The organism is Streptomyces sp. NPDC058457 (assembly GCF_042720695.1).
In the GTDB taxonomy this organism is placed as follows: domain Bacteria; phylum Actinomycetota; class Actinomycetes; order Streptomycetales; family Streptomycetaceae; genus Streptomyces.
In genome coordinates, this window is sequence record NZ_JBHXLU010000024.1 from 76,025 (window position 1) to 121,436 (window position 45,412).

Annotated in this window: 44 protein-coding genes and 2 pseudogenes; 38 read left to right on the top strand and 8 right to left on the bottom strand. The window is 69.0% G+C overall.

The window, feature by feature from the left end:
- The first annotated feature begins 250 nt into the window (after positions 1-250).
- The 6 genes from ACFWPS_RS20695 to ACFWPS_RS20720 all read left to right on the top strand — a co-directional run bounded on the left by ACFWPS_RS20695 (position 251) and on the right by ACFWPS_RS20720 (position 8,526).
- A complete protein-coding gene (locus ACFWPS_RS20695) occupies positions 251-1,846 on the top strand; it encodes a serine/threonine-protein kinase (RefSeq protein ID WP_383707115.1) in 1,596 nt (531 codons plus the stop codon).
- 41 nt (positions 1,847-1,887) lie between these two features.
- Entirely contained in the window at positions 1,888-2,853 is a 966-nt protein-coding gene (locus ACFWPS_RS20700) for a pirin family protein (RefSeq protein ID WP_383707117.1), read from the top strand.
- A gap of 1,125 nt (positions 2,854-3,978) precedes the next feature.
- The gene (locus ACFWPS_RS20705) at positions 3,979-5,340 is read left to right on the top strand and encodes a dsDNA nuclease domain-containing protein (protein WP_383707119.1); all 1,362 of its coding nucleotides are present in this window, start codon (positions 3,979-3,981) and stop codon (positions 5,338-5,340) included.
- The gene (locus ACFWPS_RS20710) at positions 5,337-5,909 is read left to right on the top strand and encodes a hypothetical protein (RefSeq protein ID WP_365567364.1); all 573 of its coding nucleotides are present in this window, start codon (positions 5,337-5,339) and stop codon (positions 5,907-5,909) included. The genes ACFWPS_RS20705 and ACFWPS_RS20710 overlap by 4 nt, the downstream gene beginning before the upstream one ends.
- Before the next feature lies 1 nt (position 5,910).
- Positions 5,911-7,851 carry a hypothetical protein gene (locus tag ACFWPS_RS20715; RefSeq protein WP_383707121.1) on the top strand — a complete coding sequence of 647 codons (1,941 nt, stop codon included), beginning with the start codon at positions 5,911-5,913 and terminating at the stop codon, positions 7,849-7,851.
- Between the two features lie 360 nt (positions 7,852-8,211).
- Positions 8,212-8,526, top strand: coding sequence for a hypothetical protein (locus ACFWPS_RS20720; RefSeq protein WP_383707123.1), 315 nt, complete (start codon positions 8,212-8,214; stop codon positions 8,524-8,526).
- A gap of 99 nt (positions 8,527-8,625) precedes the next feature.
- Here the strand turns inward: ACFWPS_RS20720 and ACFWPS_RS20725 are convergent, their stop codons facing one another.
- Positions 8,626-9,219, bottom strand: coding sequence for a hypothetical protein (locus tag ACFWPS_RS20725; RefSeq protein ID WP_383707125.1), 594 nt, complete (start codon positions 9,217-9,219; stop codon positions 8,626-8,628).
- On the opposite strand from ACFWPS_RS20725, the gene ACFWPS_RS20730 reads away from it, so the two are divergent.
- Together ACFWPS_RS20730 and ACFWPS_RS20735 are read left to right on the top strand one after the other, a co-directional pair.
- Positions 9,209-9,445 carry a hypothetical protein gene (locus tag ACFWPS_RS20730; RefSeq protein WP_383707127.1) on the top strand — a complete coding sequence of 79 codons (237 nt, stop codon included), beginning with the start codon at positions 9,209-9,211 and terminating at the stop codon, positions 9,443-9,445. The genes ACFWPS_RS20725 and ACFWPS_RS20730 overlap by 11 nt on opposite strands.
- A gap of 39 nt (positions 9,446-9,484) precedes the next feature.
- Positions 9,485-9,658 (top strand): recombinase family protein, encoded by a 174-nt coding sequence (locus ACFWPS_RS20735; protein ID WP_383707129.1) that lies wholly within the window; start codon positions 9,485-9,487, stop codon positions 9,656-9,658.
- A gap of 22 nt (positions 9,659-9,680) precedes the next feature.
- Here the strand turns inward: ACFWPS_RS20735 and ACFWPS_RS20740 are convergent, their stop codons facing one another.
- Positions 9,681-10,157 carry a hypothetical protein gene (locus tag ACFWPS_RS20740; RefSeq protein WP_383707131.1) on the bottom strand — a complete coding sequence of 159 codons (477 nt, stop codon included), beginning with the start codon at positions 10,155-10,157 and terminating at the stop codon, positions 9,681-9,683.
- A gap of 1,050 nt (positions 10,158-11,207) precedes the next feature.
- On the opposite strand from ACFWPS_RS20740, the gene ACFWPS_RS20745 reads away from it, so the two are divergent.
- Positions 11,208-11,909 (top strand): hypothetical protein, encoded by a 702-nt coding sequence (locus ACFWPS_RS20745; RefSeq protein WP_383707133.1) that lies wholly within the window; start codon positions 11,208-11,210, stop codon positions 11,907-11,909.
- A gap of 11 nt (positions 11,910-11,920) precedes the next feature.
- On the opposite strand, the gene ACFWPS_RS20750 is transcribed toward ACFWPS_RS20745, so the two are convergent.
- Together ACFWPS_RS20750 and ACFWPS_RS20755 are read right to left on the bottom strand one after the other, a co-directional pair.
- A complete protein-coding gene (locus ACFWPS_RS20750) occupies positions 11,921-13,084 on the bottom strand; it encodes a helix-turn-helix domain-containing protein (protein WP_383707135.1) in 1,164 nt (387 codons plus the stop codon).
- Entirely contained in the window at positions 13,074-13,904 is an 831-nt protein-coding gene (locus tag ACFWPS_RS20755; RefSeq protein WP_383707137.1) for a hypothetical protein, read from the bottom strand. The genes ACFWPS_RS20750 and ACFWPS_RS20755 overlap by 11 nt, the downstream gene beginning before the upstream one ends.
- 108 nt (positions 13,905-14,012) lie before the next feature.
- Between ACFWPS_RS20755 and ACFWPS_RS20760 the strand changes: the two genes are divergently transcribed.
- Entirely contained in the window at positions 14,013-14,324 is a 312-nt protein-coding gene (locus ACFWPS_RS20760; protein WP_383707139.1) for a hypothetical protein, read from the top strand.
- Positions 14,325-15,608: 1,284 nt separating this feature from the next.
- Here the strand turns inward: ACFWPS_RS20760 and ACFWPS_RS20765 are convergent.
- Positions 15,609-15,740, bottom strand: a complete 132-nt coding sequence (locus ACFWPS_RS20765; protein WP_383707141.1) for a hypothetical protein — start codon at positions 15,738-15,740, stop codon at positions 15,609-15,611.
- A 510-nt stretch (positions 15,741-16,250) separates the two neighbouring features.
- The gene (locus ACFWPS_RS20770) at positions 16,251-16,700 is read right to left on the bottom strand and encodes a hypothetical protein (RefSeq protein ID WP_383707143.1); all 450 of its coding nucleotides are present in this window, start codon (positions 16,698-16,700) and stop codon (positions 16,251-16,253) included.
- 85 nt (positions 16,701-16,785) lie between these two features.
- Between ACFWPS_RS20770 and ACFWPS_RS20775 the strand changes: the two genes are divergently transcribed.
- Positions 16,786-17,721: a DUF5655 domain-containing protein gene (locus ACFWPS_RS20775; RefSeq protein ID WP_383707145.1), complete on the top strand. Its 936-nt coding sequence runs from the start codon at positions 16,786-16,788 to the stop codon at positions 17,719-17,721.
- Between the two features lie 96 nt (positions 17,722-17,817).
- On the opposite strand, the gene ACFWPS_RS20780 is transcribed toward ACFWPS_RS20775, so the two are convergent.
- Positions 17,818-18,564: a DNA-methyltransferase gene (locus ACFWPS_RS20780; protein WP_383707147.1), complete on the bottom strand. Its 747-nt coding sequence runs from the start codon at positions 18,562-18,564 to the stop codon at positions 17,818-17,820.
- Between the two features lie 576 nt (positions 18,565-19,140).
- On the opposite strand from ACFWPS_RS20780, the gene ACFWPS_RS20785 reads away from it, so the two are divergent.
- From ACFWPS_RS20785 to ACFWPS_RS20820, 8 genes are all read left to right on the top strand, one after another.
- Positions 19,141-20,286: a C40 family peptidase gene (locus tag ACFWPS_RS20785; protein WP_383707149.1), complete on the top strand. Its 1,146-nt coding sequence runs from the start codon at positions 19,141-19,143 to the stop codon at positions 20,284-20,286.
- A gap of 91 nt (positions 20,287-20,377) precedes the next feature.
- Complete coding sequence (locus ACFWPS_RS20790; RefSeq protein WP_383707151.1) at positions 20,378-20,686, top strand: DUF6112 family protein; 309 nt, start codon at positions 20,378-20,380, stop codon at positions 20,684-20,686.
- A complete protein-coding gene (locus ACFWPS_RS20795) occupies positions 20,686-21,366 on the top strand; it encodes a hypothetical protein (RefSeq protein WP_383707153.1) in 681 nt (226 codons plus the stop codon). Before ACFWPS_RS20790 ends, ACFWPS_RS20795 begins: the two co-directional genes overlap by 1 nt.
- Positions 21,367-21,393: 27 nt before the next feature.
- On the top strand, positions 21,394-22,803 hold the full coding sequence (locus ACFWPS_RS20800; protein ID WP_383707155.1) for an ATP-binding protein: 1,410 nt from the start codon (positions 21,394-21,396) through the stop codon (positions 22,801-22,803).
- 136 nt (positions 22,804-22,939) lie between these two features.
- Complete coding sequence (locus ACFWPS_RS20805) at positions 22,940-24,406, top strand: SCO6880 family protein (protein WP_383707157.1); 1,467 nt, start codon at positions 22,940-22,942, stop codon at positions 24,404-24,406.
- A 33-nt stretch (positions 24,407-24,439) separates the two neighbouring features.
- Positions 24,440-24,892, top strand: a complete 453-nt coding sequence (locus tag ACFWPS_RS20810; protein WP_383707159.1) for a DUF6238 family protein — start codon at positions 24,440-24,442, stop codon at positions 24,890-24,892.
- Between the two features lie 27 nt (positions 24,893-24,919).
- Positions 24,920-26,425: an ATP-binding protein gene (locus ACFWPS_RS20815; RefSeq protein ID WP_383707161.1), complete on the top strand. Its 1,506-nt coding sequence runs from the start codon at positions 24,920-24,922 to the stop codon at positions 26,423-26,425.
- A gap of 37 nt (positions 26,426-26,462) precedes the next feature.
- Positions 26,463-27,161, top strand: a complete 699-nt coding sequence (locus ACFWPS_RS20820) for a hypothetical protein (protein ID WP_383707163.1) — start codon at positions 26,463-26,465, stop codon at positions 27,159-27,161.
- Between the two features lie 101 nt (positions 27,162-27,262).
- Here the strand turns inward: ACFWPS_RS20820 and ACFWPS_RS20825 are convergent, their stop codons facing one another.
- Positions 27,263-28,240: a hypothetical protein gene (locus tag ACFWPS_RS20825; RefSeq protein WP_383707165.1), complete on the bottom strand. Its 978-nt coding sequence runs from the start codon at positions 28,238-28,240 to the stop codon at positions 27,263-27,265.
- Between the two features lie 286 nt (positions 28,241-28,526).
- On the opposite strand from ACFWPS_RS20825, the gene ACFWPS_RS20830 reads away from it, so the two are divergent.
- From ACFWPS_RS20830 to ACFWPS_RS20920, 19 genes and pseudogenes are all read left to right on the top strand, one after another.
- Positions 28,527-29,291 (top strand): hypothetical protein, encoded by a 765-nt coding sequence (locus ACFWPS_RS20830; RefSeq protein WP_383707166.1) that lies wholly within the window; start codon positions 28,527-28,529, stop codon positions 29,289-29,291.
- A 532-nt stretch (positions 29,292-29,823) separates the two neighbouring features.
- Entirely contained in the window at positions 29,824-31,914 is a 2,091-nt protein-coding gene (locus ACFWPS_RS20835) for a HEAT repeat domain-containing protein (protein ID WP_383707168.1), read from the top strand.
- Positions 31,915-31,946: 32 nt separating this feature from the next.
- A pseudogene (locus ACFWPS_RS20840) lies at positions 31,947-32,412 on the top strand (hypothetical protein).
- Positions 32,413-32,595: 183 nt separating this feature from the next.
- The gene (locus ACFWPS_RS20845) at positions 32,596-33,870 is read left to right on the top strand and encodes a hypothetical protein (RefSeq protein WP_383707170.1); all 1,275 of its coding nucleotides are present in this window, start codon (positions 32,596-32,598) and stop codon (positions 33,868-33,870) included.
- Positions 33,871-33,958: 88 nt separating this feature from the next.
- Positions 33,959-34,669: a hypothetical protein gene (locus ACFWPS_RS20850; protein WP_383707172.1), complete on the top strand. Its 711-nt coding sequence runs from the start codon at positions 33,959-33,961 to the stop codon at positions 34,667-34,669.
- Between the two features lie 94 nt (positions 34,670-34,763).
- Positions 34,764-36,551, top strand: a complete 1,788-nt coding sequence (locus ACFWPS_RS20855; RefSeq protein WP_383707174.1) for a type IV secretory system conjugative DNA transfer family protein — start codon at positions 34,764-34,766, stop codon at positions 36,549-36,551.
- Entirely contained in the window at positions 36,548-36,778 is a 231-nt protein-coding gene (locus tag ACFWPS_RS20860) for a hypothetical protein (protein ID WP_383707176.1), read from the top strand. Before ACFWPS_RS20855 ends, ACFWPS_RS20860 begins: the two co-directional genes overlap by 4 nt.
- Positions 36,775-37,947, top strand: a complete 1,173-nt coding sequence (locus tag ACFWPS_RS20865; protein WP_383707178.1) for a DnaB-like helicase N-terminal domain-containing protein — start codon at positions 36,775-36,777, stop codon at positions 37,945-37,947. Before ACFWPS_RS20860 ends, ACFWPS_RS20865 begins: the two co-directional genes overlap by 4 nt.
- Positions 37,948-38,041: 94 nt before the next feature.
- A pseudogene (locus ACFWPS_RS20870) lies at positions 38,042-38,230 on the top strand (hypothetical protein); the annotation flags it as partial.
- A gap of 121 nt (positions 38,231-38,351) precedes the next feature.
- Positions 38,352-39,248 carry a DNA cytosine methyltransferase gene (locus tag ACFWPS_RS20875; protein ID WP_383707201.1) on the top strand — a complete coding sequence of 299 codons (897 nt, stop codon included), beginning with the start codon at positions 38,352-38,354 and terminating at the stop codon, positions 39,246-39,248.
- 93 nt (positions 39,249-39,341) lie between these two features.
- A complete protein-coding gene (locus ACFWPS_RS20880; protein ID WP_383707180.1) occupies positions 39,342-39,950 on the top strand; it encodes a DUF4913 domain-containing protein in 609 nt (202 codons plus the stop codon).
- The gene (locus ACFWPS_RS20885) at positions 39,947-40,711 is read left to right on the top strand and encodes a glycosyl hydrolase (RefSeq protein ID WP_383707182.1); all 765 of its coding nucleotides are present in this window, start codon (positions 39,947-39,949) and stop codon (positions 40,709-40,711) included. The genes ACFWPS_RS20880 and ACFWPS_RS20885 overlap by 4 nt, the downstream gene beginning before the upstream one ends.
- Positions 40,708-41,184 carry a hypothetical protein gene (locus ACFWPS_RS20890; protein ID WP_383707184.1) on the top strand — a complete coding sequence of 159 codons (477 nt, stop codon included), beginning with the start codon at positions 40,708-40,710 and terminating at the stop codon, positions 41,182-41,184. The genes ACFWPS_RS20885 and ACFWPS_RS20890 overlap by 4 nt, the downstream gene beginning before the upstream one ends.
- On the top strand, positions 41,181-42,584 hold the full coding sequence (locus tag ACFWPS_RS20895; protein ID WP_383707186.1) for a winged helix-turn-helix transcriptional regulator: 1,404 nt from the start codon (positions 41,181-41,183) through the stop codon (positions 42,582-42,584). Before ACFWPS_RS20890 ends, ACFWPS_RS20895 begins: the two co-directional genes overlap by 4 nt.
- 118 nt (positions 42,585-42,702) lie before the next feature.
- Positions 42,703-43,662, top strand: coding sequence for a DUF317 domain-containing protein (locus tag ACFWPS_RS20900; RefSeq protein WP_383707188.1), 960 nt, complete (start codon positions 42,703-42,705; stop codon positions 43,660-43,662).
- A gap of 404 nt (positions 43,663-44,066) precedes the next feature.
- A complete protein-coding gene (locus ACFWPS_RS20905; protein WP_383707189.1) occupies positions 44,067-44,414 on the top strand; it encodes a DUF317 domain-containing protein in 348 nt (115 codons plus the stop codon).
- 93 nt (positions 44,415-44,507) lie between these two features.
- Positions 44,508-44,714, top strand: a complete 207-nt coding sequence (locus tag ACFWPS_RS20910; RefSeq protein ID WP_383707191.1) for a hypothetical protein — start codon at positions 44,508-44,510, stop codon at positions 44,712-44,714.
- 95 nt (positions 44,715-44,809) lie between these two features.
- The gene (locus ACFWPS_RS20915) at positions 44,810-45,139 is read left to right on the top strand and encodes an esterase (protein WP_383707193.1); all 330 of its coding nucleotides are present in this window, start codon (positions 44,810-44,812) and stop codon (positions 45,137-45,139) included.
- A gap of 65 nt (positions 45,140-45,204) precedes the next feature.
- Positions 45,205-45,412 (top strand): hypothetical protein (locus tag ACFWPS_RS20920; RefSeq protein ID WP_383707195.1); only part of this gene is annotated, 208 nt, incomplete at its 3' end.

Genomic DNA, 45,412 nt, shown 5'->3' on the forward strand with positions numbered 1-45,412 from the left:
CCACGTTTGAAACCGGCCGGCCCGTTTAGTTATCCCGACTTGACCCCGACCACCGCGGGGGGGGGGTTCTAGTTTTATTCGCCCCCCCGCGCGGCACTTTCCGATTGATTCACAGCCGGAAAGCCCCGGCCTCCCTCATCTTCCCAGGACCACAGGTCCGGCAGCCGACAGATCAGAACAGGTGACCAGCAACGGGCGGTTATCGTGACCGGACTCATCGAACGCGGACAGAGCTGGCGGAGGACGGGCGGTGTCGGACGAGGGGCGGCTGGTCGCCGGGCGGTACCGGCTGACCGAACGGATCGGACGCGGCGGCATGGGCACCGTATGGCGGGCCGAGGACGAGGTGCTGGGGCGGCAGGTCGCGCTCAAGCAGCTGCATCCCCGCCCGCACCTGTCCGACGACGAACTGGCCACCCTCTACGAACGCACCCGCCGCGAGGCCCGCAGCGCGGCCCGGGTCGTCCACCCCAACGTGGTCGTCGTGCACGACGTGGTGGACGACGACGGCCGCCCCTGCGTCGTGATGGAGTACGTCGCCGCGCCCACCCTCGCCGACCTCCTCGACGGCGGCCGGACGCTCCCGCCCGAGGAGGCCGCCCGGATCGGCCTCGGCATGATCGGCGCGCTGCGTGCCGCGCACGCCGCGGGCGTCCTGCACCGGGACGTCAAGCCCGGCAACGTCCTGCTCGGCCCCGGCGACCGGATCGTGCTCACCGACTTCGGCATCGCGCTGACCGCCGGCTCGTCGACACTCACCCAGACCGGCCAGATGGTCGGCTCGATCCCCTACATGGCCCCGGAGCGGCTGCGCGGCCTGACTCCGGGTCCGGCCTCGGACCTGTGGTCGCTGGGGGCCACGCTGTACCAGACGGTGGAGGGCCGGCCGCCGTTCCGGCGCGGGACCGCGATGGAGACGGCGTACGCCATCGTCACCGACCCCGTCGAGCCGATGAAGCAGGCGGGCCCGCTGGAGCCGCTCGTCCAGCTGCTGCTCGCCAAGGACCCGGCGGACCGCCCCTCGGCCGAGCAGACGGAACGCGCGTTGCTGGCGACCCGGTCCGGAGCGGTGACGGAGGCGACGACACGGCGGCAGCCGACGCGGACGGAGCAGGTGCCGGCCGGGGCCCAGCCGACCGGGCCGACGGCCACCGAGCCGCAGCCGACCGGGCCTGTGCACGCCGAGCCGGTGCACGCCGAGCCGGTGCGCGGGGCCGCCGGTGCGGGTCGCCGCCGGCGGCGCGCCCGGCGTGGCCGGGTCGTCCTGGCGGCCGGGGCGCTCACCCTCGCGGCGGCCGCCGCGGTCACGGCGGCCCTCGTGCTCCCGCGCACACCCGACGACAAACACCCGACGACGACGCCAAGGACGACGACGGCGAGCTCGGCCCCCTCTCCGTCTCCCCTCCCCCAGGGCTACCACCTCGTCACCGACAAGAGCCTGGGCGTCTCCTTCCCCGTCCCCGACGACTGGACCGCCGGCACCCGCGCCACCGACGAGGTCACCTACAAGGACCCGACCGGCCTGGCCGGCGTCACCATCGGCGTGGTGGAACCGGCCGGCGCGAACCCCGTCACCCATTTCGCCGACATCGAGGCCAACACCAGGGTCAACTACCCGACCTACCGCAGGCTGCGGATGCAGCGGACCGCCTTCCGCGGGCAGCCGGCCGCGATCTGGGAGTTCACCTTCCGGGGCCGGGCCCGCGTCTTCCGCGCCATCGACCTGGGTTACGGCACGGAGGGCGGCCGGGAGTACGACATCTACCTCTCCGCGCCGGACGCGCAGTGGGACACCTACCGGCCGGTCTTCGACAACGTGAGGGACGGATTCCGTACGACCGGCTGACCGCTCGGCAACGGGGACCTTCGGCCGCTAAGTTGTCCGGCATGAGCAACCTTGACCGCGCGCCCGTTCCGAGCGTGTGCGGCGGCCGCGGATTCGTCGTCGCCGAACCCGTCCGCGAGCTGCTGAGCCCCCGCCACGTGCAACTCGGCGAGTCGACCGAGGTGCGCCGGCTGCTGCCGAACCTCGGCCGTCGCATGATCGGCGCATGGGCGTTCGTCGACCACTACGGACCCGACGACATCGCCGACGAGCCCGGGATGCAGGTCCCGCCGCATCCGCACATGGGGCTGCAGACGGTCAGCTGGCTGCACCAGGGCGAGGTGCTGCACCGCGACTCCACCGGCAGCCTCCAGACGATCCGCCCGCGCGAGCTGGGGCTGATGACCTCGGGCCGGGCGATCAGCCACTCCGAGGAGAGCCCCAAGTCGCACGCCCGGTACCTGCACGGCGCGCAGCTGTGGGTGGCCCTCCCGGACTCCCACCGCCACACGGACCCGAGGTTCGAACACCACCCCGATCTGCCGACGGTCACGGCCCCCGGCCTGACCGCCACGGTCATCCTCGGCTCCGTCGACGGCGCGACGTCCCCCGGTACGACGTTCACCCCCATCGTCGGCGCGGACCTGGCCCTCGCCGAGGGCGCCGACCTGCGCCTGCCCCTGGAGCCCGACTTCGAGTACGGCGTCCTGGCGATGTCCGGCGAGGTGCACGTCGACGGCGTTCCGGTGCTCCCGGGCTCGATGCTCTACCTGGGCTGCGGCCGCACCGAACTCCCGCTGCGCGCGGAGTCGGACGCGTCGATCATGCTCCTGGGCGGCGAGCCGTTCGAGGAGGAGCTGATCATGTGGTGGAACTTCGTCGGGCGTACCCAGGACGATATCAAACAGGCTCGCGAGGACTGGATGAGCGGGTCGCGATTTGGGGAAGTGAAGGGTTATGACGGAGCACCTCTGCCTGCCCCCGAACTGCCGCCGGTGCCGCTGAAACCGCGGGGTCGAGTGCGCTGAGCAGGAACTTCACAACCTGACACACACAGCACCGGGCGAGGTGAAACACACCCCGCCCGGTTCGCACAGACAGCAAGAGCAAACCCCTGTCACACCACTCGTTCCACCGCACCTCAAGGTGCAGGTTTCGCCAGCCGTAGTCAGCTTTGATCGGACTGATGCTGACCCAATGCTGACTTTACTGACAGGTAGTCACACCGCTGGGGAGGGCTCCGTCCTCGCTTCGCGCGCCACACTCACCTCGACGTTCTCGGACTCGCACTGCGAGTCGCCTGCGGGCGGCCCTTCCCGCGGGCAGCGAAAATCGCCTTGCCCTGCAGGAACCATGCTGACCGCAGTCCCAGTTATGGGGTCTCCACAAACCCAGCGCTTGGCACTCCCGGGCGCCGTATCACTGGGCAGTGCCTCAGAAGCGGTTCGCCCGGCAGCGCTCCGAAGCTCGCCTCCACCGCACAGCTCACGCGCTGGGGACCATCCTTGCGGGTACAGGAAGCAGGGTGCATACCCGTCCAGGGTGATCGCGAAGCAGGAACCATCGCCGCGGGCGCGGGGAACAGCCAGTCACCAGCTCGTTCTGGCGCGCCGGAGAGGAACCATCCCTGCGCGCGAGGAGCAGCACTGAACGGGGATGCCTAGTCGAGCACCTTGAGCACAGTCGCCGCCGGTTGCGCGCTACTGCTCGGTGCAACCAACAGCATCGTCGCGTTCTCCTCGGCGATGGGAACGCAAGTTCACTGATGTCGAAGACGCGTTCCCGATCCGCGCAGGAACGCACTTACGAGTCCCTCTCCTCGGTACTGCGACGTACTCTGCTGGGTGGCCTCGTGCTCGCCGCGCTACTGGCCGTCGCCGGTTTCCTCGCGTATCCGACCCGCGCGAGGAGCCCCGCCTCGACGCAGCCTGTCCAGACCCCGAAGGTGGCATCGCCCAAGGCGACCGATGGCAAGCGTGCGACCGTCAGAGCGCCGCCCAAGACGAGCCGCTTCCAACCGACACCATCAATCCCGCGACGGACAGTTACGTGACGACCCTGGAGTGTGATACGGGTAGAGATCTTCACGTCCGCTGGCGGAGCGGAGGCGGAAGAGTACGCGCTCTCATACGGGGCCGGGGCGGGGGACGTTAATGGTCGATGCGTCGGGCAGAGCCACCAGTGCCGGGGCTCCTGAGACTGCCACGGGCCCGGACGGTTCGCCGCACGCGATCTTCGGGCTCGCCCCGCGCGAAGACAGCGGCTCGGAGACGTTGGGCCGTTACCGCTACCAAGCGGAAGTAGCCGCGCGGGACTGCCTAGCTATGCTCACAGAAGACGGGATCGACTTCGTCGTCTGTGAATGGCACGAAGACTTCGTAGTGGCATTCACAGACGGGGCCGTGGAACTCGTCTCGGTCAAGCATCGCGAAGAGAACCAAGGCACCTGGACGCTCGTCAAGTTGTGCAAGACCGGCGGCCTTACCCACCTCTTCGACCGCTGGTGCGCCTGCGGGTGCGCCGCAAACGTGCGGCTCAGGCTGGCCACCAACGCGGCTATGAATCCAGCCAATGCCGGTCCCCTGGCTCGGATGTGCGGTCCGGATCCCGAGATCACAGACGGCCTGTCAGCCATGGTCGACACGGTCGCCCGCCAAATGTTGAAGGTCCGCTGGGACGAGCCCTACGACAACGTCCCCGAGACTCCCAAAGTGCCGCTCGCGGACATCCAGATACCGTCAGGTTTTGCGGAGAGGGTTAGACAGTTCCTCGCGGTCCTGGAGATCTCCTGCGATCCTCCCCAGCGTGCACACATCACGGACGTCAACATCCAGAGTCTGCTGGTGCCCGCGGTCGAGCGTCTGCAGCTGACGCATGTCGACATGGCGGCCAGTTACCGAAACATCGTGGATCGGATCGAGCGCGCCAATCGTGACGAGAGTGATCGCGGCCAGCTCGCCGCGTACCTCGCCGATCCGAGCCGCGTCCGCTACAGCACGCAGATGCGGCAGCGCATCGCGCGACGGACCATCACCCGCGACGTCCTCCGTGCAGAGATGGCGTACACGTCAGTCCAACTAGCCACGTTCCCACGGGGCCAGGTCCCCCTGGTAGCGCCGGGGGGTGCCAGGCTCAAGCGCAAGTTGTCGCGCGGCCTGGTCCCCTCGGACGAGGCCGCGTTCGCGGAACGGCTCCGCTCGGCGTGGTACGCCACGTGGTCCGAGCGACGCTCCGGCCTCACCGGGGACGACACCGATCTTCTGAACCTGTCCACGGATGTCCTGGAAGTCGTCTTCGAGTGCAAGCGCCACGCCCGCTCGCAGATCCAGGACGGCAGCGCGTACGGCAGCATGATGAATGACCTGATCGCCCAGCGACTCAAGGTCGACGGGCTGTCCACGCCGCCTCCGTTCCTGGTGAAAGACCAGCATCTGCTGGGGCTGGCATATCAGCTCTGCGACGAGTGCCTCTTCTACTTCTCCGAGAACTTCGACGCCGACGGTGAAGCGTCATGACGCCGGGCGCCGATTTCGAGGCGGCGGCCGGCCGTATGCGGACCCTGCGGCGGCAGGCCGAGCAGCGCGAGAGCCAGTATCACGAAGCGCGGGTTCTCTTGCTCATTGCGCAGTTCACCACCGCCAAGAGCAGTCTCACCGGTTTGACCAAGCTCGCCAAACTCGACTTCCTGCTGCGCTACCCGGCGATGCTGGAGCGTCTCCTGCCGGCCGGTCAAGCCTCCTGGCCGGAAGGAACCGCCCCGTCCCCGGAGGAGCGGCTGGCGGTGGAGAGCCGGATGACCCGCTACAAGTACGGGCCCTGGGATCAGCGCTACTACAGCATTCTGGGCTCCCTCGCCGCCCGCGGCCTGATCACCTACGGCGATACGGCCCGAGCTGAGTTCCGCGTCACCGAGCAGGGCGCCGCTGCTGCGTCCGCCCTGGCCTCCACCCCGGAATGGTCCGTCGTCGCCAGCCGGATCAAGCTCCTCAAGAAGCATTTCAACAAAACAGGATCGGCCTTGAAGAACCTCATCTACGACCGTCTGCCCGATGCGGTGGACCGGCCCTGGCGGACGGAGATCTGACATGGCCGTCAACCTGCGCGTCCTCGCCTTGACCGTCACCACCGCAGAGACGGAGAAGACCTACCGCTTCGATCGCCCGGCCACCGTGATCACCGGCCCCATCGGCACCGGCAAGTCCAGTCTGCTGATGCTCTTCAAGCACGCCCTCGGCGGGGCCGCCATGCTCACCCCGGCCGTCCGCGACCACGTCCTGTCCGTCCAGGCCGAGGTCGTGGCCGGTACCGAACGCCTCGTCCTGCGGCGCACCATCGGGGGCGAGACCGCCAATACCGTCGACCTTCTGGACCCGCACTCCCTCGCCCTTGAGCGCACCCTGCCCCTGCGCAGCACGGACAACGGCGGCACGACGCTCTCCGACCACCTGCTGGACGCTCTGGGCTTTCCCCGCGTACAGATCGCCGCGCGCCGCGAGGGAGCAGCACGGCCGCAGAACCTCACCTTCAACGACCTGTACGCCTACGTCTATCTCCAGGCCCGCGAGATCGACCGGCAAGTCGTCGGACACCTGGACTCCTGGTTCGAGCCCAAGCGCAAAGAGCTCTTCCGGTTGATGTTCGCGCTAACCGACAGCGTGCTGCTGGAGCTCAAGGCCACCGCGAGTCGGCTCACGGACAGGCTGAAGGCCCGATCCGCCGAGCACGACAACGTCGGCCAGTTCCTCGCGGCCTCCGATCCCCGCAGCGACGACGAGCTACGGGCCGAACTCGTGCAGCTGCGCGACACTCTGGGACGGGCCGAGTCCGCGCTGGCAAGCCTCCGCACCGAGCTGGAGGAACAGACGGCGGCCGACACCGCGCTGCGGGAGGAACTGCAGGCCGCAATCCACGCCGCCCGGCAAGCCGAGGAGGAAGTTTCCGCTTCCGCCGACCTTGTGGAGGCACGACGGGCGGTGGTCGCCCAGGTCCAGCTCGACCTTTCCCGTCTCGCGCGGTCGGCCACCGCGATCGATCAGTTGTCCCCTTTCGAATTCGTCGTCTGCCCGCGCTGTATGCAGTCGCTGACCACACGGGCCGTTCAGGACGGGCACTGCGTCGTCTGCCTCCAGCCCGATCCCGTCGAGGCCGATGTCAACCCGGCGGCCATCGAAGAGACACGCACAGTCCTGCAGCAACAGCTTGAGGACGCGCAGCACGTCGAGCAGTCCGACGAGGCGCACCTGCAGGCCTCACGGCAGCAGTCGCAACAACTCAACTTCACCGTCACCAGCCTGCGTCGGCAGCTCGACGCCCAGACCCGCGATGCGGTCGCACCGCGCTTCGACGCCATCGCCGATGCGAGCACCCGCGTCGCCGGGCTCAAAGCCAGCATCGATGCCATCACCCAACTGCGGGAATCCTGGGCGCGTGTCCGCGCCATCGACAAGGACATCCGCGACATCAAGGCCGAGCGCCGGCAAGTCAACAAGGACATCAAGGAAAAAGCCGAGCAGCTCAAAGCCAGCCAGACACTGCTCGGCGACCTCAGCACCGAATTCGGCCGCCTGCTCACCAGCTGGCACCTGCCGTGGATCCAAACGGCCGTCATCGACCGCGACAGCTACCTGCCCGTGGTCGACGGACAACCCTTCGAAAGCCTGCAGGCCTCCGGCGGCGGCATCGCCACCTCCGTCAACCTTGCCTACAGCCTTACCCTCCTCGCCTTCGGCCTCGACCACGCCGACGTCTTGGTCCCGTCTCTTCTCGTGATCGACTCACCGCGCAAGGCCTTCGGAAACAACGACTCCGACCGGCAACGTGCGGCTGAGATCTACAGCCGTTTCAGGACGCTGGCTGACGCCTACGGAGACCGCCTCCAACTGATCATCGCCGACAACGACCCCCCGCCCATTACCAGCGACTCCTTCGGCAAGGTGGAATTCGACTACGAAAACCCCATGGTTCCCGGCGTCGACCACCCCGGCCCCGAACACGTCACGCGTATCGAAAGCCAGGCGGAGAGCTGACGAGAAGTTCCGAGCGCCCTGGCTCGCGAAACGAACCAGCCGTTGTCCACGCCGAGTTCGGCACGACTCCGTCGTCGTGAGCGTGACGTCGCGACTACCCCCTCGTTGGTCGTGCGAGACCCTGCGAGAAAGGCGACCCTCCTCGCCGCCCCCAGGGACTGATGGGCAGTGCTCGGTCCAACCCACCTCGGGCATGGCACGGCCCGGAGCACCGAGACCCTTGCCTTCCCCCGTAGGTGTGGGTCTCGCGCATGAGCCGGCGCCCGCACCACCGGAGGCCCAGCATGTTCTGCACCCGTCTCACCCGCGCCCGGTGGCCGTGCCGCCACGAGATCACGGACTGGCCGGGCGTACGACGGCATGCCGGTCCCGGTGGCAGCCTGCTGGCAGCATCTCACCGGCGACGAGCGCGAGAAGTGCAAGGCCGCCCGCGCCCGCCGGAACGCAGAGATCCGCGAACGGTTCGAGAAGATGCGCGCCGAGCTGCTGGCCCGGGGCGAGTCCGTGCCCGAGCAGGAACTCCGGGAGGCGAGGCCCTGCACCGGGGAGTGCATCACCCTGGCCGACCAGTGGGACCGGGAGAACCCCGGACGGTCCTACGACCACAGCGACAGTTGCCATCGTCTCCTGCGCCCGCTGCGACGAGCACGTCTGCATCCTCTGCACGGCGCGTGACCACTGCGTCGGTACCCCGTGCACCAGCCCGAGCGCCCTCCCGGGCGACGACTTCGGCCCGGTCGAGGATGAAGTCGACCTCGGACCGAACCCCCGCGGTTACCTCAACACGCTGGTCGGCCAGCTCGCCCGCGTCACCGGCCAGCCGCACGCCACGGTCAACGTACGGATCAACCAGGAGCTGCTGCCCAAGAAGAACTGGGCGTCAGCGAAGGTGACCCTGCTGCCGCAGAACTGCGCGCCGTCGAAGGTGACCCTGCTGTCGCGGAACTTCGCGCCGGAGAAGTCTCCGCCGTCGAACGTGACCTCGGTCAGGCCGAAGTCCTGGCCCTGCCAGGAGTGCGGGTGTTCGGAGGGAAGGCGGAGGTGGTCGCGGATGAGGCGGATGACGGTGTGCCGGACCTCCCGCAGGGCTCGGTAGGCGTGCCGGGCCTCCGCATCGTCCGCCGGAAGGTCGGGCTCGGCGGTGTAAGGCAAGCGGAGGTAGGCGCACAGCACGTCGATGCACGTCTGGCGCAGGGCCCGGGTGGGGGCGTCGTCGGCGAGGCCGGCCAGGGCGTGCACCCCGCCGAAGAGCTGATACGCCGCCTCCACGTTCATCGAGAAGGCGCAGTCCGGCACAATCGCCGGGGACGAGCGGCCGGAGCTGGCCGGCGCCCTGTTGTGGGTCGAGGAGAAGAGGGTGCACGGCATCGTCGCCCCGAACCTGGCTCAGTGCTGGAAGCACGGCGGTCGCGCGTTCATGGCCGACCAGGGCGAGATTCTGCCCGACGACCCCGAGGACACGATGCGTACCGCCATGCGCCAGATGATGGGCGTCTTCGCCCAGCTCGACCGCAGCATGACCGTGGCCAAGCTCCGCCGCGGCCGCCGTATCAAGGGCGAGAAGGGCCAGTACGCCTACGGCCCCCCGCCGTAGGGATGGCAGGCTCACAAGAAGGAGCTGACCGAGGAGGAGATGGAGCAGGCCGGCCGCACCCGCGCCCGCCAACTCCGAGACGAGGACGAACTGTCCTACCGCGAGATCGCCGGAATCCTGGAGGCCGAGGGGATCCGCCCGAAGCGGGGGGAGCGCTGGGACCCGGAGACCGTCCGCCGAATGCTCGCCAACACCACCAACCGCCGCCCCTGAGGGCGCGCACCTCGTAGCGGCATCAAGGGTGGCGCGTCCGGTACGCCTTCTGGCGGCAGGCATTGGAGCAGTACCGGCGCGGGCGCCCCGTTCGTGACGGCCCGCGAGCGGACCACGGGACGTCCATGGGGCGCCAGCACTGCTGACAAAGCGGCTCAAACATCTCCTCTACTCGCCATTCCCGGATGAGCGAGCGCAACTCACTATCAATCAGGATTGTGGGATCAAACGCATCAATCTCGTATGCGTAGTCCGCTAGCTCCAGGGCCCGCGAAGGATGACGCAACGCCGAGACAGTCTTGCTGAAGGACAGGCGCACTCGCTTCGGATCGATCTGGAGCTTCTCGGCCACCAACTCGTCCGAGGCGTTGTAGAGCACGACGGCCAGGAAGATGATCGCGCGCTCCTTGCCGAGGCCGCGGAGCACCTCCGCCAGCACGGTAGTGCGTTCGACGCGAGGCCGGTCGACATATCTGCTGCCTGACACACGCTCTTTCATCGTTCCTCCCTCCGTACGACAGCGGGCTCCGAGGGCTCGGCACGCATGAGGACTACGGTCGACCCGGCCACGGGTTCCGTCTCCCCGGCTGACTGCTGCGGTAGTGCCGGCGGTGGCGTGGGCCGCCCCCACGGCAGGAGCCCGCACAGCGCGGAAATTACATGGGCCAGCCCCAACAGAACGACCGGGAGGTCGGCCCGGTCGACCCGGCGCAGGGCGACCCATGCCACGACCCCGACCAGCAGCAGGATGGACACCAGCACAGCGGCGGCGGCGAGCGCCAGCGAGACCGGCACGCCGAAGACAGTGCCGGGAGAGAGAGCGGACAGCAAGGCGGGAGCCTCCAGGAACGAGAAAGGCCCCCGGGGCGTGGCGCCGAGGGCCTGGTCGGAAACGAGAAAGGCTCCCGCTTCTCGACGAGAAGGAGAGCCTCAAACAGAAGCGGGACGCACGAATAGCGTCCCGGGAGGGAGCGTCTCACATCCCTGATCGCCCGTCAATCCCCTTGTTTGAGCAGGTCACTTGGGTTGTGGAGTAGGGAGAAGAGTTTCGTAACGGTCTCATTCATCTGCCCTGCGCACGCTAGACACCCTTGTTGGACACCGGGTCGAGGCTGTTGCAGCCGCTGCCCCCGCGTGCCCACAAACCGATCGGTTGTTGCACACCGAGCTTCTCCGTGGCCGCCACCGCTCACATATCCGGAATCCAGATGCGACGAAGCACGGTACGGAAAAACGGGTATGACGGGCGGTCAGGGGAGATCATGACCACTGCGGATCTGTCGGCCACTGCGAGCGCCATGACCCGTCAGACCGACCCCGACGTCCGTCCCCTGCAGTTCGACCCGGACACCGAGGCCCGCCTCACCCAGCTCGACCACGAGGCCACCGCCCACGTCGAGAACAACCGCCCGGCAAGCTCACCGCGCCCGCCACCATCGACCGCCGCCTGTCCGGGGTCGTCGTCACCGCCCGCCGGCAGCTCAAGCTGCAGCTGCAGAAGGACATCGCCGAGGAGGCCCGCGCCCTGCTCAAGGCGAAGGTCAAGCAGGTGGAGAAGGACGGGGAGACCCGCGGCCGCGGCCCGGCGCCCGCCCTGCCGGTGCGCCACATGGAGAAGGTCGCCGCCGCCCTCCCGAACAACCGGTTCGGCGTGCGCGATCTCCCCCTGATGACGCTGCACTTCGCCATCGCCGGCCGCGAGCACGAACTCGCCCACCTCCGGGTGCGCGACATCGCCGAGGACCCCGAGGGCCGCGGGCTCATCGTGGACATCCGGGTGTCCACGGTGAAGCCGCGCAAGGTCGAGATCCCCTACGGCTCCCGCGCTCACCTCTGTCCCGTGCGCGCCTGGCGGCGCTGGAAGCAGGACCTGGGCGAGGACGTCGATCCCGACTCGTTCGCGTTCCGCGCCGTGCACAATCGATGGAATACCGTACTGCCAGGCGGCATCGATCCCGTGACCGTCGGCGACATCCTGACCCGCATCGGCGCCCGCGCCGAGCTGGACATCCGGCCCACCGGGCACAGCCCCCGCCGCGGACTGGTCACCGAGTCCTCCCGCGCAGGCAACCCCGACGCCGTGGCGGAGAAGCAGGGCGGATGGGCCCCCGGCTCCAAGGTGATGCGCCGCTACCGCGGGGAAGAGGACGGCTTCACCGAGAACGCCCCGCATGGCGTGCTGTGTAGGCCTGGCACCCCGGACGGCGAGCCGTCCGGGGCCTGGTATGCCCGCCGCGGGTCACGGCGGTGAGAGCTCCTTCGCTACACCAGCCGCAGTACCGGCCGGCTGTCCGGCATCCCCAGCAGTTCCCTGACCCGCGACAGCGGCCAGGCCAGTTCCTGGGCCAGTTCTCGTACGCCCAGCCCCGTCTCTTGGGTCGCCAGGTCGAACGCTTGGGACAACAGGACCGGCTGCTCCCCTGGGTAGCCGGTGACCGGCTCCGGGGCGAAGCCGGGCTGGTTGTCCAAGGCCCGTAGCCGCTGGTAGGTACGGCTCGCCGTGGCGTCGGAGATCACGCCCAGCTCGCGACAGCGGTACACGAGGGAGTGCACGGACACCCCCCAGGTCCGAGGCAGGCCGACTAGATGTCCCAGATCCATCCGGCGCGGCAGCAAGGGCAGGATGCTGGCCTGTGGCGTGAGGAACTCCGCGGCGAAGGCGTCCGCTTCCCGTTCCTGCCGGCTGTCGCCGGTGGCCTCGCCGTGCAGCAGCAAGTGGCCGAGTTCGTGGGCCGCGGTGAAGCGGTGACGGTAGACGTCGTTCGCACGGTTGCGGGTGAGCACCACCAGCGGGCGTGCCGAGCGCGAGGAGAAGGCGTCGACCGTCGCGGCAGCGGCATCGGCCTCCGTCGGCAAGACCACCACGATGCCGTGCGCCTCCATGCGCCGCACGAGATGGGTAACCGGACCGTCCCCGAGGTCCCACTGACGCCGCAACTCCTGTGCGGCGGCGGTCGGTTCCGACGGGAGAGCCATACCAGGGTGCACCTCGCCGCCGGCGAAGCCGGGCAGGTCCACGGGCGGTAGCTGCACCCGGCGCTCCAGCGCGTAGGTCAGCTCCCAGACCTGCTCGGCGAACGCCAGGGCCCGCTCGCGCTGGGCCTTCGGTGTGCTGCGCAGGCTGCGGAAGTGGGCCATCGAGGAGTCGAGGCGCTGGCTCGGCCTGCCGGCGATGAAGAACTCCACCGGCACGTCAAGAACCTTCGCCAGGTGCGGCACTAGGTCGGGGCGTGGGCGGGAAGCGCCCGTCTCGTACTGGCCGACCGCCGCCGGGGTCACGTCGAGGTGGTCGGCCACGTCCTTCTTGGTCATCCCGGCGAGACGCCGAGCCTGGGTGAGCCGGGCGGGGTCGAAGGCGTCGGCCACGGCCCGAGGGGTGGCTGCGCGGTCCTCCAGTCCCGGAAGGACGGGGTGGTCAGATTTCATCGTTCTCGCTGTTCAGAGGCAAAATAGGGGCCACTTCGCTCACCGGGGCGACATCGAGCTTCCGCTCCGCGTCAGGGCGAGGAGCCAGGGCGACGAGGGGCTGCTCGCCCTCGTCGAAGCCCGGGTGGTCGGCCATCTGCTGCGGGATCGTGAGCTTCGGAGTCGGCGCGACCGGCAAGGGCAGCGACTCCGGGTCGATGACCCACTCCAGGGTGCCACTCTCGTCCGCCAGAGCCGCAACACCCCAGTAGGGCTTGAGAAGTCCGGACGCGTTGCAGGCGAAGGGCACGAGGACCAGGCGCGTACCCTCCGGCAGGGCTGCTAGTTTCGGCCGCAGGACGACCGCACTCGGGTCGAAGGCGTACTCCCCGAAGAGGTCCGCCTGCTCCGAGGGCGGAGCGAAGGCGAACAGCTCGCGGATCACCGACCAGACGTTCTGGATCCGCGCCGCGCGGACGTTGGTGTCCTTCTTGGCGAAACAGAAGGGGTACAGCAGTCCGTTGCCGATCCGGACCAGGTCGAACTGGAAACCGTTGGGCTTCACCAGCTGAGCGCCCGGGAGGTCCGCCAGCTGCTCACTGACCCGCTCGAACGCTCCGCGGTAACGGGCAATGCCGTGCACCTGGGTGGAGGTCACATCCGCTTCCAGATGCGAGGCGCGCGCGTTGGCCTGCATGTCGACCAGTGCCTGACCGATTCGGTCACGGACGGTCCGAGCCGTCCCCTCGTCGGTGAACAACTCGCTGGCCCAGGCGGAAACAGGGATGTCCATGCAACCGACCCTTTCGGTTGAGGGCTTCACATCGAAGCGCGACGGCATTGCTATCACTTTAGTTGATCACAGTCAAATTGCACATCTGCTTTCGAGTATGCGGCCGACAGGGAACAGACGGGGCTACCCCGACCCGGCGTCGAGCAGCGGACACGGGTGCTCGACCTGGCCGCACTGCAGGAGTCGGCGCAGAAGACGAAGACCTCCCGCGGCGAGTCGACCAACGAGGCCGCGGTGCACGAGTTGCCCAAGCCGAAGACGAAGACGACCGCGAAGGCGGAGGCGGAGGCGGCCAAGAAGATGGCGGGCCGCCGTCCGTGCACCGCCCAGATGTCCAGCCCATCGGGCTTGGCCCCGCCGCGGACTGGTCACCGAGTCCTCCCGCGCCGACAACCCAGACGCCGTGGCCGGCGCTACCACGAGGACGACGACGGCTTCAAGGAGAACGCCCTGCACAGTGTGCTGTAGTCGCGTGGGCGGTCGTGGGCCCCTTTCGCGCGGTCCATCCGGCCGTGACAAACGTCAGATCATGCGAGGGGTACACGTAGGCCGCCAGTTCCCAACGGGTAGTTGAACCGTTGAACGCCACCATGGGGCGGGGACCAGTAACGATCCCCGCCGAGCGCGAGAGGATCAGGCAGTGCCTCCCGGTACAGTTAGCCCCGCGTACTCCCCCAGGTTATTGAGAACCGCGCTCCGACCAGCAGAGAAAAGCCGGTCGAGCGAAATCACGGAGGGTGCATCACCATCTGTAGGTGCCCCCACGTCTTGACATGCCCACGCTCAGTGGATAACGGGCCTGGCTGCCGACGAGGTAGCCCTCCCACACCCGTGTCGCCGAGCAGGGTGGCCGCACGGGTGATGGCGGAACCCGAGAGTCAACTCCCGTGGCCACATGGCCAACCCGTCAAGGTTGACCGACGCAACCCCGTCCAGATGGCGGTCAATTGCCTCTGGGCGCGCCAGCAAACACCCTGGTGGACAACCCGTCTACCCCGCTCCACGGTCCGTCTACCGATGTCCACCAGTGCTCCACGCGCGACGGCCCACCCGCTTCCACGACCACGTTTGCCGTGGTCCGCGACCTGTCCACCGGCGTCCACCACCCATATACATCGGTGGACGCCCGTCCACCGCACTCCACACGGCCGTGCGCATCTGTAGACGGGCCTGCTCCGTGTCCGCACTCGGGACGTCCACGATTGCGCGCGACATCCCCACCGAGGACCCTCCCCTTGACCTCCGGGCAACCAGCCAGGTTGACCGCACATTGACCGAGGCACCCCCCTGACGCGAGTCCCCGTTCCTGCCTTCACCCGATCGGGCCGGTCCCGGCACCGCCGGCCAGGCCCGTTATCCGGGGGAGCCCAGCTTGCGGCCGACCACGCTTCCGGGACCACAGCACGCTGAAGAGTCGTCTGGAATGAAAGCCAGTCGACCAACAGCTGAATCACGTTTGGTGAACGTGATTTGGCGCCAACCACAAAATCAAAAACAGAAATATCAGCAAGTTGATTTCACGCATCTGAAATCGTGCCGGAAACGGGAGTTTGGAAGACTTAAGAATAGTTCCAAAGTCGTGGTAGTGTAGACACACGACCAAGAGTCGTTGTAACAACGTCCTACACGCGCGAAGCCCCACGCTCGCCTGGAAGCAGTGCGCGGGGCCTCACGGTCTAGCAACCGGTGTTGGACGACGATGGGCCCGCCCCTGGCCGGGGGTTAGGGCCCATCAGCTTCTCTAACCGCAGGTCACCAGTCCTTCCGGCCGAAGTACGCGGCCTGGAGGACGGCTCCCACGAACCGGGCCACATCCGTGGCCCGGCGAAGAAGCTTCACCCACACCGGATCATCACCCCCTTCGGGGCTCGTTCCGGTGAGCACACCTACACCTCCTCTCGCTGGGTAGACCAGCTGGAGCCACCCGGGCGTACCGAGGAGGTATTGAACGCAACGTTACACTATCGGCGGTACTCCACCGCCTTCTCGCCAGGGGCAACGGGCCCTTTCCGACCGGCGTCAGTGATAAGTCTGCGGAATCCGCGATATCTACCCTAGAAAGCCGCCGACCTGGCTTGCGGAAAACCCGCAGGCCAGGGCCTCAGCGTGTAGATACACCCACTCATTTATGTGCCGGTGTGCGTCCCCCGCCACCCTTGCGCGCGGAGCCAGCCGGGGGCCGGCCGACACGCATTCGGCGTCCGGAACCCCAAGTCCCCTCACCCCCGGTCGCGTACCGAGGGCACCTGACCAACGTCCGCCTCAGCTCGGAGCGGGGCAGAGAACCGTCCGGCGCCCAGCCTGCCATCGGGCTACAACGGCGCCGGCGCTGTACCGCGTTCGCAGTCGACGAGAACCCGGGCCGTGTCCTTCTCTAGCTCGACGATCCACCTGTCATTGAGCCGAGCGGTGGCGAAGTGGTCCGCCACGAAATCGGCGGCGACCGGTTCGCGAGCGTCCACCGAGGTGACGAACACCCCCGGTTCCTACAGCCCCCAGTCCAAGCGCACCCGGGCGTAGCGCCCGTCCTGCTGTAGCAAGATCACCGTGCGCACCGGTCCGCGGTCGGGTGGTCCCGGCGACGTCGCCGGTGAACTCGATCCGGCCGGGCAGCACGGCCAGCACGTCGACCGCCTCGCCCAGCTCCCGCAGCGAGGAGCGGCGGATCAGTTTGAGCCCGCCGTAGCCGTAGACGAGGGCGCTGACTGGGTTACGGGCCCGCCACACTCGCATCGACACACCCTCCGCGAGCGGTTCGACGGCGGGCAGGGCGAACTCCGCGGCGAAGACGAAGTCGCCGTCGGCCAGGAGGAACTGCTCGTGGTCGACCACCTCTGCCGCCACACGGCTCTTCGGACTGCCTGCAAGTGGAATAACCAGCGCGTTCGCTCGATTGGTCTCCTTGCAAAGATCACGGGAGGGGGCGCTGGTGGCCGAACTGATGTTGTTCCGGCAGGACTCGGACGGGCGGGACGTCGAGCTGTCCGGCTCGACGGTGGCGCTGGAGGTGGAGCTGCAGCGGCGGGTCGAGGCTGGCCTGGAGCAGATGCTGGGCATCCGGTTCGTGGCGTCGGAGTACGCGACCGGTCCTTGGCACCGAGGGCGGATCGACACTCTGGGGCTGGACGAGAACGGCAGCCCGGTGGTGATCGAGTTCAAGAAGGGCTCCGACAGCGGGGTGCTGTCGCAGGCCGTCTCGTATCTGTCCTGGCTGCGCTCGGCGCAACACGAGTTCGAGGCGTTGGTCCGGAAGGTGCTTGGCGGCGAGGCCTCCGAGTCGATCGACTGGCGTCGACCGCGGATGGTCTGCATCGCGGCTGGCTTCTCCCACCACGATCGCGTGGCCGTGCAGTGGCTGCCCGAGCGGATCGACCTAGTGCGCTATCGGGTCTTCGAGGGCGGCCTGTTGAGCCTGCTGCTCGTCGACTCCTCACCCGGCTCGCCGAGCACCGCTCCCACCAGGCGGAATCGGGGCCGGGACGCGGTGGTCGACGGCGCTTCGGCGGTACCAGTGGTTCCTTCGCCCACAGGTGCCAGCCGCGTTCCCGAGTGTCTGCGAGGCCTGTACGGGGAGTTGGATGAGGCGCTCACAGCGTGGGGCGAGGTCGAGGTCGCGGCGCTGCGGCACTACATCGCCTACCGGCGGCTGGTGAACGTGGCTTCGGTGATCTTCCGTCCGAAGCACGAGGCGATCCTCGTGTATCTCAGACTCGACCCGGACTCTGTCGAGCTGGAGGAGGGCTTCACCCGGGATATGCGCGGCATCGGGCACCTGGGGACCGGAGACCTGGAGGTACGGGTCGTCTCGGCGGCCGACCTGGAGAAGGTGGCGCCGCTCATCCGGCGGGCGTTCGAAGCGGCCTGACGCAACGGGAAGGGCGGCTGGTGCATCGGCTTCTCGATGCGCCGGCCGCCCTTCGGCGTCTGCGGGCCGCCGGCCCCGGGCTCTCCGCTCTCATGCTCATGCCTCCGGTCCGGCCAGCTCGAAGTCGTTCTTCGTCAGCTCGGCGCGCAGCCGCTGTTCGGCGACGTCGGCGTAGTGCGCGGAGAGCTCGATGCCCACGAAGCGGCGTCCCTCGCGCAAGGCCGCGACCCCCGTGGAGCCGCTGCCGGTGAACGGGTCGAGGACGACGCCGCCTTCGGGGCAGACCTGGACGAGCTGTCGCATGACCTCGACCGGCTTCTGGGTGATGTGGACCCGGCCCTTGCGGGGCTGGGAAGCGATGTAGTGGCCGGGCAGGTAGAGGTCACGGGTGTTGTCCAGGGAGCCCTTGACGCCCCAGAGGATGAACTCGGAGTCCTGCTTGGGCCCGCCCTTGCGGGGCCGGCTGGCGGGCTTGATCCACGGGATCGTGCCGCTCCAGGTCCACCCCGCCATCTGCAGCGCGTCGGTCGTCGTCGGTTCCTGGCGCCAATCGGAGAAGACCATGACCACGGCGTGCTCAGCCGAGGCCCGATACGCCTCTGTCAGCAGCTCGGTCAGCCAGGAGCGGTAGGAGCGCTGATCGCGGTTCTCGCCAGGGAAGTTGGCGAGGTCGTGGGCGCTGTTGCCGGTGACGTACTTGGCCCGCGCGGTGCGGCCGGTGCGGTCCGAGCTCGTGCGTCCGCCGGAGTTGTACGGGGGATCGGTGATCACCGCGTGGACGCTTTCGTCGGGGAGGGACTTCAGGACAGTTAGGGCGTCGCCTCGGTGCAGCGTGTAGCTCATAGGGAGGGCCTCTCTTCGGGCACGGCGCGGATCTGGACCTGCTCCGGACAGCGCTCAACGGCGTTCATCTCGGGCGAGGTCGTACCGGACCGTAACGGCGAATTCCGGCCGCACCCAACGAGGTGTCCCCCGCTACGAACTCCCGGACGGGAGTCGTTTGGCGCGGCCGGAATCCCGGTCTACTGTCTCACCGTGTCACCGGGCAGGAGGCTTGCTCTACCCCCGTTGACCTGCGTGTATCCATGTTGTCTCGTCCAACCGAGCGGCATCGACGGCACGTTGCCCATGTATCCGCGAGCGCCGTTCGGAGGTCTCGGTGACCTGTCTGAGATTACGAGTGCGGCTGGCTGCCGCACGGATCTGAAAACGGCGTCCGGGAGCTACCAACTCCTCTCACCCGGGCCCGCCCGAGAGGCGGATACACATCGGCGCGGTGCCGACGGCTTTGCACGAGAAGTCGGCGCCGCGCCTCCTGCCAACACAAGGAGCCGCTGCGATGCAGCATGCCCTGATAGACCCGCGCCCCGACCCGCCGCCACCTGGCCGGCACCGCCGTCTCGGTGAACGGCGGCGGAGGTGAAGAAGACGACCGGAGGCCTCCTCGGTCTCTGCGCGACGGGCCCGCTGCTGCTGGCCCTTCCGATCCTCGCCATCAGCGCCGGGACTGCCTCGGCCTCTTGCCCGACCAGCGATGCACGGGGTGTGGATGCCTCCTCTGTCGCCAAGCAGGTGAAGGCCATCCTGGCCGGAGGCGGCAAGGGCTCGGTCTCCGTACCGGGCCTGGACGAGGCGGCCGATCAGGTGCCCAACGCCAAGACGATCCAGGCCACGGGCGTCGCGATGAACATCCCCGCTCGGGGGCAGATCGTGGCCCTGGCGACCGCTCTGCAAGAAAGCGGCCTGCGGAACCTGACTTACGGCGACCGCGACAGCCTGGGCCTGTTCCAGCAACGGCCGTCGCAGGGCTGGGGCACGGCGAACGAGATCCTCGACCCGGTGCACGCCAGCACCAAGTTCTACGAGGGGCTCGAGAAGGTCTCCGGCTGGCAGTCCCTGTCCATTGCCCAGGCCGCGCAGGCAGTACAGAAGTCGGGCTTCCCCGAGGCGTACGCCAAGTGGGAACCGCTGGCCACCGCCCTGCAAGAGGCGATTGCGCCCCTGCTGCAGAAGGCCGGCGGCCCGTCGCCGAGTCCTTCGCCGTCCGGCTCGACCGACGCCAGCGCTCAGTCGCTCAGTACCGCGGGCGACTGTTCAGCGGACGGGGACGGGACGGGCTTCGGCACCATCCCGGCAGGCGCGCTGCCGGCCGACTACAAGATTCCCGACACTGCTCCAACGAAGGTAAAGACGGCGATCCGGTGGGCGTTGGGTCAGCTGGGCACGTCGTACCAGTGGGGCGGGAGCTGCACCGACTCCCACGGCAAGGACGCGATGGGCGGCTGCGACTGCTCGTCCCTGATGCAGCAGGCGTACAAGGCCGCCGGGGTAACCGTGTCGCGTACCACCTACACGCAGGTCAAGGAGGGCAAGGCCGTATCGGTCGACGCCCTCCGGCCGGGAGATCTCCTCTTCACCGAAGGGACGGCCGCCGTGCCCGAGCACGTCGGGATGGCGATCGGGCATGGCCTGGTCGTCCACGCCCCACACACCGGTGACGTGGTGCGGATCACGACCCTCGCGTCCTGGAAATCGCGGATTCTCGCGGCCCGCCGAGTCGTCTGACCGGCGCTCCCCCTCCCTCCCTTCCCTCTTCTCGCACCGCCGCTTCGCTCTCCCGAGCTTTGACGTGCACTAAATCAAACTGGAGTTCCCCATGTATCTCGCTGACCAGGTCATACAGCTCGCCTACGATCCCGGGATCAGGCCGAACGAGGGTGGTCTGCCGGGTCTGTCTGTCCTCAAGGAGGTGATGGGCTCGATCAACCTCTTCGGGCTCATCGCCGTGGTCGGTGCCCTCGCCGTCAGCGCGGGTGTGTGGGCCTGGGGCCACCACTCCGGCGGCCACCAGGCCGAGGCGAACGGGAAGAAGGGCGTGCTGGTGAGCGCCGGCGCGGCCCTTCTACTCGGTGCGGCCAACGGCGTGGTGACCTTCTTCTCGACGCTCGGGACGCAGGTCCACTGATGGCTCAGCACTCCCCCCACCCCGGCGGCGCATCTCGCGTGCGCCGCCGGGCGCTCCTCGGAACCGTCGTCCTGGCGGTGCTCGTCGCCCTTGCCGGCCTGGCCGCGTACCTCACCCGCGACGGCCGGAGCCCCTCCGGCGCTGCCGCTGCACCATCGAGTTCGCCCACGGCGTCCTCCTCGCCCGCGGCGCCGTCCCGCCCGCACACCGGGTCCCGTGCCCTTCCCGTCCCGCCGGAGACCCGGGACCCGATCAAGTACGGGAAGGCAGCGGCCGCAGTGCTGTGGTCGTATGACACCCGCGCGTACTCGCAACCCGAGTTGCGGAAGGCGCTGCGGGGCTGGCTGACCAAGGAGTCGAAGTACGCCGACCCGGCCTCCGTCGACAAGGTGGTCCCCTCGCCCGTGCTGTGGAGGGAGATGGCCGCCAACGGCCAGTTCGCCACCGCCAAGGTGAACGAGGCGCACTTCCCGCAAGCCTTCACCCAGGCCCTCCAGGCCGACCCTGGGGCGATCACCCAGGCGTACATCTACGCCGTCACGGTCTCCGGCAAGCAGTCGATCGCCTGGAAGGGCTCACCCGCCGGCGGTGCGGAGAGCCGTTCCGCCACCCTCGCGGTCCAGTGCCGACCCGACCGCCCCTGCGCCCTGGTCGGCGTCCTGCCGTCCGTCGCGCCCTGACCCCCGTCTCGGAAGGAGGTACGACCCATGGGAGTCTGCGACTTCCCGCTGATGGACAAGGTCTGCGACACCGTCGACTTCGCCACCAACCCCGCCGGCGCCGTCACCGACGGTCTCGGGGCGTGGATCGCGAAGTCGGCGGGTGAACTGGCGTCCAGCGCGGCGGACCTTGCCGCGCAGGCCGTCAACAAGACGACGGCCATCGACCTCAACGCCGGATGGTTCCGGGACAACTACGAGCTGCTGCTGCCCATCGGCCTCGCCCTGACTGTCGGCATCTTCTGCATCCAGCTCATGACCGCGGCCTGGCGTCGTGACGAACGCGCACTCGCCCAGGCGGCGTTCGGCACCATGACCGGCGTCTTGTTCAGCTTCTCCGCCATCGCCTTCACCACCGTCGCCATCACCGTGGTCGACGCGTTGTCCGATGGACTGTTCCAAGCGGCCAACACCTCGATCGACGACGCGATCCGCCGCGTGGTCAAGGTCAACGAGTTCGGCGCGATGTTCAACCTCGGCTGGGGCGTCTCCGCCCTGGTCGCCTTCGGGTGCGCGATCGGCGCCTTCCTCTACTGGGGCGTGATGGTCGCCCGCAAGGTCGGCGTCCTGATCATGGTCGCGCTCGCCGTGTTCGCCGGGGCCGGCGGCGGCTGGGAGGTCGCCAAGCGGTGGCGGCGCGGCTGGATCGAAGCGACCGGCACCCTGATCGTCTCCAAGCTCCTGATGACCGTCGTCTTCCTCATCGGCGTCTCCGCCATGGGCAAGAGCGACGCCAGCGACGGGATGGCGGCCCTGTCCGACGCGATGGCCGGCATCGTCGTGATGGTCCTGGTGCTGCTCTGCCCGTACGCGACGTACAAGTTCGTCCACTGGGCCAGCGACGGCGGCGGACACGACGACATGCACCGCACCGGCGTCGCCGGCATGGCGGTCGCCGCCGGAGCGGCGAAGACCGCGGGCAGCCTCGCCCTGCGAGCCGGCACCGGCGCCCCCGCCCCGGCGGGTCCGAATCAGGTCCCCGGTGCGGGGATCGACGGCGTCGCCTCCGGCATCAACCCCTCCGGCGGCAACCTCAGCAAGGAGGGCATCGACGCCGGCCCGCCCAAGCCGCAGACCCGCTTCCGGTACGGCGAGGACCCGAACGCCAGCGGCGACAAGGGCCGGGCCCTGATCCAGCGTCCGGGGATCCCGCCGCTGGTCACGCGTCCCGGCGGGGACGAACCGGAAGGGTCCGGGGTGACCGTCCAAGGCGGTGCGGGCGGCACCGGTCATCTCGCCGGCGCATCGGCCCCGGGCGGTGCCATGACGTCCATGCCGCCTGTCGGTCCCGTGCCTTCGGCCTCCGGTAGCCCGGCGTCTGCGTCCGGACCGTCGGCCGCCGGCTCTCCGACGCCGACCAACTGGGTGTACCCCACCCAACCACCGTCGGATTCCTGACCCACCACATCTCCGGGGGCGAGCCGCACTCCATGGCCCGCCCCCGCCTCCCCCGACCAGCAGGAAGGTTGCACCGTGACGTCCAGAAGAGCGCCGTGCCCCCGTCTTCCGCCCGCTCCCACCGTTTGGAACCACCATGTCCGGCAGGCACCAGCCCTCCACCCCCACCGTGAAGTTCCCCCACCGCAGCAGGCGCGGCGTCCTGCTCGGCCTGACCGTCCCGCAGTTGATCGTCACCGGTCTGACCGGCCTTCTCCTTCTCGCCGTGATCCTCACCCGAGGTGTGGTCGGCGCTCTCCAGCTCATCCCACTGTGGGCGGCCATCGCCCTCATCGTCTTCGTCCGCCACCGAGGCCGGGCCCTGGCGGACTGGGCTCCGATCGTCGCCCGCTACGCCCTGCGCCGGATGCGCGGCCAGCTCGTCTGGCTGACCCGGCCGTCCCGCCGGCCCACCCGCGAAGGACTTCTCCACCTGCCCGGCAGCGCTGCCAACCTGCGCGTGGCCACCGCTCCCGACGGCAGCTACGGTGCGGTCCACAATCCCCACACCGGCACGCTGAACGCAGTGGTCAAGGTCTCCTCCCGTGCCTACGCCCTGCTCGACCCGGGCACCCAGCAGGCCAATGTAGGCGGCTGGGGACGCACGCTGGCCGCACTTGCCCGCACCGGGCACATCGCCCGCATCCAGGTGATCGAGCGCACCATCCCCGACTCCGGTGACGCGCTTCGCCGTTACTGGGAAGAGCACGGCCAGCCCGGCGCCCCCATGGCCGGCACGATCTACAACGAGCTGATCCAGAGCGCTGGCCCGGCGGCCGCCCCGCACGAGGCGTACGTCGCGGTGTCCCTGGACACCAAGGCTGCGCGGCGCCTGATCAACCAGGCCGGGGGCGGCCTCACCGGTGCTTTCAGTGTCCTGGCGCAGCTCACCTCCACCTTCGACCAGGCCGCACGAACCGCCGGACTCACCCCGACCGGCTGGCTCACCGCTCGTGAGATCGCCGCCGTGGTGCGCACCGCCTACGACCCGAAGGCGCTGGCGACGCTGGACCGGTGGTCCATCGTTGGCCGTCCCGAGGCCGAGCCCGCCGCAGCCGGACCCGTCGTCGTCGTGGAGAAGGCGGATCACATCGCGACCGACTCGGCCGTCCACGCCACCTACTGGGTGGAGAACTGGCCCCGCACCGAGACGTCGGCCGGCTTCCTGCACCAGCTCCTGTTCACCGGCGGGGTCCGGCGCACGCTGTCACTCTCCTACGAGCCCAAGGGACTGGACGCCGCCCTGCGGGACGTCCAGCGCAAGAAGGCCAGCGTGATCGCTGACGCCGCCGAGCGGGCCCGACGCGGCCAGGTCGATTCCGAGGCGGACTCGATCGAGTACCAGGACATCAAGGCGCGCGAGCGCCAGCTCATCGCCGGGCACGCCGATGTCGCCCTGACCGGGCTGCTGACCGTCTCGGCGGACTCCGAGGACGAACTGCGCACCGCCTGCGCGGTGGTGGAGACCGCGGCCGTCGGTGCCCAGCTCGATCTCCGACCGCTGACCTGGCAGCAGGCCGAGGCGTTCACCGCCGCCGCCCTGCCCCTCGCGCTCGCCGCCTGACGCCGGCACCCTTCCCTTCGAAAGAGCCCCCTCATGTCCCGCACTGCCAGCCCGACCGCACAGGACTTCGTGCCGTTCGCCACCGCGGCACTCGATTTCCACCGTGCACTCAACGTCCCGGGCGGCCCGCTGGTCACCACCCGCGCTGAGCTGGACGCCCTTCACGCTCACCTGGTCTCGCTCTACGGATTGCTTGACGCCCACGCCGGTCGTACCGGGCAGCTCGTCGCGGCCGAGGGCGACCAGCTCCGCACCGCCCGTACCCGCGTCTGGCAGGCCGCCGAGCATCTCCACGCCGCCTACCACGCGGCGCCCCGGCAGGACACCGGCGAGGTACCCGAACCCGAGGCGTGCCGGGCCGGCCTGCCCGAAGGCGCGCCGGAGCTGACCATCTGCCAGCGCCACCAGCGCACGGCGCACCTGGTGCGGCGCCGCACCACCCCGGCCGACCTGCACACACCCTTCACCGGTCTCGTCCGCCGCTGAACCACCACCCTGTCTGGAGAAGCGTTTATGTCCCGCACCCGTGCCAGCGCCACCCCCCTGTTCGTGCCCCGCAAGGCGTCACGCACCGAACAGAGGGCCGCCCGAGTCGCGTTCGCCGAGGCCCGCCGCCAGGCCCGCCTCGCCGGAACCCCGCCAAAGCACCGGGCCGAGCAGACCCTCGACCCGGAGCTGCGGCCCACCTACCCGCTGGCCGGTCGCCCTGGTCCGGCCTCTGCCCGGGGCGGCAAGCTCGGTCTGCCCGCCCACCGGATGACCACCGCCACGGCCTCGGGGGCCTACCCCTTCGTGGCCGAGGGGGGCCTGGGAGCGGAGGGAGTGTTCATCGGCCGCGATGTCCACGCCGAAGCCGCCTTCTGCTTCGACCCGTTCTCGCTCTACAGCAGCGGCCGGATCGAGGGCTTCACCAACCCCAACGCAGTCCTCGCCGGGATCATCGGCATGGGCAAGTCGGCCCTGGCGAAGTCCATCGCCACCCGGTCCATTGCCCACGGGTACCGCATCTACATCCCGTGCGATCCCAAGGGCGAGTGGACCGACGTCGCACAGGCTCTCGGCGGCTACAGCATCGCGCTGGGCCCGGGGCTCCCGGGCAGGTTGAACCCGTTGGACGCCCCGGTCCGACCGGCCTCCGTCAGCGAGGAGGACTGGACGACGGAGGTGCGAAAGCGCCGCCTGCTGCTCCTGGCCGGCCTGGCGCGCACGGTGCTCAAGCGCGATCTGCTTCCCATGGAGCACACCGCACTGGACCTCGCATTGGACCTGGTCGTCGCCGCGGCGGCCGCCCGTGGCACGGTGCCACTGCTCGGCGAGATCGCGCACACCCTCGGCTCCCCCGAGCACCTCGACCGGGCCCTCGGCCACCAGGCAGGACACCTGGGGTCGGCCGCCCAGGACCTCGCGCACGCCCTACGCCGCCTCGTGCACGGCGACCTCAACGGTATGTTCGACGCCCCTTCGACGGTGTCCTTCGACCCGACCGCACCGATGCTGTCCATCGATCTCTCCCGTCTCGGCGGCTCCGGCGACGACACGGCGTTGGTCCTCGCGATGACGTGCGCGAGCGCGTGGATGGAGTCCGCCCTCGCCGACCCCGACGGCGGCCGACGCTGGGTGATCTACGACGAGGCCTGGAGGTTGATGCGGCACGTCGGCCTCTTGGAGCGGATGCAGTCGCAGTGGAAGCTCTCCAGGGGCCTGGGCATCGCGAACTTGATGGTCATCCACCGGCTGTCGGACCTGCTCTCGGCGGGCGACGCCGGCTCGCGCGGTCGAGTTCTGGCCGAGGGACTCCTGGCCGACTGCTCCACCCGCATCATCTACCGCCAGGAGCCCGACCAGCTCGCCGCCGCCGCGTCCCTGCTCGGCCTGACTGGCATCGAAACCCAAGCGGTGTCCGCCCTGACCAAGGGCCGGGGCCTGTGGAAGGTCGCCGGCCGCTCCTTCATCACCCAGCACATCCTGCACCCGGCCGAGCGCCAGTTGTTCGACACCGACGCCCGCATGGCGGCCTAGCCCAACCCAACGAACAGCACGGGAAAAAGGATCGATCATGTCTGCTTCCTCCACTTCTCCCGCCTCCGGCGACATCCAGCCGTCGGAGGGCACCGACCCGTTGGCGTGGCGGCGGCACCTCCCGGCACTGGCCTCGGCCGCCGCCGGCATCCATGAGGCGTCCAACGCGTGGGACGCGGTCTCGGACTCCCTCTGCGACGCGGACAGCTGGCCCCTCGACGAGGACGTCTACGCGGACGGCAAGGTCAAGCGCGACGCCGAGGCGTGGAAGCACGCCGAGGTGTTCCTCGACCATGCGCCGGAGGTACTGGCCGGGGTCCGCGCCGCCGCCACCGGCCCCGACTACGTCCAGGGGCCGATCAGCGACGACCTGCGCCGACTGCGCGGGATCGACACCACCCTGGTCCGAGCCGAGGCTCTCCGACATGAGTGGGACCAGATCATGGCGCTGATGGACGGCTCGCAGCCGGGCTCGCTCCAGCTCTATCAGGAGCGCGCGGAGGAGCACCGCAATACCGAGGGCTGGCACTACGCGGACGAGCTGTCCTACCAAGGCCCAGCGCTGGTCCGGGCCGGCGAGTACCTGGCCGACCGAGCGGACGCCGAACGGCCCTCGCAGACCGAACGTGCACGCGTGGCCCTCACCAGGTCCGCTCATGGCACCCGCAGCGTCCCGCCCGCTTCGTCTGCCGTCCCTTCGGCATCGAATCCGCCAACTCCCGGCCGTTCCCGCTGATGCCATTAGCACCGAGTCGCGGCAGCGCCAAACCGACCGATCGACGGATCCCCACAGATCACCGCACCCCTCCCAGCCCCACACGCCTGCGGCCCAAGCTGTCAGGCCAGGGCGTCCGGCAACGGAAAGACGCCATGCACCCCGACAACGCCCTCATCACCTTCGAGCAGGAAGGCTCGCGCGTCCTCGCCTGGATCAGCACGTCGTCCTTCCCGCTTGCGGCCTCCGAACAGGCCCACCGGTACGCCACCCTCACCACTGCCCTCCGTCAGCGCGGCCTGAAGTGCACCGTCGAGTACGGCCTCAGCGACTACATCGTCCACGCCGACCTTCCAGACGGGAGTTCGCTGATCATCTCGCCACCGCAGGAACCGCCCTCCGAGCACCCCGAGTCCCCCGAGAGCTGGATGGTGACCCGTCACCGGTCCGCCGAGCCCGCGGTGTACGAGGTGGTCTACGACTCGGAGCCCGACGGCCCAGATGCCCGGTACGGCGGCAGCGTCCCGAATCTGCTCACCGCCGTCGACGCCCACTTGGACCGGCTTAGCGTGCCGCCGCGCCAGGAGCACGAACGATCCGCCGAGGAGCGCGCCGCCGACGCTGTGCTCTACCGCGCAGGATTCGTCCCTGCAGTAGGGGTCGACGGTGCCCGCTACTACCGACTGCCCTCGGCTATGACCGACCGGGCAGAACAGCGTCAGGCTGTGACCCGGGCCTTCGACATACTGCAGGCCGAAGGCTTCCACCTCGCCGGCGACCCTGCCCTCCTCGATCCCGGCATCCCTGTTACACGGAGTCACGAGATAGGCCTCGGCGACCGTCTCGGGCACCTGGCCAGGTCTGTCCAGGCGGCCACGCACACGAGCGAGGCGATCGCCCCGCTGAGCGAGCTGACCGCTCCCGGTGACGGCGTTCTTCAGCGGGTCGCCGAGATCCTCGACGCGACGGCCGACTGGTGGGAGGGGTTCGGCGAAACAGCCGACCACCACTACGCGAACCACCTGCGTCTCATCGCCGAGGACCTGGACTCCTGCGCGATCAGGCTCCAGGTAATACGCAACGACTTGGCCGATCGCCACACCGTCCACCCCGGTAAGGCACAGGCGAGCAGGGCTTTCCCCTCGCCCTCTGCATCGTCCCGGGTGAGCGCCGCTCTTGCCCCTTCGCCGTCGGCCGAGCAGTACTCGCTCCCGGCCGGTCTGCCGGCGGAATCGTCCGCGAGTAGCGCGCTGCCGACCGTACGTCCCCTCGTCCGTCCCCGGTCGCTGACCACCACCGTCTTGGAGCCCTTCGTGTATTGCACCAGAGGAAGCGATTCATCCCTCGCCCAGTCCTGCGACCGACCCCACCACGGATGGATCAGCCATGCCCAACCACGACGACCGGTTGCCCGATCTGGCCTTCGGCCACCACCCCGTCCATGGCATCGTCGCCGCGGTCCCGCAGAACCTCTCAGCCAGCAAGTGGATGTTGAAGGGGTTCGATTTCCACCCGGTCTCCGACCAGCCGACGTTGTACGCGCTGGCCGACCAGAAGCGTGACGGACAGCGCCGTACGATCCGAGCAGTCGAACTGCTGCGCAGGGCCGGCTACCGGATCGACGTGGATGCCTCGCTCGATCCCTCGCCAGTACCGGCAGCAGCGCCCCTTCGCGACCGGGGCCCCCTCGCGGAACCCGACGTCGCCTTCGCAGAACATCCTCAGCTCGGCATCGTCGCGGCCATCGACGACCGCGCCTCCGGTCTCACAGGACTCGCCCTGGTGGACTATGGCTGGCGGCACAACTCAAGCCTGGACATCTACACGTTGCCCGTCACCACCGACCGGGACGAGGCCCTGGGTAAGGTCGCCAGCGCCACGCTGGCCCTGCACCAGTCCGGCGTCCAGGTCGCAGTGCAGCCCCGCCTCGCTCAGGACGTAGCAGCCCGCGCTCGCCATGCTCCCGTACCGGCCGCGTCCCGTGAACGCGGCCAGGGCACCCCTCGTCCATCTCCGATCAGCGCGACCGCGCTCGCCGCCAGCCCCGCCCGCGCCAGCCTCCCGGGCAAGGCACCGGTCCCGACCCACTTCGCCCCCGCAGCGGCGGTCCGGCCGGTCGACCCTGGCATCGCGTACTCCCGCGACCGCTGATCCAACTCCCGTAAGGAAGGGCCTCACATGGTCGCTGGCATGCGGCGCACAGAGGGAGTCCGGCCGGCCTGAAGAAAGGACTCCCTCTGCGATGTATCAGCTCCGCTGATCGCTCCTGGCCAGCACCGCTGCTACACGGCGCCGACGTCGCTTCCGAACGCTCCACGTCACCACTGAGATGACCAGAGCCGTCGAGAGTCCACCGGTGAACTCCGGCACCGATGCAAGTAGCAGGTCCTGAAAGGTGCTGATCTGACTGGCACAGGCGTCGCTCAACGTCTGCGGAAACTTGTCTACAGGCATAGTCTTCGTCCCGCTCCTCAACTAGTCGTGGCAAACCTGGGTTCCGTCAGCCACAGTGGAAAGAATGCGGAGCGTGCTTGATGTCCCCAACGAGCGCAGGGGCGATCAGGGACAACCTGAGGTGCGTCACCGCATTCGATGGGGGCGCGACACGATGTGTGGCTGTGCCCCAAGGACATCCCTGGGACACTTCCGGGACGCTGGGACACGAAGCCGTGGGAGGTCGGACATGACCGGATCCGCAGGACACGGACCTGAACCTGCCGTTTCACTTGGCGAGTTCCTACAGATGCAAGCCAACTTGGCTGGCCTGCGCACGCGCGACGTTGCGGAACGCTTTCAGGAGCTTGCCGACCAAGAGGCGGCGAGAATCGCAGACGGAGCGGATGCCCCAGCTGACCTGATGAGCGAGATGAGCTTTTCTAAGTCGCACCTCGACCGACTCTACAAAGGTATGGCCTCCCTGCCATCAAAACGCTTTCTCAGGATATTTCTGGAGATGACAAGTCGCACTTCTGGAATCCGACCCGAGAAGCACCGAGAACTATGCCGACGTGCAGAAGACCTTCTGGCTACTGCTCACCGAAGCCAACGAAATCGCCGTACAGCTAGTTTGACCTCGCCACCACACGTACCCACGGAGATGACTGTTGCCGCCCTCCAGATGCAACTTAATCTGGAACGGGCTCAACGAACCGAGGACAGACTCCGATGGGCCTTGAGCGATACTCAGGCATTGATGGGAATGCTCCTAAAGATCATCAGTGCACTACGGGACATTATCGTGGACCTTGATACTCAACTCGCTCGGTCGCCGCGTGGCACCGAAGACTCAAGCCCTCAGGAGTTGGCGGAACTACGGAGAACCAAGGCGAGGTCGTACAAGATTGCTGCAGAGGCTCAATTCGACCAAGCCAATCAACGACGTCGCCTGCTAGAGACTCTCTGGGATCAAGCGCATGAAACCTCGCAACGCTTGGCCATACATGCCGATTTCACGAATACAACCTCATTTCCCGACGGCCCCGCACTACCATCTCAGCAGATCCTACCGAACGACTCATTGACTCAACCCGCACTCACGGACATCGCCAACGCCTTGAGGAAAATTCAGCAATACAACGAGACGGAAGAGCGTACTACCCGAGAATTGCAGCACAGCGTCACGGACGACACCCCCCTACAGCCGGACGATGAACTGGCCATTCTGGTGTCTGCGACTCGACTCAGGGATGCCAAAACCCGCGGAACTGCTCTCCGTACGCTTCTCAAAAATTGGCCCGTGCACCCCGACACTCGCGATGTTCTCGTCCGGCTAGCCCACGATGAGCAGTTGGCCATCCGACTCACGACGGCATGGTTTCTGGCAGCCAAATGGGCGGGCGACACGGCTGCCCGCGACGCCCTCATCGACCTCACCCACGACAACGGTCCCGATGTTCGAGAAACCGCCGTAGAGGGACTGGCCCAAGGGTGGGCGGGCGACACGGCCGCCCGCGACGCCGTCCGGGCGCTTGCACAGGACGACAGTCCGCGTGTCCGTATGACCGTTGCAGAAAGTCTAGTTGACAGCTGGTCGGACGATGCAGTCGCCCACACCACCCTCCGCGCCTTGGGACACGACACGGCGGCGACCGTACGCTGGGCAGTTCAACAAGGAATGGCGGCGTATCAGAATCCCGATACTGAAAGACCAGAAGGAGCCGAACGGAGCAACAGCCTCCTTGTCGCCATGCGAGTACGTCCCGACTACACCGAACTCCAACCCCTCCCCTTGTTTGACACTCTGCGTCGAGGCATCGAATTCGATAGCGGCGTGACTCTGATGGTGGGCGACAACGCCGTAGGTAAAACAGTCATGCTAACCGCCTTGGCGTCACTGGCCCCGAAGGCCGTCACAATTCCATCGCCTCGCCACACTGGTTCCGTGAGTATTCAATTGGCCAGAGATCTTGAGGTGGTGTGGAACGCGCGGCGTACACCAGAAGCCACCTATTATCTAGACGACGGCCATATCGACCGAAGCCCTTCTGACCCGAAAGTGTCCGGCGTGGAAAGTAGGGTCAAGCAGTGGATTTCCCTGCTGGACGACATGAAGGGAAGGAATCGCCTGTTCCTAATCGACGATTTTGCGCTATCTATTGATCGCCAAGCCCGCAACCAAATTTTCGAGCCGATCAACGAGCTTGTCGCCCAGGGCTGCCAGTTCGTCATCACTTCTGTCCACGAGACATGGGCTGAACTACCAAACGTTCGAGTTGTTCGCATCGGCAAGCGTGTTCGCCGTAGGTTCCTCCCCGATCCGACCCTGGGCTGGTGACACTCTGCGCCGCTTCTTCTAAAGCGGCAGCAATCAATCACACCTGCGGCCAGCAGGTCGACCGTGACCTGTCCGGCCGACCGGCGAGCGGGCTTCGCGGAATGGCTCGCCAAGCAGGAATGCACCGACTGCTGACACGCCTCCAAAGAAGGCGACGAGCAGGACAAGGCCGCCTGGCTCCAGGCCATGCGCGCGGAGGAACAGGCCGAGTCCGAAGCTTGGTCCGAGCAGTACCGAATGCCTCCCCTGGAAGGGACCGAGCGGGCCGTCGCCTGGGGTGTGCGCTGTCGCCACCAGATCCTGACTGCTGCCTACACCGCCCTGGTCACCGAACGCGAAACCGGCGGGGCGGAGTGGGAGAGGATCAAGGAGAGCGCTCGTACCGTCACCCGCGCCAGGCGGTGGATCGACCAGCGCTCCTTCCAGCCTGACGACCTCACCGAGTTACTTCAGGCTGCCACAGAGGCCGACCGGCCGACCGAGAACCCCTACTTCTGACCGGCCGGGTGCCCCGTTGCGGCGGGGCCCCGGTCTCCTTCCGCTGCCGACGTGCTCGGACGCCGAGCGGCCTGCGGCCTCTACCAGGGATCTCCAGCCGGGCCAAATCCCGGATTCGTCGGATTCTCTCCCTGCCAGCCCGACCGTCCGGGTCCTCCGCCGATCCCCTTCGAGGTAGACACCGTGATCGCCCATCTGCAGCGCGTCAGCGACACCGCCGGTCTGCTCGCGTACCTGTACGGGCCAGGTGAGCGCGGCAACCACGCCGTCCCCCGGCTGATCGCGGGTGACGCTCACGGAGCCCCGATCGGGCTGCTCGCCGAGCCGGGCTCTCTGCCATACCTGGCCCATGCGCTCGACGCACCTGTCGAGCGACTCGGAGTCCGCGCCCCCGGGCGGCCGACGTGGGCCTGTTCGGTCCGCTCCGACCCACGTCGGCCCGACCTCACGGACACGCAGTGGGCCGCCGTTGCCCGTCGCCTGGTGTCCGCCGTCGGGCTCGCCCCGGACGGAAACCCCGACGCCTGCCGGTGGATTGCCCTGCGCAACCAGCCCCGGCAGGTGCACGTCGTGGCCACCCTCGCTCACGAGGACGGCGGCCTCCACAACACCTACCGCGACGCCTTTCGCGTGCAGACCGAGTGCCGGCGCATCGCCGCCGAGCTGGGACACCTGCCCGCCGATCCCGACCCGATCCCCCAAGCCCAGGAGACCCACTTGTCTGTCCGTTCGATAACCATCACGTCCGAGTTCAGCGGCAGCGTCGTCGCCAAAGGCGCCGCCGACGACCTCTCCGCCCAGATCCTCAAGCACGCCGGTTTCCAGCAGATCGACGACTGGCACGGCCGGCGCCATCGCCTTCCCACCACCACCCCGCTCGCCGACAAGGTCGCCATCGCCACCCACGCGGCCGAGATGCTCCGCGCCGCCCGCTACGAAGTCGATCTTCCTCCTTCTCTGGACACGGCCCGGACGAGCCCTCCGGAACACCCCCTGGGGCCTTACACCGCAGGATCTGAAATCCTCCGGATCACGGACCGGATCCGGGCGGCCCAAAACGGAGAGGACCTTCAGCGGGCGGTCGACCACCTCCTTCACCCCGAGCACGGTGCCCTTGAGCGTGTCCGGGAAGCGCTGGAGACGGCGGGTGAACAGGTCAACGACCTGGACGAGGAGGCGTACGCACTAGCAGACCGGTTCGGCTTCGCCTCGGAGTTCGTCAGCTCGGCGCAGTCCGAACTCAGCGGCTTCGAGGCCGAGTTGCGCCATGTCGGCACCGCGTCGGAGGGTCACGCCATGGCACCGGAACGGTCCTCGACGCTGCCCGACCACCGGGACGCCGCTCTGGCCACGTCACCCGCAGCGGCCAAGGCCAAGGTCTCCCCAGGCTCCGGCTCCGAAACTGCTGAGTCCAACGCCGCCGTACACCCGCCGCGCGTCGCGGGCCCCCGGCGGTGACCCAGGCCATCTTCGTCAGCGCCGACCGCCAGTCTGCCGCGTGCTCCCGCCTGGCTCTGCCGTCCGGGACAAGCACCGAGGAGTAAGCATGCCCGAGTACTACTCCAGCATCGGCGAGGCCGTCGGCGCAGCCATGCAGCACAACATCCGGCTCGCCCACCGCAGCGTGGCTCCCAGCTCCGACCAGCCACTGCGGGCCGAGCACTTGCCGAGTGCTTCCGTCGCCCCGTACTCCGTCCGCGGGATGGTCGCCCGGCTCACGGAAAGCGCGACGCCCGACGAGGTCGCGGGAATTCTTGGGGAGGTCAACGGCGCGGTCGTCGGCGCGCTGGCGCAGTTGACCGAACTCGTCGCAGCTGCTGCCGACTGGACCCGTGTCCGTCTCGCGTTCGACGACCCGCACGACAACCCGGCTTTCGAGACCTGGACCCGGCTGGCCGCCGCCCACGTGATGCTCCAGGACGTGCGCGAGCAGTTGGAGGCTGCCGAAGACGGGGTCGCCGCGTGCCCGGCAGAGCGGACCGACCCCCGGCACCACGAGAGGGTCAACATCCTGCGGACCCGGGAATTGCCAGACGACGTCCTTGGGGCGGGCCCGGACGCCGCATCCCCTTCTGTCCGGGATCGGGACTCCGACGTGCCGGACATGGCCGTCGGCGAGGCCGCCGGTCCTGAGACCCGGCGTCTGTCCGCCGCCCGCCAGGTTTCCGCGTTCGCGGCCAAGACCGGCACCGATGCCGCCCCGTCGCCCAGCGTGCCGTCACCGCCTGCGGCACGCTCCGCTACCCGCCCCCACTGAATCGTTTCTGTTCGAGCCCCGAGGAGTAGGCCCGTGAGCTGCACCAGAGCCGAGCGCGCCCCGCCCTGCCCGCTCGCACACCCAAGGAACTGCTGTGCCCTCCCCGCGCACCAGCGCGCCCTCGACCACCACCGGGTCGGACGCGCTCCTCTACCTCCTGTTCGGCGTCCTCGGCGCCGCCATGGCCTTCGGCTCCCTTGCCTGGCTGACCGGCAACCTCACCAACACCCTCATCGGCAATGGGCCGTGGGCCCCCTTCCGCGCCACCGACGCCCTGCTGCATCCCGACGTGCTGTGGCCGGCCCTGAACGCCACCGCGCTGCTGTTCGGCGCCCGCGTTGTCCCCGGCCTCTTCACCCTGGCCCTGGTCACCACCGGAGTGGTGCTGTGGATGCGCTGGCGGGTCGGCGCCGAGTCCGGCCTCGCCCGCAAGGCCGACCTGGCACCCCTGCTGGACAAGGAGATGGTCGCCAAGGCGAAGAGCCTGCGTCCGTCCCTCTGCGATCGGGAGGGCAGGGAGGTCGCTCCCGCTGACCGCGGCATCCTGCTCGGCACCCTCGACCCCGGTCGTGCCGAGGTCCGCGCGTCCTGGGAGGATGTGATCGTCGCGATCATGGCCCCGCGCTCCGGCAAGACGTCCGGGCTGGCGATCCCCGCGATCCTCTCGGCCCCCGGGCCGGTCCTGCTCACCAGCAACAAGGCTGCGAACGACGCCTTCACCGCCACGGTGGAGGCCCGTGCCGAGGTCGGCACGATCTGGACCCTCGATCCCCAGCAGATCGCCCACCACCCCCGCGAGATGTGGTGGGACATCCTGGCCGACGCCCGTGACCTGGCCGGGGCGAAGCGCTTGGCCGGGCACTTCGTCACCGCGAGCGTGGACGAGTCCAGCGGCTCTGACTTCTGGTCCACCGCCGCGAGTAACACCCTCGGCGCTCTGTTCCTTGCCGCCGCCAGCCACCGACGACCGATCACCGAGGTCCTGGCCTGGCTCGCCATGCCGGCCGACCGCACCCCGGTGGACCTGCTCACGGACGCCGGCCACGACGCGGTCGCCGCCCAGCTCCAGGGCACCGTCTCCGGCGCGACCGAAACCCGCGACGGCATCTACGAGACGGCACGGCAGTACGCGAGCTGCCTGCTCGACCCCGACGTCGCCGCCTGGGTTACGCCGAACGAGGACCTCCCTGAGTTCCGGCCGTTCGCCTTCGCCACCTCCCACGACACCCTTTATCTGCTCAGCAAAGACGGCGGTGGGAGTGCGAGCGCGATCATCGCGGCGGCGGCCGACGCGGTGATGCGTGCGGCCGTGGTCGTCGCCGAGCGCTCCGGTGGCCGGCTCGACCCGCCGGCCCTGTGCGTCCTCGACGAAGCCGCGAACGTGTGCCGCATCAGTGACCTGCCGGACTTGTACTCGCACCTGGGCAGCCGGGGCGTCATCCCGATGACGATCCTGCAGTCCTACCGGCAGGGCCAACGGTGCTGGGGCGAGGTCGGCATGGACGCCCTGTACTCCGCCGCCACCGTCAAGATCATCGGAAGCGGCATCGACGACGCCGACTTCGCCGACCGCCTCAGCAGGCAGGTCGGCGACCACGATGTCCAGACCACCTCGGTATCCACCAGCGAAGGCGGCAAGTCCACCTCGGTGAGCATGCGCACCGAGCGGATCCTGCCACCCGACGCGATCCGCGCCCTGCCCAAGGGCAAGGTGCTGCTGCTGGCCACCGGCATCCGGGTCGCCATGCTCAACCTCAAGCCCTGGTACAAGGAGCCCTCCGCCAAGGCGGTCGGCCCGGCCTCCGCCCGCGCCACGAAGGCAATCACCGAGCGGGCCCTCGCGAAGAGCACCGGCCACGACGACCTCCGGCTGGCGGCATGAGCGTGCCCACGCCGTGTCCCCGGCGGCCGCCTCGCTCTCCGGTCGTTCTGCGTGGCGGCCAGTGGTGGCTGGTCGGCAGGGCCGGCTCGGTTCCCGCCTCCGATCCGACCTTCACCGCCGCCCTGGACGACTTCGCCCAGGCGATGGCCGCCGCCGACCGTGCAGTCGCCGACCTCCGCTCCCGGCAGAGCGAGCCCTCCGTACCTGATCCGGGAGACCGTCGATGAACCCGCTGCTGAGTGCCGAGCAAGCGGTCCTCGGCGCCGTGCTCCTCGACCCCGACCAGCTCTCGGACCTGGACTGGCTCACGCCGGATCACTTCTACCGGCCCATCCACCAGGCGCTGTTCGGCGCATTCCGGAAACTCCGCAGCGGCGGCCACCCCGCGCTCTCGGCCGATGGTCCGTTGCCGCTGTCGTGGGTGACCGACGTGGTCGACGAGGCCGGCCTGCACGTGCGAGGGCTGACCGCGGCGTACGCCCACACCCTGATCCAGGCGTGTCCACGCACCGAGCACGCTCCGGTGTACGGCCGCATGGTGCTGGAGGGGGCGATTCACCGCACCGTCGCCCAGCACGCGATCCGCCTTCACCAGGCGGCTCGGGCCGACGCCGTCCAGGGCCTGGTCGAGGGAGCCTTGCGCACGGCGGACGTCCTGAACGGAGTGCTCACCGATCTCGCGCGTCGCTGGGGGACCGATCCCCGTCCGGTCGCTCCCACCGCTGCGCCGGCCACCGCCGCGGCCCTCTCGCAGCCGGTCCATTCCGACCAGGTCGCCGAGGACGAGCGGTTCCTCCTGGCCGTCCTCGCCGAGCAGCCGGGAGCCATGGATGAGGTGGTGGCCTGGCTGCGGCCGGGGGACTTCGTCGACCCGGCCCACGGGCGGCTCTACAGGTGCCTGGGGGCGCTGCACCATCGGGGTGAACCAATCGACCGGATCACCCTTCTCTGGGAGGCCCAACGGCGCGGCCTCCTGGCCGACGGCACCTTCTCGGGCCAGCAACTGACCGCCATCTGCGACGGTATGGTCCCCGGCAGCGCCGACTGGTTCGGGCACCGGGTGATATGTACCTCCCTCACCCGCACCGCAGCTGCCTCCGCGCACGCCATCCAGACCCTGGCTGAGGACGAGGTCTTGGGCCCCGGTCGGCTGATCAACCACGCCCTGCACGCACTCGGCCCACTCGACGAGGTGCGTGCCCGTTGGCTGACCGCGAACGGCAGCCAGGCTCCGATGCCGACGGCCTCCGCCCCGTCAGCGGGCGGACCGCCTTCGGCCCGGGTGCAGGCCGCCCGCGCCCGCAGCACGCCACACCCAGCCGCATCACCCCCGACGCCGACCGGACCCGTCTCCGCGCCGGCCGCCGCCCGACAGCCCTCGCGCGGCCATCCCTGACGTGCCTCACCACCCTGCCCATCTCCCTGCACTTCCCCTGGACTTCGTTTTGATTGACACCCCTTCCCTCGATGCCCTGGACCGTCGCGCCACGATGTCGGGCTTCGACGCCCTCGCGCGTCCTCCGCTGATCGGGTCGCTCTGCTCGGGGTACGGCGGCCTCGACCTGGGTGTGCAGGCCGCCTTCGGCGGCGCGCTCGCCTGGCACGCAGAGGTCGACCCGAACGCCTCCCGCGTCCTGGCCCGCCACTGGCCCGGCGTCCCCAACCTGGGCGACATCACCACCGTCAACTGGGCCACCGTTGCCCGGGTGTGCGTCTTGACGGCGGGCTTCCCGTGTCAAAGACGTCTCGGTCGCCGGCCGCCGGGCCGGACTCAACTCCCAGACCCGCTCAGGGCTCTGGCTGCACGTCGCCCGTGCGGTCGAGGCCCTCCGACCCTGCCTGGTTGTGATCGAGAATGTGCGCGGCCTCCTCACCTCCCCCGCCGGTTCCCCTGGCGACGTGGAACCCTGCCCGTGGTGTCTGGGAGACATCGCAGGTCAGCCTGCTCTGCGGGCACTCGGTGCCGTACTCGGATCCCTGGCCGACCTCGGGTACGACGCGAAGTGGCTCGTGCTTCGCGCTTCCGATGTCGGGGCCCCACACCGCCGCGAGCGGACCTTCCTCACCGCCTGGCCCGCCGGACACCCTGCTCAAGACGCCGACCAGCAACATCGGCAAGAACGGCGGTTCGCAACATCCGTCGAAGAGGAAGAGCGGGGGTCACGGGCCGAACCTGGCCGACGAGGTCGAGTGGCTTCTGCTGCCGACGCCGAAGGCGTCGGACGGGATCAAGGGCTCGCCGAATCAGCGGCACGGCAATGGCGACATGAATCCGCCGAGCGCGGCGGCGTCGTTGCTGCCCCCGCCTGGGGCCACCGACATGGGCGCACCAGGCCAACGCCCCACAACGGGGCGGCGTCCTCCCCTGTCCACGGTGGTCCTGCCGCTCTGGGAGAAGGAGTCGCCGGAGGCCGAGCAGCAGACCGACGATGGGGAGCGTACGAAGCCGCCATCACCCGATGGGAGAGGCTCACCCGTCCTGCCCCGGCCCCCACGGACGCGGCCGGTCGGCTCCGCGTCGACTTCGTGGAGTGGATGCAGGGCCTCGACGTCGGCTGGGTCACCGCCACCCCAGGGCTCGGACGACCGGCTCAGCTCACCGCGCTCGGCAACGGCGTTGTTCCCCAACAAGCGGCTCGCGCACTGCAGTTGCTGGCCCCACCTTTCCCGCGCTGCCCTCGCTGCGCAGGCCGTTAGCGCCCAACTACCCGGATTCTCCGGCCGGACCAAACCGCGGATCCTCCGGATCCTCTCGGGCATGTCGCCGTCTCACAGATGGAGCACGCCCCCATGTCCGACACCAGCCCGACCACCGCCGCTGGCACCGACCCGTTCCGTGTCCCCGACGGAGACCTCGACGACCTCGCCAGCACCCTCGCCAAGACCATGGCCGAGGTCAGGCAACACGGCGTCATCCTCGACCGCCTCGGCTCCGAGCCCGAACCCGCCCCAGCTGTCGGCCAGCAGACGGACAGCGCCTCGGAAGCCGAGGCGGCCGCCGACAAGCAGGCCGACGGCCCCGCGTCGGTGTTCATCCTCGCCCTGGGCGGGGAGGCGTACGCCGTCGAGCTCGCCGCCCTCAGCGACTGGGTGAACTACCTCTTCCTCCCGGTCTACGGCCGGGAGATCAGCACGAACCGTCCGTGGTGCGCCCAGTGGCATGAACACCTCGAAGCCGTCGCACGGCTCCACGCGCTCTGGCTCTCCTGGCAGCAGTTCACCGACACGGAGGCCGGCCTGTCCGGTCCGTCGACCTGGCACCGCGACCACCTGGACCAGACGCTGGCGCACCTGCGCGCCCCCGACGGGCCCTTCGCAGCCTGCACGACGAGCGCGAACCGCCCCAACCATCGACTGCTGACCACCCCGGCACCCGAGCAGGCTGGGGTGCCGGCGTGAACGCCTTCGACTTCGACCTCGACGGCCTCGCGCCCGCCGACGACGCGTCCGAGGATGCGATGGAGACGTTCTGGGCCGGTGATCTGACGGTGCTGTCCCAGCACCACGCCGCCCCCAGCGGCTCGCACAGTTTCGTCCTCGCCCACGACCGGTCGGTCACATGGGGGATACCCGGCGACCCGCAACTCGTTGCGATCGCGGTCATACGGGATCTGAGCCGGTCCACGTTCAGGTTCGAGACGAGCCGCCACGCCACGGCGTCCTTCGCCCAGAACTGGCTCGTAGAACGCGGCTGCCCGCCCGAGCGGATCGCTCTTGGCGGTGGTGACTACGTCAAACCCGCCGACGACCTCACTGTCCAGGTGGAGCAGCAGATCCGGCAGTCGGGCACGCGCTACGAGGTCCTCGACACCTACACCTCGGAGTACGACCCGAGCGAGACGTGGACGCTGGCCCGCGACTCCCGTGCCACTCAGGCACCGGTCCGGGTCTTCCACGAGGAGTGGGACCACTACGCCGGTACGTACACGATGCGCGAGGGCGCCTTCGCCAACGTCGGCATTGCCCAGACCTGGCTGGAGGAGCGCAGCGGGCCGTTGCCCGAGCCGCCGGAGTACAGCGATCACGACGGTGCCGTCGTCCGGGCCCGCATCGCCCGCATTGCGCTCGCCCGCTCGGCCGGTGCCTCTGGGACACCGACGGCCGGTCTCCACGCGCCCCGCACCACCCCAGCGGAACCGGTGCAGCGGAGGCTGATGTGAGCCGAGCCCGCTTCGCTTTCGCCGCGCACCCCGACGCCATCGCTGACTTGCGCGAACTTCCCGACGAGATACGCGACTTGGCGCTGCTGGAGTTGCAGAACCTGGTTCAAGGGAGTAACGACTGCCTGCCGTTGAAGGGCCGTCTTGCCGGCTTTCACAAGGTCTACGTCGACCCCTCCGTCGCCTACCGGATGGTCATCCAGTTCCGCCGGGCCCCGTCGACCTCGGCCCACAAGCGCGAGATCTACCTCGTCGCCGCCGGCAGCCGGAAGGACTACGCGGTCTACCGTTCGGCCCACCTGCGTACCGGTCCCCGGCACAACGTCGAAATCGACCCCGCAGCCGAGGCCCGCGTGCAGGCCGCTCGGTCCCGCTCGCCCCTCGCCGTAGACCAGCCGACAGCGGACCCGGCAACTCCTCCAGCAGCGGCATCCCCCTTGATTGCTCATCCCCGAAGGGCTTCCCAGCGATGACCCCCGACGGCACCCCGCTGACCCGTACGGAGCAGGCGAACCTGCTCACCGATGGCGCGCAGAGCGTCTCCGACATCCTCACCGCCGAGTACCCGACGGCCGTCGGCCGCTCCCAAGACCTGAGTTCTCGTCGCGACGACCACTGGGCCGTCGTGGGGGATCGCTGGCTCGTGGCTCTCGAAGCCGTTGAGACCGGCGGCGTCCGGTTCCGCCGGACCGCGATCGGCGAGGACCTGTACGTATCGTGGGAGAAGGCCCAGCGCCAGGGCCCTGCGATCTGGCCCCAAACCGTGCAACGGCTGGTCGCGGACGGGCTATTGCACCAGGACACGAGCGAGGGCCTGTACCAACCTGGACAGCTTCTCTCGCTGACGCCGCAGGGCGAAGCCGCCCTCCGTGATGCGCGGGAGACGACGCCGCGTCATTCCGCTGCCCTCAGCCGCAGCACCACCTCCGGCGACCTGCGGCACCCTCGCCCGCCCAGCCGCCGTGCCCGTCGCCTGGACGCACAGCACGTCCTCCCGCTCCCGCTGGCCCCTTCCCGACAGGACGCTTCCATGCCCACCCCCGCACAGGCCCCCGCCTTCTCCATCGGTTCGATCGACGCTCAGCGCGTCGAGGAAGCACTTGCCTGGATCGGGCCGAAGTGGACCACTTGGTCGGCGATGATCCTCGCTCGGGAGAACCGCCCGATGCGCGTGCGCGACGTTGCCGCCCAGCTCCCCTTCGTCAGCGAGCAGTTCGTCGGCAAGCGGCTAGCCACGATGCACGCTGACGGACTGGTAGTGCGAGACGACGACCGTCGCGGAGCCCCGTACCGACTGAGCGCGCTCGGCGGCTCCCTGCCTCCCGTGCTTCGCACCGTGTCGGACTGGTCCCGCGCTTATCTGCCGCTCGGCCGGATGGCAGAGGCCGAACGTGTCGAGGACGCCCTGCGCCGACTGAATCTTCGGCACGCGACTGCCGTGATCCAGGTCCTCGACTCAGGTGGCCCGATGCGGTTCGTGCACATCGCTGAGGAGGCCAGTCTGGACAGCGGCATCACCTGGCATCGACTTCTCCGGCTTCAGGCCGACGGCCTGGTCGCCCGCACGGGCTCACGACACGGTGATCCCTACGTGCTGACCGATGCCGGCCACGCGTTGGGGGCCGTCTTCACGAGTGTCGAGCACTGGAGCGAGCCTGTCGCTCTGCGGAGGGCCTCGTCAGCCCCACGTCCGGCAGCGGCGGCCACGCGCACCCACGTCGGCGTCCCACTGGGGGCCGACGGTGCCCGGGCCTCGGTAGCCCTGCGGCGGAGCACTACCGCGCCGAACGCCCTGTTCAGCCACGCGCCACAGCCGCAACCGCGGGTGCCGGCGACCGTGGCAGCCCAGTCGGCACCGGGCCGGGGCCGGTGATCCGAGTGGTGAGAGCCAGAGCCACCTCGTCGCCGTCGCGGCGTCCGCGTGCGCTCCAGCCGCTCGCCCTGCTGCGCACGCGGGCGCGTTCCCCACACTCACGCCCGGAGTCTCGACCATGCACGCCCCTGATGACCCGAACCGATACCAAGAGGTGCTGGTCAGTCCCATGTACCTGGCTGGTATGGGCGGGACCGCCGACGCCAGCTTCGCCCCGGTTACTCACTGGCCGCACCACCACCTCGATGAGGGCCCTTGCCAGCTCGTCGTCACCTCGCCCGACCACCGGATTCGGATCGGCTGGTTCGGCGACGACTTCGAGTCGTGGAAGATCACCGCAGCCGAGGAGGCCGTTTCCACGCCCTGCTGGACGGCCACCTTCAACCACGTCACCCCACCCGAGATCGTTGCCGGCCTCACCACCGCTCTGGCCCGCGACTACGCCGAGTCCGACGCCTACGGCAGCAGCGCACGCTTCCTGGCCAAGTCGTCCTACCGCTGGGCCGACGCAGTCCGGCCACTGACCGACGCCGGCTGGACACGCGACGGCGGCGCCGAGCGCGGCACCGTCGAGATCGTCGCCCCCGACGGCCAAGCCGGTGTCCTGATCGACAACCGTCTCTCCGGCTGGGACGACGAAACCGTCACGCTCTGGGCCGGTCCACCGGGCTGGGGCTCGCGGTCGGAGGCGGTATTCACCGCCCGTACTCCGTCTCACCTGATCGCCGCGACGGCGGCCGTCATGGCGGAGTCGGCTCCCGTGATGCGCGAACGGCACCAGCTCGACCGACGAGTAGAGCACCTGGTCACGCTGACTCCGGTCGCCCAGGCCGTGTCGGTCACGTCGGCCGCCGAGCCATCGGTCTCCCGAGTTCCGACCCCTCTCGACGTGCGCCGTACGGCGGTCGCCCAGGCCGTCCACCGTGCCGCGCGGGCTCCGCGCACAGCCGCCGATCTCCGGGTGATGGCCGCTCAAATCCGCTCCGCGGGTGCGATGCAACACAGGTCGGACAGCCTCGCGCCCACAGCCACCGTCCGGCTATCGGCCAGCTCCTCGGCACCAGGGCACAACCGCTGACTTCCGGCCGCTGCCTCTCCGGGATGCCGCGCCCACTCGGCCGAGGTGGGCATCGACGGCGACCGCCCCATCCTGACCGTTCCGGCCTGCGGCGAGGCCGAAGCCCGGCCCGCCGACTTCGATCGGCACACGACGAGGTGCAGCATCGGTGCCAGCCTCGCTTCGCACGGTCAGTGCTGTGCCGGTACGCCGCCCCTACGGTCCCGTACGGCTCGTCGCCACAACCCACGTAGGACGACACCCCGTTGGCCCATCCGTTCCCCGGCCTCCGGCCACCTGCTGGCGACCGCCAGTTCGCCCACGGCAGACATCACCTGTGGAGCAACGACTACGCACTTCGGCAATGGCCATGCCAACGTACAGGTGTCGGGAAACGCGCAGGTCAACGAAGGGATCGTCCAACCGTGAACACCTCTGCCGCCCTCGTGCCCGCCGCCGTCCGCCCCCCAGTGGGCGACATCCACTGGCTCTCCTCCGACCACTGCGCGGGCCCGGTGTTCGACCTCCTGGGCGCGCTCGGCTGGGCGATCGTAGACACCCCGGAAGCCAACGTCCACGCGACCAGCCCGGACGGTCGCGTCTACGTCGGCTGGCTCCCCGAGGATGCCACCGCTTGGAGGCGGGACGTCGTCTGGCACGTTCGGGTGCAACCCGCCGAAGGTAACCCGTGGGTCCAGGAGTTCGGTCTCTACACCCCCTCCGAGGCCGTCGCCGGGTTTCTCACCACACTGGTCACCCAATCCTCGCGCTGACCGCCGAACCAGCTTCTTACCGGCTGCCCCTCCGGCTCCAACGTCTTCGGGCCAGACCAGCCCCGTCCTCACCCACCACTTTCGGAGGCTCCCTTGCCCCGGTACCTCACCGTCGGCCACCTGATCCGCCAGCTCCAAGGATTGGACCCCAACCTGCCGGTCCGCCTCGCCATCAACCCCGACTTCCCCTTCGCCCACTACGTGGGGGCCAAGGTCGTCGTCCGCGATGGCAAGGCGTTCATCGCTGACGACGGCCAAGAGGGCTACCTCCCAGTGGGGGCCTGCGACGCCCTCGCCTGAGCCTGACCAACTCCCCCAACACCACGGAGGCTGCCATCTCGTCGCGCTCCCACCCTTCGCCTCTTCTCCCCCTGCACGGCCTCGCCGTGCGCCCCATGCCGGACAGCGTGCGCGGCGCTCTGGTACGGCGCGTCTCCGCCCGGCCTGATGGCCCACTCGACATCACGTGGCTCGCCGTCGGATCGCCCCGACTCCCCTTCGGTCGCATCCGTCTGCACTGGGAGCCCGCCTCCCTCGCTGGCTGGGACGTCACCGCCCACCTGGGCCTGGCCACCACCGAGGTTCATCTCGCCTCCTGGCCCGCTGCCCCGGACGACTGGCCGCGCCTGGTCCGCCCGACCGTCCACGAGGTGATCGGTCTGAGCGCCGCCCTCACCTTCGCGACCGACGCTCTCGACCTCTCCAACAGCCTCGCCGGAATCTGACCGAGAACGCGCAAGGCCGCCCCGCGCCGATCAGGCAGGGGCGGCCTTGCCGTTGCGCCGTTGCCTTGTTCACCGTCGCGGCCGATGTCGAGGTCCTTGCGCACGGTCTTGGCCTTCGCCCGCCCACCGTCCGGCTCAGCACCCACCGCCTGACCAAGGCGGCCTTCGTCTTCCCGAAGGCTGATCCCGACTTCCGGGGCGGGCTGCCGAGTAGAGCGCACGCGGCTGGCCACAGCCGAACGCCGAGGAGCGCCACCGATGTATCGGTGGCGC

Excerpts from the sequence above, each read along its gene's own strand:
- ACFWPS_RS20710 (WP_365567364.1), top strand. The coding sequence starts at position 5,337 with ATGACGCCGGGCGCCGATTTCGAGGCGGCGGCCGGCCGTATGCGGACC.
- ACFWPS_RS20720 (WP_383707123.1), top strand. The coding sequence starts at position 8,212 with ATGCCGGTCCCGGTGGCAGCCTGCTGGCAGCATCTCACCGGCGACGAG.
- ACFWPS_RS20835 (WP_383707168.1), top strand. The coding sequence starts at position 29,824 with ATGACCGGATCCGCAGGACACGGACCTGAACCTGCCGTTTCACTTGGC.
- ACFWPS_RS20700 (WP_383707117.1), top strand. The coding sequence starts at position 1,888 with ATGAGCAACCTTGACCGCGCGCCCGTTCCGAGCGTGTGCGGCGGCCGC.
- ACFWPS_RS20850 (WP_383707172.1), top strand. The coding sequence starts at position 33,959 with ATGCCCGAGTACTACTCCAGCATCGGCGAGGCCGTCGGCGCAGCCATG.
- ACFWPS_RS20715 (WP_383707121.1), top strand. The coding sequence starts at position 5,911 with ATGGCCGTCAACCTGCGCGTCCTCGCCTTGACCGTCACCACCGCAGAG.
- ACFWPS_RS20915 (WP_383707193.1), top strand. The coding sequence starts at position 44,810 with ATGCCGGACAGCGTGCGCGGCGCTCTGGTACGGCGCGTCTCCGCCCGG.
- ACFWPS_RS20830 (WP_383707166.1), top strand. The coding sequence starts at position 28,527 with ATGCCCAACCACGACGACCGGTTGCCCGATCTGGCCTTCGGCCACCAC.
- ACFWPS_RS20800 (WP_383707155.1), top strand. The coding sequence starts at position 21,394 with ATGGGAGTCTGCGACTTCCCGCTGATGGACAAGGTCTGCGACACCGTC.
- ACFWPS_RS20740 (WP_383707131.1), bottom strand. The coding sequence starts at position 10,157 with ATGAAAGAGCGTGTGTCAGGCAGCAGATATGTCGACCGGCCTCGCGTC.
- ACFWPS_RS20900 (WP_383707188.1), top strand. The coding sequence starts at position 42,703 with ATGCACGCCCCTGATGACCCGAACCGATACCAAGAGGTGCTGGTCAGT.
- ACFWPS_RS20860 (WP_383707176.1), top strand. The coding sequence starts at position 36,548 with ATGAGCGTGCCCACGCCGTGTCCCCGGCGGCCGCCTCGCTCTCCGGTC.
- ACFWPS_RS20735 (WP_383707129.1), top strand. The coding sequence starts at position 9,485 with ATGGAGCAGGCCGGCCGCACCCGCGCCCGCCAACTCCGAGACGAGGAC.
- ACFWPS_RS20795 (WP_383707153.1), top strand. The coding sequence starts at position 20,686 with ATGGCTCAGCACTCCCCCCACCCCGGCGGCGCATCTCGCGTGCGCCGC.
- ACFWPS_RS20750 (WP_383707135.1), bottom strand. The coding sequence starts at position 13,084 with ATGAAATCTGACCACCCCGTCCTTCCGGGACTGGAGGACCGCGCAGCC.
- ACFWPS_RS20790 (WP_383707151.1), top strand. The coding sequence starts at position 20,378 with ATGTATCTCGCTGACCAGGTCATACAGCTCGCCTACGATCCCGGGATC.
- ACFWPS_RS20820 (WP_383707163.1), top strand. The coding sequence starts at position 26,463 with ATGTCTGCTTCCTCCACTTCTCCCGCCTCCGGCGACATCCAGCCGTCG.
- ACFWPS_RS20815 (WP_383707161.1), top strand. The coding sequence starts at position 24,920 with ATGTCCCGCACCCGTGCCAGCGCCACCCCCCTGTTCGTGCCCCGCAAG.
- ACFWPS_RS20880 (WP_383707180.1), top strand. The coding sequence starts at position 39,342 with ATGTCCGACACCAGCCCGACCACCGCCGCTGGCACCGACCCGTTCCGT.
- ACFWPS_RS20805 (WP_383707157.1), top strand. The coding sequence starts at position 22,940 with ATGTCCGGCAGGCACCAGCCCTCCACCCCCACCGTGAAGTTCCCCCAC.
- ACFWPS_RS20895 (WP_383707186.1), top strand. The coding sequence starts at position 41,181 with ATGACCCCCGACGGCACCCCGCTGACCCGTACGGAGCAGGCGAACCTG.
- ACFWPS_RS20705 (WP_383707119.1), top strand. The coding sequence starts at position 3,979 with ATGGTCGATGCGTCGGGCAGAGCCACCAGTGCCGGGGCTCCTGAGACT.
- ACFWPS_RS20725 (WP_383707125.1), bottom strand. The coding sequence starts at position 9,219 with ATGCCGTGCACCCTCTTCTCCTCGACCCACAACAGGGCGCCGGCCAGC.
- ACFWPS_RS20865 (WP_383707178.1), top strand. The coding sequence starts at position 36,775 with ATGAACCCGCTGCTGAGTGCCGAGCAAGCGGTCCTCGGCGCCGTGCTC.
- ACFWPS_RS20810 (WP_383707159.1), top strand. The coding sequence starts at position 24,440 with ATGTCCCGCACTGCCAGCCCGACCGCACAGGACTTCGTGCCGTTCGCC.
- ACFWPS_RS20780 (WP_383707147.1), bottom strand. The coding sequence starts at position 18,564 with ATGAGCTACACGCTGCACCGAGGCGACGCCCTAACTGTCCTGAAGTCC.
- ACFWPS_RS20755 (WP_383707137.1), bottom strand. The coding sequence starts at position 13,904 with ATGCCGTCGCGCTTCGATGTGAAGCCCTCAACCGAAAGGGTCGGTTGC.